Genomic DNA, 54,934 nt, shown 5'->3' with positions numbered 1-54,934 from the left:
AACCGCCAGAAGTGAGCGGGCGTGTCAGGAGGCGGTGAGGAGGGCGTGGACGCGGCGGACCCGGTCCAGCCACCAGTCCCGGCGTTCGGCCGGAGCCGCGAACCGCTCCAGCAGCCCGGCGTCGGGAACGGCGTCGCGGAGGCCGATCGCGCCGTCGTCGGCCACCAGGGGGTCCAGGGTGACGTCGGATTCGAACAGCGACACCGTGCCCAGGCCGCAGGCGTAGGGCAGGTCCGGCAGTGCGGCGGCCAGGGCCAGGCCAGCGCGGATCCCCACCGAGGTGTCCAGCGCGGAACTGACGACGGCGGGAAGTCCAGCCTGCGCCACGATGTCCAGGGCGCGCCGCACTCCGCCGAGCGGGGCCACCTTGACGACGATCAGGTCCGCCGCACCGGCCCTGGCGACGCGCAGGGGGTCGGTTTCCTTCCGCACGCTCTCGTCGGCGGCGATCAGCACCGGCGTACCGGCGTCCCGCAGCCGGGAGCGGACCTCGGCCAGTTCTTCGATGGTGGGTACCGGCTGCTCGGCGTATTCCAGGCCGACGGCGGCCAGACGGGTCAGGGCTGCCACCGCTGCGGGCACGTCCCAGCCGCCGTTGGCGTCCACCCGGATGGCGGCCCCGGGCAGGGCCGCCCGGACGGCGTGAAGCCGGGCGGCGTCGTCGTCCAGGGACTGTCCGCGCTCGGCGACCTTAACCTTGACCGCGTCCACCCGGCCGAACCTGGCCAGGACCTCCGGCACCCGGTCCGCGGGAACGGCGGGCACGGTGGCGTTGACCGGTACGGACGTGCGCAGCGGCGCCGGGAAGCCCTGCCAGCCCGCTTCAATGGCGGCGGCCAGCCAGCGGGAAGCCTCGGCGTCGCCGTACTCCGGGAACGGGCAGAACTCGCCCCACCCGGCCGGGCCGCGGAGCAGCAGTGATTCACGTTCCATGATGCCGCGGAACTTGACCCGCATGGGCAGGCTGACCACGTGCGCTCCCGCGAGGAGTTCGTCCAGCGGGGGTATCGGGGCATCGTGGCGGGGCATGGGTTTCACTGTACCGGCGCCGGAGTCCTCCCGGATCTGCGGCACCGGCGGTGTGGAAAACCTAGATCCACTTGTTGTGCTTGAACGCCAGGTACAGGATGAGCCCGAGGAGCAGCATCAGTCCAATGGCATACGGGTAGCCGTAGTCCCACTCGAGCTCGGGCATGATGCGGAAGTTCATGCCGTAAATGGATGCCACGAGCGTGGGGGCGAACAGGATGGCAGCCCAGGAGGAGATCCTTTTGACCTCCTCGTTCTGGGCGTAGCTGGAAACTGTCAGGTTCTTCATTTCATCGTTTTGCCGCTGGGCCACCAAGGCGGCGTTGACCGCGAGGGCGTTCTGCAGCAGGGCGCGGAAGGCCGCTACGCGTTCGTTGAGCCGGAGCACGTGGTCCAGGACGTCCCGGTAGTGGTCACGGAGCTCCGATGCCTGTTCGCGGTCCGGGGTACCGGACATCAGGGCCTGCAGGATCCCGGCCAGCGGACTGGTGGCACGCTGGAACATGATCACCTGGCGGGACAGTTCGTAGATGCGGCGGGATACGTCCGGGTCGGCGCCGAAGAGGTCGTCCTCGATCTCGTCGATATCGTTTTCCAGCCCGGCGGCGACGGGTTCGTATTCGTCCACCACCTGGTCCAGGATGCCGTACAGCACCGCGTCCGGGCCGAGGGCAAGGAATTCCGGCATGGACTCCATCCGCCGCCTGACCCGGGCCAGGTCCGGGGACTCGGCGTGCCGGACGGTGACGACGTATTCTTCGCCGACAAAGACGTGGATCTCGCCAAAGTCGACCTTCTCGACGTCGTCACGGTACTTGGCGGGCCGAAGCACGAGGAACAGGCACTCCCCGTAGTGTTCCAGTTTGGCGCGCTGATGCCCGGCGAGCGCGTCCTCCACGGCCAAGGGGTTAAGGTCGAATTCCTCGCCGACGGACTCCAGTTCCGCGGCATCCGGCCGGTAGAGCCCGATCCATGCCATCCCCTCACGCTGCCGCAGCAGGAAATAGGTCTCGTCCAGGTCCTCGGGGTCCTCGGTCCGCAGCCCGTTCACGTACACCGCGTTGTCGATGATGGTCACGGCTGCGCCTCCCGTTCCTTTTCCCAGTCGTCCAGCAGGGCCGGCATCCTTGATTTGAGGAAGCGGTAGAAGCGGGCCATCTCGGCCACCCGGGCCCGGGCCGCCGAACCTTCCGGCAGGGCCTCGGCGGTGGCGTCCGTCAGCTCGGCGAGCTTCTCGTAAATGGGACTGTTCCGCATGGACACCACATACCACTCGTCGTCGTGCAGTGCGTAGAGGTCGCGGCGGCTGCCGGGCTGCGATACGCGGTGCACGAAGCCGACGGTCTGCAGGTAGCGCACCGCCCCGGACACGGCGGCGGCGCTGGCCCCCAGCCGCTCCGCGAGCTCTGCAGCCGTAAGGCTCCCCTGCTCGGATGACACCAGGGCCAGGAGCGTCCTGGCGGGCATCTTGGGAAACCCGGCGATGGCGAACGCGGCAGCCGTCCGTTCGGCAGCCGCGGCGGCCACCCCGGCGTCCCGGGCGGCAGCCACCCCCGTCCCGGCGCTCATGCCGCCCCCACCTCCCGCCGCCGCATCGCCGCGACGGCAAGCGCGCCGGCGACGACGGCGATGGCCAGCATCCACCACGCCCCGCTCCAGTCGGTCGCGTTCCCGTGCGGGACCGGCGTGTGGGTAAACGGGGAGAGGTCGCGGAGGCTCTGGTCCAGGCCCAGCATGCCGCCGAAGATCCCCAGGAACACCCCGAGCCCCAGCAGGGCCCAGCCAACGCCAATGGTCGCGGCGGGCCACAGGACGAACACCAGGGCGGGCACGGCGAGGTAGACCAGCGCCGCCGGCAGCTGCGCCACGGCGGTTTGCCAGAGCGCATCGGCCGGCATGGCCTGGTCACCGGAACCGGTCAACGTGATCCACGTGCCCACCGCGGTCAGGCCAATAACCAGGACCACTGCTGCGGCACCGAGCACCAGGTAGCCGGCCAGCCAGCGCATCCGCCCCACCGGAGCGGCGAGCAGCAGTTCCGCGGTCCCGGCGGCCTCTTCCTGCCTGAGCCTGATCACGGCCTGCAGCGCGCAGGCAGCGGCCAGGATCCCTGCCATCGAGAACAGGACAGACACCATGAGCTGGGTCAGGGAAGTGCCCTGCGACTGCAGGATCGACCTCAGGACGGCGGTGATATTGGTGTCCGGCGTGTCGACGGCGGCAATCGCCTTTCCCAGCGACCCGGCCAGCAGGCCGAGGGCCAGGCCACCCAGTGCCCAGCCGATGATCGAGTTGGCTTGCAGGCGCAGGGCGAGGGCCGCGGGGCTGCGCAGGCCCGGCCGGGCGGTGAGGCGTCCGGGGCGGGCACCCCAAACGCTGGCGCCGCTGTCCCGGGTGCCCAGGATGGCCCATGCGGCCCCGAGGCAGGCGACGCCGAGCCCCAGCGGCAGCAGCAACGGCCAGGCCCGGTTGCCGGAGAAGGCGAACGTCTGCTGGCCCCATCCGATGGGCGAGAACCAGCTGGCGGCGCCTTCGGTCATGGACGTTCCGTCAGCGTGTGGGGTTCCGGTGGCGTCGCCGATCCCGCGCAGCACGTACGCCAGGACAACCAGGGCGGAGGAGACACCGTTGGCGCCGCGCGAGGTGCTTATGAACTGGGCCGCCAGGATGCCCACGCCAAGGAAGGCAAGGCCGACGGCGCCCGTTGCCGCACCCGCAACGAGGGACCCCTGCAGGTCCAGGCCCTGGGCGGCAAGGCCGGCGAAGACGGCGAGCGCCGCCAGGACATTGGCCGCCGCACCGTGCAGGACGGTGGCAATTGTGGGCAAGAGCCGGCCCGCGGGGGTGGCGGCCACCAGCTCGGCGCCCCCGGTTTCCTCGTCGGCACGGGTGTGGCGCACGGCCAGGAACGTGCTCATCAGTCCGGCCAGCAGGGCCAGGAAGGCGTAGACCAGGAAGAACGTGAAGGCGCCCTGGTCAGCGCCGCGGGGCAGGCCGCGCAGCATCAGGATGGCGGGGGTGGCGATGGCCACCTGCAAAATTTCGGCGCGGCTGGCGGCGTTGCCGTACGTCTGAGTCACGGCGGAGGCGGCGAACAGGGCGAAGGCGCCGATTCCCAGGATCCAGCTCAGCAGCTGCCAGCGGTCACGGCGCAACCGCTGGCCCCAGAGGATCATGAGGACGGCCATGTCAGCCACGTCCCCTGGCGCCCAGCAGGTGCCGGCGCGCGCCGTGCCGGTGGTCCCCGTCATCGTCCCGCGCCCCGGATTCGGCACCTGCCGCCGGGTCGCCGTAGTGCCGCAGGAACAGTTCCTCGAGCGACGGCGGCGTAATGGTCAGCCCCTGCACCGCCAGGGCGCCCAGGGCGGGCAGCACCTCCGCCACCCGGTCCGATTCCGCGCTGAACTTGACCCGGCCGGCGTCGAATGTCAGGTCATGCACGGCCCCCAGCCGTGCCAGGGAGGCTGTGTCCAGGCCATCGGCGGCGAAAGAAATTTCGGTCCTGGTCAAGTGGCGCAGGGAGTCCAGCGTCCCGCCGTCCACAATCCTGCCGGCGCGGATGATGCTTACCCGGTGGCACAGGACCTCCACCTCGGTCAGGATGTGGCTGGAGAGCAGCACGGTGGCGCCCCGTTCGACGACGGCGAGCAGTTCCCGGCGGAAGACCTCCTCCATGAGCGGGTCGAGGCCGCTCGTGGGCTCGTCGAGCAGGTAAAGCTCGGCGTCCGTGGCGAGGGCCGCGATCAGGGCCACCTTCTGCCGGTTGCCTTTGGAGTAGGCGCGCCCCTTCTTGGCCGGATCAAAGTCGAAGGCCTGGCACAGCCGGTCCTTGCTGCGGCGGTACGCCGCACCATCCGCTGTACCGCCGCGGAGCCGGGAGAGCAGGTCGATGGTTTCGCCGCCGGAGAGGTTGGGCCACAGCCTGACGTCGCCGGGGACATAGGCCAGGCGCCGGTGGAGTTCAACAGCCTGGGTCCAGGGGTCCATGCCAAGGACGGTGGCGGAACCGGATGTTGCCTTGGCCAGGCCCAGCAGGATGCGCAGGGTGGTCGATTTCCCGGCGCCGTTGGGCCCCAGGAAGCCATGGATCTCCCCTGCCCGGACGTCAAGGTCCAGCCCGTCCAGGGCACGGACCTTGCCAAAGTTTTTATGCAAGCCCACAGTTTGGATGACAGTGTTCATGGACTAATCTTCGGAGTTTTCACAAGTTTGTGAAGGTACTAAAGTCCCAATCATGAGCACTGAAGGCCAGGCCGTCCGCTCGTCCTCGGCGCCACTGTACGCAGCGGGATTCGTCACAGCCTTCGGCGCCCACAGCATCGCGGCCGGGCTGGGCTCGCAAAGCGGAAATATTGGCTTGACGCTGCTGAACCTCGGAATCCTCCTGGCCTTGTATGACGTTGCCGAGGTGTTCCTCAAACCCGTCTTCGGTGCGCTCAGCGACCGGATCGGAACCAAACCTGTCGTCGTGGGTGGCCTGCTGGCCTTCGCCGTGCTGTCGCTGATCGGACTTGGCGCGGCCGATCCCCTGGTCCTGGCCCTGGCCCGGCTGGGACAGGGCGCTGCGGCGTCGGCCTTTTCGCCGGCGTCGTCCGCGATGGTGGCCCGGATGGCACGCGGCGGCAAGGCCGGCACCTACTTTGGCCGGTATGGCTCCTGGAAGAGCCTGGGCTACATCATCGGGCCGCCGCTGGGTGCGGGGCTGATCCTGGCGGGCGGTTTCCCGCTGTTGTTCGGCGCCCTCTCCGTCCTGGCCGCGGTCACGGCCGTGTGGGTGCTGGTGTCCGTCGCGAACCTGGAGCCGCTCCCCCGGAAGCGGTACACGGTGATGGACCTGGCCCGGCAGGTGGGCGAGCGTCGGTTCCTGGTTCCCACGCTGGTGCTGGCCGCGTCCACCGGCGCGCTGGGTGCCGCAGTCGGTTTCCTTCCGGCGCTGGCCGCCCGCCATGGCATGGACGCCTTCGCCGGCACGGCCGCGGTCAGCGTGGTGGCGCTGGGCTCGGTGCTGACCCAGCCGTGGATCGGCAGGCTGCGTGACCGGAACGCCGTCACTGACAACAGGGGCACCACCGTTGGCCTGCTGCTGATTGCCGCGGGCGTCGCCCTCGTTGCGGCTGCCCCGGGCCTGGTGACCGTTTTCGTGGCCGCGGCATGCATCGGGACCGGGATCGGCGCCGCCACGCCCTTGGGCTTCGCGCACCTGGCGGACACCACGCCGCCGGAACGGATGGGCCGGACCATGGGCTCGGCCGAACTCGGCCGCGAACTGGGTGACGCCGGCGGCCCGCTCCTGGTGGGCGGCATCGCGACGGCCACGGCGCTGCCGTTCGGCCTGGGCGTCCTCGCCGTGCTGGTGGCGGCAGCAAGCGTTCCCCGGCTCGACCCCGTTAAGCCGGATGCCACCGGCCCCTGAGCAGCCATCCAGCTTTTTGTGTCACCCTTAAGCGCGATGACTTCTTCACAGCAACTACCCACCAGGACACCCTCCCGGCCCGCTCCGGGCTCGGCGTTCCTGTTCGTGCTGTCCACTGTGGCCTGCATTGCCGGGCTGGTTGCCACGTACTACTTCTTCGTCCAGACTGCAACGGGCCAGTTCATCGATGAGTCCGCGTTGGTGGAAGCCGTGGACATCCACGGACCGGCAGGCAAGGCCGCAACCCAGTTCCTGGACTGGCTGCCCACCATCTCCCTGGTGATGGCCGCCGTCGTGGTCCTGTTCGTCACGGTGATCCGGCGGCATTGGGCGGAAGCGGGAATCGCGGTGGCGGCGTGCATCGGCGCCAACGTGGCCACGCAGGTGCTCAAGGACCTGCTGCCTGCCCGTCCGGACAAAGGCGTGCTGACCCTTGAGCTCAACTCCCTGCCGTCCGGGCACACCACGCTGGCGGCCTCAGCCGCGGCCGCCGTGTTCCTGATGGCATCCCCGCGCTGGCGCCCCATGGCCGGTTTCATTGGTGGTTCGTTTGCCATTGCCTCCGGCACCTCCACCGTGATCAACCAGTGGCACCGGCCCGCGGACGTGGTGGCCGCCTTCCTGCTGGTGGGTGCCTTCATGATCCCTGCGGGCTGGCTGATCCTGCGCCGCGGTTCCTGGAACGAGTGGGACGGGTTCGGCCGGCACCTTGGCTCGGCCCGGATCTGGCTGACGCTTCCGGTGCTGATCGGGTTGGCCTCGGCCGGGGTGGCCGTCTATTCGCTGATCCGGATTGCGCCCAGCCCGTGGCAGGAAACCAGCACCACGAACTACTTCTGGGCCGGGATCTCGCTGATTGTGATCGCGGGGTACCTGGCTACGGTGGCAACGACGTCCTTGTTCGCGTTCGCGGCACGGCGCCGGGACGCGACCGGCCCGTAAAGGGCCACCGGCGGGCGTCAGTAACCCTCGCCGGGGTCTGCCGAATCCCGGCCGATGCTCTCATCCATGGCGGCCGCCAGCTCAACGTCGTCAAGGTAGCGGGCGGCGGGCTTTCCCGTCTCCTTGGCCAGCAAATCCATGGTGGCCAAGTGCTGGCGTGCCAGTTCGATGGCGAGCTGCTCGACGATGCGGGGCCCGTTCCGCACCACCAGATCGCTGAGGTAGGCCTGGAGGCGGCCGGCCGGATTTCCAGGAGTCATGGCCTCCGCGGCGACGAGCCTGGTCAGGGCTGCGGCAGCGACGGCAGGTTTGTCGCCGAAGAGTTCCACGTTCGTCCCTCCATAGCCGCGGGCCGTCATGGGCGTCGCCCGGATAGGTAGCTACAATTTAGCGCCTTCCCTGGCACGCCGGTAAAGGGTCCTAGTACCTGAACGGGACACGCCGGCACCGCAGTCGGCAGGCGGCAGCCCATTTTATGTCGGCGCCTGGAGGTCCGGCCAGCAGCCGGAAACTCTTGACCGAACCTTGCGGAATTTACTCCGGGTAACTTGAGCGCCGCCGTCGATAGTTGCTAGTGCCTGGTGGCGTCTTGAAGTGGGCGCCCCCAGGCACTCCAGTATCCGGGGCCGGCCAGGCTCAGGGTTCGAGCCGCCTGCGAAGGAGGCAGAACTCGTTGCCCTCCGGGTCCTGCAGGACGTGCCACTGCTCCCGGCCGGTCTGGCCGACGTCGGCCGGCCGCGCTCCCAGTGCCAGCAATCGTTCCAGTTCGGCATCCTGGTCCCGGTCCACCGGGTTGATGTCGATGTGCAGCGGCAGCCGCCCCACGCGCGGGTTGCTGCTGGGGCTGAAGATGATGGTGGGCTGAAGGCCGCCGAAACCGGCCGCCGGCCCGATTTCGATCGAGCCCTCCTCGCGGTCCAGCTCGACGTAGCCAAGGACTCCACACCAGAACCCCGCAAGCAGTTCGGGGTCGGCGCAATTCAGGACGAGTTCACTGATTCGGGATGACATGACCGCAGTCTACCGACGCGCAAACCCCTTTTCGCGGTGAATTCTCCCTTGCGCGTCCCACATATCGGGGGCGTCCGGGCGGCTCCGGGTCGCCACGAAAGGTCGCTGCCGCCAGGCCAGCCCGGCGGGAGGGAGCGCCGCTGCAAGGGGGGCTGCAGCGGCGCCCTCTTCCGCCGGGCTGGCGGTGGTCAGGCGCAGTAGACTTTCCTGTTTCCGGTGCCGATGTCCAGGGTGACCTTGACCGATGCGGTGGACTGCGCCCCGCTGGCAAACGTGGCAACCACCCGCACGGTTGCGGTGGCGGAACTGACCTGGGAAAAGACCACAGAATCACCCGAAACCACGAAGCTCCCGGATGTCCCGCCGGATCCCGCGTAGTCCAGGCTGGATCCGTACGTCCCGTTGGACCCGGCCGCAGAAACGGTGAACTTTGTTGGTACCTCGGACAATCCGGAATAGCTCAACTGGATGGTCTTGTTGGCGGTGTCCCCGGCGGTGCAGGCAGGGGTGGGCAGGACCGGCGTCGGCCAGGTGCCGGACGCCGTGACGGCCATGCTTGCCGTCGCACTTTGCTGCCAGAGGGCCGAGGCCGTGCCGGCGCCGGCACCCAGCAGCACTGTGAGCAAAAATGCCCCCACGGCGAACGTGGCTCCTGGAATGCTCCTCAGCCGCGGCATTCAGGCGGCCTCGGCAGCGGGGTCATCATGCTTGCGGGCCTTGCGAACGGACTTGTAGACCGTGATGGAGCCGTAGCCGATCAGTGCCACAGCCGCGATGACCGTCCACATTTCCCGGTCCGAATTGCCCAGGAAGTTGGCCACGAAACCGACATACGGGACGGCGTAGAACAGCTTGCCTTTGACCTGGATGGCCCGGATGGGCTCGGGATCGTTGGCCCCGTTGTTGTCGCCCTTGGTGATGAGCGTCTTCTCCCCGGACTGGGTGGAACCAAACCCGACAATCCGGTGCGTTTCCACGTCGGGGCGGCCCGAGTACAGCTGGAAGGTGATGACGTCGCCGTACTTGAGTTCGTTGAACGGCACCGGTTTCATCACCATGAAGGTGCCGGGCGGGTAGTGCTGCGCCATGGACTTGGTCAGCACGGTGTAGGTCTGCGATCCGGTCGCCACCGGCACCACGATCAGGACAATGGCGGCGAACAGCGCCACGAGCATCGCCGCCATGCTCAGAATGCGTCCGACGGCGGCCCAGGCGCCTTTGCGCCGGCGTGCCGGCTTTGGCTCGGCTGCCGGAGTGACGGGTTCGGTGTCTCCGCCGAGAAGGCGTTCGGTCAGGTCAGCAGCCACTGGGCACCCCGCAGAGTTGACGCGCGGTGAGTGGAAGGGAGATGGTCACTGCTTGTCCTTTCACTGTTGACGGGGCGCCGGGGGCGAGGCTGACCTGGAAGCAGAAGATGGTGGACCCGCCTTTGCCCACCGTGGGCGAGGCAAGGCCGCTGGCGCCGATCTGCGCGTAGCCGGTGCTGGAGCTGCATTCTGTGGAGGAAACGGCGGTCTTCGCGCTCACGATGATGTAGGAGGCCAGCGTGCCCCCGCCGGTGTTGGCCACTGTTGGCTGGCCCACCGTGGTGGCGGTGTTGAACTGGCCGCCGGCGTTGGTGTTGTTGGTGACCACCACTCCCCCGGAGACCGGGCTACCTGGCCCGAGCGTGCCGGCTGGAGACAATGCCAGGTTCGCCGCGGCCTCGTTGGCCAGGGTCATGTTCGTGGTGGCGCCGGAGTTGACCGCCGTCAGCGCCACATCGAACGAGGCCGCAGACACGGTTCCGGGAGCGGCCACCGCGGACGCGTTCCAGAGGGCAAAAGTTCCCTGCACGGTGAACAGGCCCAGGACCACGGCAGCGGCGATCAATGCCGCTGCCTTCAGTGAGCGCGTGATGCGCATGTGGCTTCCTCCTGGTCCTGTTTCCTGGTACTGCCGGCCGGGTGGCCCTGGGGCCACCCGGCCACGTCAGGCTAGGAGAGGCCGGGCTGGGTGACCTGGGTCAGCTGGAAGGCCACGTTGTTGAAGTTGTAGCTCTTGGTGGTGTCCGCGCGGCCGGTGGTGGTGGACAGGAATTCGAAGGTGATGGTTGCGGTGACCGTCTGGTCCGATCCCGTTGGAACCAGGGGGTTTGCGACGGCGGTGCTGCCCACGGTGAGCGCGGGAGCACTGACCGAGACGTTGGCCGGGGTGAAGCCGTTGGTGGCGCTGATGCCGGTGGTGGTGACGTTGGCGGCCATCTTGTTGCCCACCAGGGTCACGGTCAGGTCCTGGGTGAACGTGAGCTTGTCGCCCGGGACAACCCTGTAAGCGGAGATGTCGGGAATGACGGTGCCGGTACGGTCTTTCCAGACGCCGTTGACGGCCTTGACGACGTTCAGGTCGCCGGAAACGATGGTGCCGGGAGCGGCGGTTGCTTCTGCGTTCCAGTTGGCCAGGGTGCCCCCGCCGCCCAGCAGCAGTGCGGCGCCAACGGCGATAGCGGCAGTTCCCTTGACCAGAGTGCTGTTCTTCATGGTGTCCCCTCAGACTTTGTGGTGTTCGTTTTGACTAGCTGGGAACTACTTTGCAGGGCCAAGCTCAGGAAGCGAGGGGGTAAAGAGTCAACAAATGCTCAAGGTATTTGAAATTTCAACTGCTGCTTGACCTGCGGTTATAGGCGCAACCCCGGCTCAGGACCGGTCCAGCAGCAGCCGGCACCAGGCATCGCCCAACCACCCGGCGAACCGTTCCGGATCCCAGCCGCGCTGGCCCACCAGCAGCCCCCAGTACTCCGGCCCGTTCATGCTCCATACAGCGTCGGCGAGTTCCGCGGCCGGCAGGTCGGTGCGGAGCTCCCCCGTCGTGGCGAGGTCCGCGATGAATTGGCGCATGTTGGCCGCGCGCCGGTCCGAGATCTCCCGCCAGAGCGCGCCGCAGTCCGGATCGGTGCCGGCCGCATCACGGAGCGCCTCGTACACCGGCGCCAGCCGGGGCTGGATGTGTGCCAGGGCCTGGGCGTACAGGGAGATCTTCTCGGCCGCCCGCGTCGCCTCGCGTATGCGGATCACGTAGTCCCGGCGCTCGGCCGGGACGGCCTGGCCGGTCCCCGAGATCGCCGCCTCCACCACCCCGCGCAGGAGGTCCGGCTTCCGCCCGATCGTGGCGTAGATCGTGTCGACGGCGACACCCGCCCGCCGGGCGATGGCCGCAACGGTGGCGGACCGGTACCCCTCGCCCACGAACAGGTCCCGGGCAGCGGAGAGCACCGCGTCCCGGGTTGCCGCCGCCTGTTCCCTCCGCAACGGGGAATTGTAGCGGCGTGCCTGGGCATTGACTTCACTCATCGCCGGGCCTAGCCTTAATTCATCCGAACATCATTCGGATGAATTGTAGCAGGAAGCCCGGGACCGCAGCGGAGCGGCACGGACGGAAGGGCAGGACACCATGTCGGAGCGCTTCACCACCGTGGTCATCGGCGGCGGCCAGGCAGGCCTGGCCATGGGCTACCACCTTGCCCGCCTCAACCGGCCGTTTGTGATCCTGGATGAACATGCGGCGGCCGGTGACAGCTGGCGCGCCCGCTGGGACTCCCTCAGGCTCTTTACCCCGGCCCGGTACGACGCCCTGCCCGGCAGCCGGTTCCCCGCACCGCAATGGTCCTTCCCCTCCCGCGAAGAGTTCGCCGATTACCTGGGCCGCTATGGTGAAGAGTTCGGGTTGCCGGTCCGGCACAATGTCCGGGTCACCGGCCTCCGCCACGACAGCCACGCCTTCGTCATTGACGCCGGCGGCCGGCGGTTCGAAGCCGACAACGTGGTGGTCGCCTCCGGCTGGGACCGGAAACCCCGGATTCCCGCCTTCGCCGGGCAGCTCAGCCCGGCCATCCGGCAGCTCACAGCAGGGAGCTACCGGAGCCCCCGTGACCTCGCGCCGGGACCGGTCCTGGTGGTCGGCGCCGGCAATTCAGGCGCGGACATCGCCCTGGAACTTGCTTCCACCCGCACCACTTACCTGTCCGGCCGCCATCCGGGCGAAATCCCCTGGCGCGTCGACGCCACCGCCGCCCGCCCGCTGACGCTGGCCGTCTTCTTTGCCTTCTCCCATATCCTCACGCTCGGCACGCCCGCCGGCCGGAAGGCCCGGCCCCGGGTCCTCTCGCACAGCGGGTCACTGGTCAGGGTGAAGAACCGGGACCTGGTCCGCGCCGGCGTCGTACGCGTTGCAAGGACGGAAGGCACCAAAGACGGCCTTCCGCTGTTGGCTGGCGGGAGGACGCTGGAAGTGGCCAACGTCATCTGGTGTACCGGATTCACTCCGGACCTGGACTGGATCCACCTTCCCGTGATGGGCGCGGACGGCCAGCCTGCCCAAGACCGGGGCGTGGCCACCAGCCAGCCCGGACTCTACTTCCTCGGCGCCACCTTCCAGCATTCGCTGGCCTCCTCCATGGTCCACGGCGTGGGCCGCGACGCGGAATTCATCGCCGGCAGGATCGCGGCAGCCGCGGCACCGGCGGCAGCCGCGGGATCATCAACTGCAGCACCGGATGCGGTCAGGCCGGAAGGCTCAACTGCTCCACAATGATCCTCGCGGTCACGGGGTCGCCAAGGATCCGGAAGTGCCCGGCCACCGGCAACTCGATATTGGTGGCGCCGGGAAGCACGCTGCCCTCCGGGATGTGCGGGTCGAACGGGCCGTACAGGGACGTGATGCGGCTGTTGATGGTCTGCTCGCGCGCCATCTGCAGGGTTAACGCGTTGCGCGGTGAGAAGATCCGCAGGCTGGGCAGCAGCATGTACCGGGCGTAGCGGGAACCGGAGAATGGTGCGCACACGGCGATCATCCGGTCGATCCGGTGCTCGGGATCCAGGGACAGCATGGTGTATTTGCCGATCAGCCCGCCTTTGCTGTGGGCCACCAGGATGGCGTTGTGCAGGCCCGCCTCCTCCAGATGCTGGGCCACCAGCCTGGCGGCGTCCGGGACCTTGAGTTTGTTGCGCTGCAGCACAGTGACCACGTGAACGGGATGCCCGGCATCATGGATGGCCCGGATGAGCGGCATCATGAACTGCCAGTTTTCGTAGACGCCGGGGATGATCACCACGGGCTGCAGGGTGCCGGTCCGGAAGGAGGCCGGCTGCACGCGGGAGAGGAACCCCCGGACCTGCCAGCCGGTGGCATAGGCATAGTCCTGGGCCCACCACACGGCTTTGTGCAGGGGGCTGATGCGGGCGCTCACGCCGGGGTCGGTCATGTGTCGAGAATAGCCTGCCGGCGTCAGTAGTTCCGGCGATGCTTGAGTCGGGGCAGGACGACGCCGAACACGGCCGCCGCCGCGAATCCCAGGATGCCCGTGGCTGAGATCCCCGGCCCCAGGGAGGCCAGTGCCGTCACCCCGGAGAGGAGCACCGGGCCGCCGGTGGACCCGGCGTCCGCCATGAACCGCCAGAGGCCCAGGAACTGGCCGCGGCCGCGATCCGGCGAGAAGTCCGCTCCCAGGGTCATCACCAGCCCGGAGCTGATGCCGTTGCCGAAGCCGATCAGCAGCGCAGCCAGCAGCAGTCCGGTGAAGGATCCGGTGAGCGGGATCAACAGCAGTGCGGTTCCCATGAGCAACGTGGAGGGGATGGCCACCCATTGCCGGCCTTTGCGGTCCATCAGTTTGCCGGCGGGATAGAACACCAGCATGTCGATCGCACCGGAGAGGCCGTAGATCAGGGACGCGGAGGTGGCGTCCATGCCCAGATGGTCGGCCCAGAGCGGGATCACCACCTGCCGGGAGGACCGCAACGCACTGAGCAGCAGGATGCCCACACCCAGCGAAAGGAATACGCCCGCGTGCGAAACCGCGACGCTCCGGAGCGTGGGCTGGGCGGCGCCGTCCCCGCCCGGCGGGGCGTCCGGCACGGCCAGGTCCGGGATGGTGAGGGACAGCAGGGCTGCCGCGGCCATGGCCACCACGCCCACCCAGTACGCGCCGGCGATGCCGAAGAACTGCATCACGGCCGCGCCCGCAAAGGGGCCGATGAACACTCCGATACGGTTCACCCCGCCCAAGGTGGACAGTGCCCTGGCACGGAACGCCACGGGCACGGCCTCGGTGAGGTATTTCTGCCGGGCCAGGCCGAACACCGCACCGGACATCCCGACGACGGTCATCGCCACGGCCAGCAGCCAGAGTCCGTTCGGGGAAAGCGCGGAGGTGGCGGCGGCGGCGAGGGCCAGGCCGGCGGCGACGGCGGCGCCCACGATGGACCAGCGCTCTCCAAAGCGCAGGGTCACCAGGGACGCGGGCAGGTTGAAGAACCAGGAGCCCAGGCCGATGAGGGTCACGATGAGGGCTGCCACGGCCACTGATGCGCCCAGCTCGCGGGCCGACAATGCCACCACCGGGAGGATGGCACCCTGGCCGATTCCGAAGAGCAGCGTGGGACCGAACGCGGCGACCGCAATACTGCGCAGGTTGAAGGGCTGGGCGTCATCCGGGGAAGTCATCAGATTTATCCTATGGCCGCCGCCAACGCATCAGGGCCGTGACGCGAAGGACGGGGTGTGGCAGCTCCCCGGGCCCCTAACGTTTCCTGGGCCGGGGCTCGATGCCCGCCAACGCCCGGACCAGGTTGACCAGCTCCGCCACGGCCCCAATGACCGAGCCCGCCACGGCGATCACCAGGAGCACCCGCACCAGCACCGGCCAGCCGGTCCAGCCGCCCGTGAAGTCGAAGGGGAAGACCTCCCAGACGCGGACGGTGGCGGCCAGGCCGAAGCCCAGCGCCACCAGGTTTCCCACGGCCCAAAGGGCCCGGGCACGGATCAGGACGCAGACCACGCCCACCACGATGCCGGCGATCAGGGACGCGTTGATGAGGTCAAGGACGCGGACCATGCCGGAGGTGAGGAAGGGCAGCACCTGCCACCCGGGCCAGATGTTGATCCCGTACAGGAGCAGGGCATTGACCACTGCGGAGCCAATGTTGCCGCTCCCGCCGGTGGAAGTCCGGTCCGCCATGGCACCACCCTCCCCCGGCCCAACCGCATGCCGAAAGTGCCGAAGGTCCCCCCGCCGGCGTGCGTCCCGGCGGTAAAAATACAGGGGTCACAAAAGGGCCGGCGAGGAGTAGCGTTCGCCTTATGGGGCGCTGATTCGTGCCCACCGCCAAGGGGAGGTCATTTCATGGGTGAAGTGTGGGTTCGCACTCTGGGCAACGGGTTGGTCCGGGCAGACCGGGTCACCGAGATTGCGTCCACCCGGGGGTCCTTGCACGAGGACCGCGGGTATTCACTGAAGGTCATTGTGGACGGCAAGGGCCACGTGCTGATTGACGACGCCGGCCTGCAGGGTTCCCTGCCGGAGCGCCTGGAGTATGCCCGGCACATGGAGGATGCCCTGCTGCTCGCCATCGACGAGGCTCGCGAGAACGACGCGTCGATGGTGATCTCCTACGAGCCCGAACGCGAGCGCTGGTCTGCCGCTCCGGTCTCTGTATTAACAGGCAGGCTCCCCGAAGTGGTCTGACCCCGGGGCCCGCCGCCGGACTGCCTCAGTTGTGCGTCGGTTCCTCCACCAGCGCGGTCGCGATGCTGGCCGCGTCCTCCAAGGCTGCCAGGAAGCGTTCCGCGTCCAGGGCAGCCGCGCAGCCGGTGCCGGCCGCAGTGATGGCCTGCCGGTACCGGTGGTCAACGGCATCGCCGCAGGCGAAGACTCCGGAAAGGTTGGTGCAGGTGGTGGGCGCATCCACTTTGATGTAGCCCTCCTCGTCCAGATCCACTTGGCCGGCCACGAGTTCGGTCCGCGGCAGGTGCCCGATGGCCACGAAGATGCCGGTGGCATCCTGGTGCCGGGTTTCGCCGGTGCGGGTATCCGTGAGGGTCACGCCGGTGACCTTGCCGTCGCCGTGGATGGCGCTGACCGCGGAGTTCCAGGCGAACCGGATCTTGGGGTTGTCCTTGGCCCGCTGCGCCATGATGCGGGAGGCCCGCAGTTCGCCCTTGCGGACCACCACAGTGACGGTCTTGCCGAAGCGGGTCAGGAAAGTTGCTTCCTCCATGGCGGAGTCGCCGCCGCCCACGACGATGATGTCCTGGTCGCGGAAGAAGAACCCATCGCAGGTGGCGCACCAGGAGACGCCGTGGCCGCTGAACTTCTTCTCCTCCGGCAGGCCGAGTTCCTTATAGGCGGAGCCGGTGGCGAGGATGACCGCCTGCGCCTCGTACGTCTCCCCGCCGCCGGTGACCACGCGCTTGACGGGGCCTTTGAGCTCAACGGAGGTGGCGTCGTCGTACTCAATGCGGGCGCCGAACTTTTCCGCCTGCTGCTGCAGGCCGTCCATCAGCTCCGGGCCCTGGATGCCGCCCGGGAAACCGGGGAAATTCTCCACTTCGGTGGTGTTCATCAGGGCACCGCCGGCCGTGACGGAGCCGGCCAGGACCAGCGGGTTCAGTCCGGCGCGGGCGGCGTAGATGGCGGCGGTGTAGCCGGACGGGCCGGAACCGATAATGATCAGCTGTTCTTTGCTCATGGGTTGTCCTTCGGAGGCGGTGCTACTGGGCGTGCCTTGATCACATCACGGATCAGAGCGGGAGGGCCAACGATCGCTTCGATGTCATAAAGGCCGCAGTGTTGCGCACATCACATTCTGTCCCTACTCTGGTTGAGGCTTAAGCAAACAGGCCATGCAAGAAGCTGCAGCGTCGCAGCCAATGCCGGGGAAGGCTTTACAACGTGAATTCGAAGCTTAATATCGTGGTCCGGATTGACCTGGACCACAGCAAGGCCCAGGTGATTGCAAAGGGGCATATCACCATCCACAGCATCAACGCACTCTATGTCGTGGCCAAGCGTGCCAACTCCCTCAAAGGGGGCCTGGACCTGGAGCTTGATATCTCCAGCGCCTGGGTGGACGAGGATGCGCTGGAAATGCTCCGTTCCGCAGCCCGGTCCAGGCACCTGCCGGCCAAGATCGATCCCGGCCAGGCACCCTGCACCATCAGCGTGCTGGCTGACCGGCGGCATCGTTCCGCGACGCCTGCCCGCCAGGCCGCATAGCCCGTCCCGGCCGCTCGCCGCGCCCCCTGATCGGGCCAGAGCCGGCCGGCCACATTTTCCTCTCCCGCTTTAACCAACGAAGTGCAGCTGCACCCGAACAGACGGGTGGCTGCACTTCGTGACGTCATGGCTTTCTTCCGGGAGTTTCGGGTCGAACAGCTCCTGGACCTACAGCAGCCGGTCGCTGCCGGCGAGGAACTCCCGGAGTTCCAGCTGGGTCAGGCCCGCCGCGTCGCTCAGGGCGTCCGGCGCGGCACCCAGCCGGGAGGCGCCGCGCACGGCGTTGGCAAACCCCTCCTGCGCGGCATCCAGCTCCCACTGGATGCTTTCCACCCGCGCGGAGGCCAGCCGGACCGCTTCCAGTGGATCTCCGGCAGGTTCGCTATCCAACCTGTACCCGCAGGCACATGACCATTCGGAGGAGCCGAGCTCAAGTGGAGCCCAGCCGAGGGAAGCAATGGGGACCGGGGAGGCCGTCATTTCCACGCCGCAATGCATGGGGGCCGCGGGTGCCGTGATGTCCAGCGCCACGCTTTCCGCGGGCCGGGCGGGAGTCTCGGTGTCTATCGTCACCGGGATCGAGTGCCCGGCCGCCTGAGGTTCAAGTACTGCAGTCATTCGATCCACCATCCGATAGTTCACTAACAATGTAGCTAGTCTAACTAGGATTACTTCGTTGTCTACCGGGATCCAATGTGCGGAGCCATGTTGACGGCGTCCACCGCCTCGCGCATGCGCATCAGGAAGTGCATCACCGCTTTGATTTCCTCCGGCGACAGGGACTCGGCGGCCTCGAGCATGCGCTTATGCATTTGGTTGAGGTTATGCCGGACTTCCTCGTCGGCTCCGGGTGCGGGCCGGAGAATGATGGCGCGGCGGTCCGACGGGTGGCGTTCACGCGTTACATGGCCGCTGGCAACCAGCCGGTCCACGAGCGTGGTCATGGAGGCCGAGGTGATTCCCAGCCGGCCTGCCAGTTCCGTGGGGCGTACGCCCACGCCGGCGGCTTCTGCGTCAATGAGGTACCGCAGGGCCAAGAGATCGGTCTCCCCCATGGCGGGCGACGAGCGGGTGCGCCGGCGCATGGCGGTTTCGGATGTGCGGAACTCCCGGAGGGCGTTGATCACATCAACGGCCCTGGGCTCTGTGTCTTCCAGGGTGGGGTACGAGTAGCCTTCGCTTGCACCATGCGGGTTCATGCGAATTCCTTCGATATCCTACTTGCTTGGCTGTCTAACGAATCTATCGTAGCCCATCCGCCGGCCCGGCCCCCGAAGAGCCCGGGCAAGTACCTGCGCCGGCCGCCGGAAAAAGTAGAGTACCGGCTACTCGTGCACGCGCCCTGGCCACCCAATAAATTGCAAGGAAACCTGCGGCGGCCGATGCCACTGGGTACGACTTGAATGGGGGTGCGGGGTGGCGGTTGGCCCGGCGCATAACAGGGGACCCGAACGGCAAGGGTTCCTGCTGGACCTGATAACAGGTACCGAGGACGACGCCGGCTCCCTGCAGACGCTCGCCGACGCAGGGGCCAGGTGGCTCAGTACGACGGCCGGCTCAACGATCGAGTGCGGCGCCGTGCTGCACAGGCAGCGAACCTACGCCGCCGGTGCCGGCAGCACACCGGGAGCAGCCCGCTTCGCGGCGGCCGAGGAGGAACACGGAGACGGGCCCACAGCGCTGGGCGTGGCGTTGTCAGCGCCCGTGGTGGTCAACCCCACGGGCTCCGCCGCGCGCTGGCAGGCGTACCGTCACCGGTTGCTGGACGGCGGATTCGGAGCGGCATTGGCCCTCCCCCTCGAACTGCAGCCCGGATCGTCGGGAGCCCTGATGTTCCTGGCCCACGGCAACTACGCCTTCATCACCCGGATCACCAACGAGGCGGCCTGGTTTGCCGGGGTGGCCTCACAGAGCCTGAAGCTGGCCTTGGACGTCCACGGCGTCATCCGCTCCGGGGACAACCTGAAGCAGGTGCTGGAGAGCAGGACCTCCATCGATGTGGCCTGCGGTGTGCTGATGGCACAAAACCGCTGTTCCTACCCCGAAGCCTTCAGCAAGCTCGCCGGGGCGTCACGGCACCGCAACCTCAAGGTCCGCAGCGTTGCGGACAGCATCCTCAACACCATGCCCAGCGGCGCCGCGGGCACCCGGTTTGAGCCCCAGGCGTTTGCCTGAGGACTACCGGAAGGACAGCGGCGTACCGGTACCCGGAGGGGTTAGTGGCGCGCCCGCGCCCGGATGAGCCCGGCCGCGACGAGCCCGGCAGCTCCGAGGGAAGCCAACATGCCGCCGAGAGCCACGAAGTAATCTGTAATGGTCATTGCCCTGCGCTCCGTCCATGCCACTGAAACTGCCTGATGAGCCCAAGCTACGCGCCGAGTCTCAGCGTTTCCCGAAGGATCGCCAGCAGGTTTGGTCAAGATCTGATGAAAATCAGCTGCGGGCATCCACATAGTTCGGTTCCCCGATCTTCCCTTTGACGGGGCGTTCCGTATTATTCATGCATGTGGACAAAACAAAGCCAGAGCTACTGCCCCACCTGCGGCAGGGCCACTAAGCACGTCACGCATTTCCGCAAGGACGACGCCGGCTCGCTGGTTGCGGAGGTCCGTTGCAGTGAGTGCCCCGAGATTGAGAGCGCCGTCGCCTGAGTCCCTTCGGCGCCTCCTCCGGCCGGCTTATGGCCTGCCGGCGTGCCGACGGACGACGACGAAGATCACCAGGGCCACTGCCTGCACCCCGGTGATGGTCACCGCCAAGGCCGGAATTGATTGTTCATAGAGCAGGCCGATGAGGAAGCTTCCCGCCAGCCAGGCAAGGCCGTAACAGGCAGTGAACATCCCGTATGCACTCCCCCGCCGGGCTGCGGGTGCCAGCCCCGCGACGCCGGCCCGCATGGTGCTTTCCTGGACCCCCATGGCCGCTCCCCACACCAGCACCCCCGCCACCGCAAGCGCTGTGTTGTTGCTGAAGCCAAGCCACGGGACTGCTGCGGCCAGCACCGGCAGGACCACGAGGACTTTCAGGCCCACCCGGTCAAAGAGCCACCCGGAGGCCAGGGCCGCGACGGCGTCAACTCCCATGGCCACCGCGTAGAGGACTGGGACCAGCGCGGGCGGAAGCAGTCCGGCCTGCACCAGGTGGAACGAAAGAAGCCCGAACGTGGCGTAGCCAAACATGGTGAGGCTGCTGAACGCGGCGTAAATCCAGTACTGCCGGGGCAACGGGGCAGCCCTGCCGGGCGGTGCGGGTGGAGCCCCAGGACGGGCATCGACCTGCGGGGTGGCGGGTTCCGCGGGCGGCTGGCCCGGGACGGTCTCGTAGGCGGCCGGGTCCGGCACCTTGTTCTTCAGCCAGAACAGCAACAGCATGGCCGCCAGTCCGGGGATGGCCAGCAGCAGGAATCCCGGCCCGTAGCTTCCCGTCAGGGCGAGCGCCGCCCCCACCAGGAGGGGCCCCAGCAGTGCTCCCACCTGGTCCAGCGCTTCGTGCAGCGCAAAGGCCTTGCCCTGGCCCAAGGCGGAACCGGCCTCAGCCAGCATGGTGTCTTTGGCAGGGCTCCGCACGGCCTTGCCCAGCCGTTCGGCCAGGACCAGGAGGCAGGCGATCCACAGTGCATTGCTGATGCCCAGGAGCGGCACGGACAACGCCGTGAGGGCATAGCCGGAGATGGCAAGGGACCAACGCAGTGCCGGCCGGTCCGCGAGGCGCCCGAACAGCAGGCGGAGGACCAGGGCGACGGCTTCACCCGCCCCCGTGACCACGCTGACGAGGAGGGCCGAGGCACCCAGGGCGCCCAGGTAGGGCCCGGTGACGCTCCGCGCGCCCTCGTACACCATGTCCATCAGGGCACTGACGATCCCGAAGGCCACAATGAAGCGGACAGCCGTCATTGGCGTTCCCGGAACGGCCCTCCCGGCGCTACCGCTGGTATTCGTGTTCCCTCACCCGCTTCGCCGGGGCGGCAGCTTTGGCCGGGGACTTGCTGTCCGGATGTTCCGGCCGGGTCACGGCCAGGATCACCCCGATGCCAGCCAGGGAAGAGACCATGGCCGAGCCGCCGTAGGAGATGAACGGCAGCGGGACACCGATGACCGGCAGCAACCCGCTCACCATGGCGATGTTGATCACCGCCTGCCCCAGGATCCAGGTGATAACGCTGCAGGCAACGATCCGCGAGAAGGTGTCCGTGGTGCGGGCAATCGTCTTGAAGACCGTGATGGCAAGGATCGCGAACAGCCCGAGGACCAGGAGGGTGCCGGCCAGCCCAAGTTCTTCGCCCAGGATGGAGAAGATGAAGTCGTTGTGGGCTTCCGGGATCCAATTCCATTTCTGCCGGCTCTGCCCCAGGCCCACTCCGAACCAGCCGCCGGAGGCAAGCGCGTATGCGCCGTGCTGCGCCTGGTAACCCATGCCCTGGGCGTCCTCGTCCGAACCCATGCCCAGCCAGGACGAGATCCGGCCCATCCTGTTGCCGCTGGTTGCCGCGAGGACCAGGGCGGCCACAACGCAGATCAGGCCGGCCACGGAGAACACCTTCATCCGAACCCCGCCGTAGAACATGGTGGCGGCAAGGATCAACATGATGATCATGGTGGTGCCGAGGTCGTGCCCCAACGCCACGATGATCATGATCAGCCCGCCGGCGGGGCCCAGCGGTACCACCGCATGTTTCCAGTTCGCCAGCAGGGCCTGTTTCCGGTCCAGGATGGCCGCGGCCCAGACAATCAGCGCCAGCTTGGCGAACTCGGAAGGCTGGGCGGTGAATCCGCCTACGCTCAGCCAGTTCCGGTTGCCGTTCACGGACATGCCCAGCGGCGTGAACACCAGGACCAGCGCTGCCAGTGACCCGATCAGCATGGGCCAGCCCAGGCGCCGGATCCGCCGCACGGGCATCCGGGCCAGAAGCAGCATGATCACCACGCCTGCAACGGTCCACATGGCCTGCTTGAGCGGGAGATCGTACGGATTGTTTCCTGCCGCCACGGATTCCACGGACGACGCCGACGCCACCTCCACGAGCCCGATCGCCGAGAGCGTGAGGACCACGGCCAAGATCAGCGGCCGGAGGCGACCCGGCGAGTCATCCTCCAGCCAGAGGGTAAATCGTCCCCATCCGGGCCGGCCAGGGCGGGCCGCGCTGCGTTGCTTTTGACCTGTATCCATCTGTCCGTTCCTCAGCCTGCACCCCGGGCTTCCTCCACGGCCGGGCCCATCTCCGGGGCGGGTACCGCCGAGAAAAAAGAGTACGCCCCCGCCGCCCGGGGACCGCACCGGCGCGGCCGGGAAACCGGCATTCTGGGGAAATTGCCAGCTTGGCCCTGTAGGGTAGCGGAAACCTGTCCCCTCCCGAAGGTCATTTCGTCGTGTTCGGTTCCAGAAAATCTCCCGGCCCGGAACAGGAAGGCTCCACTCCCGTTGCCTATCCGGGCCAAGGCGAGCTGTACGCCGCCAGTTCCCGCCACAGCAGGCCCCGCCGCCGTGCCCCGCGCTGGGTCAAGGCTGTGGTCGCCGTCGTCTCCGTGCTCCTCCTCGGCGTCCTGGCGTTCGGCGGCTACTGGGCCTGGCGCCTGCAGTCCAACATCAGCACCGCGGCGCTGACCGCCGGTGGCGAACGCACCGAAGGTGCGGTCAATGACAGCACGGACCGGATGCAGATCCTGGTGCTGGGCTCGGACACCCGGAGCGGGAACAACAGCGAGTACGGCAGCGCGGACGATTCCTCCGGCTACGGACAGTCCGACGTAATGATGCTGCTGGACATCTCGGCGGACAACAAACACGTCAACGTGGTGAGCTTTCCCCGCGACCTCCTGGTGAACATCCCGGCCTGCACGGACCCGAAGACCGGCCAGAAGTATCCCGCACAGCAGGGCGCCATGATCAACAGCGCCATGAAGCAGGCTGGAATCGGCTGCGCAGTGGACACCGTGAACAAGCTCACCGGCCTGGAGATCGACCACTTCATGATGGCCGATTTCAACGCCGTCAAGGAACTGTCCAACGCGGTGGGCGGCGTGGACGTATGTGTCAGCGACGCCGTGGACGATCCCGATTCCGGGCTGCACCTGCCCGCCGGCACCTCCCAGGTGCAGGGTGAACAGGCGCTGGCGTTCCTGCGCACCCGGCATGGTTTCGCCAACGGCGGGGACCTGGGCCGGATCAAGGCCCAGCAGGGATTCCTGGCCTCGCTGACCCGCAAACTCAAGTCCGAGGGAACACTCAGCAACCCGCAAAAGGTACTGACCATCGCTGATACGGTCACCAAGAACCTGACCGTGGATTCGGGGCTGTCCTCCGTGCCGTCGCTGCTGACCATCGCCAACCGGCTGAAGAACATCGATCCGGCGAGCGTCAACTTCATCACCACTCCCACCGTCCCGGCACCGCAGGACCCCAACAGGCTGGCCCTGGACGAGCCGGCGGCCGCCAACTTCTTCGCTGCACTGCGCAGCAATCCGGACCTGAGCCAGCCGGCCACCGCCGCCCCCACCCAGGCACCCGCGACACCCGCGGCACCCGCCTACGACAAGGCGCTGCAGCCGGTATCCGTTGCCAACGGCACCGGCGTGACGGCCCGAAGCACTGCCATCGCCGGCCTGTTGGCCGACGCCGGCTTCACCAAGGTGACCAAGCTCCAGGCCACCGTCCGCACCCAGACCATGGTCTACTACAGCGCCGGGTATGAAGACGTGGCAGCGGACGTCGCCGCACTGTTCGGCCTGCCGGCCGGCAGCGTCCAGCAGGTGGCCAACATCCAGGGCGTGCAGCTCTCTGCCGGCACCGACTTCGTGACGGGCACCAAGCCCGCCACACCGCCGTCGTCAGCTGATTCCGGGAGCGTGGTGGCGCAGACCGGAAGCGACCAGACCTGCCAGGCCACCAACACCTCCGGCTACTAGCAACCCGGGGACCGTCGCAGTCCCCAAAGTACACAGTTGCCTGAATACAGCCAGCTATGTACTTTGGGATCATGCAAACCCTCACGCAGGCTCCCGTGCTGGCCCGGTTCGGCTACGCGGTCTCAGACCCAACCCGCGCCCGTGTCCTCCTGGCGCTTTCCGGGGCAGCCTCGTACCCCTCGGACCTGGCGGACAGCCTCGGCGTGTCACGGCAGAGCATGTCCAACCACCTGGCGTGCCTGCGCGGCTGCGGCTTGGTGGTTGCTGTTCCGGACGGCCGGCGCACACGCTACGAGCTCGCGGATGCCCGGATCGGCCACGCCATCACGGACCTGATCAACGTGGTCCTGGCCGTGGACCCCACCTGCTGCGGCCCCGACGGGAACGTGGCGCGATGACAGCACTCCACATGCCCGGCACGGAACGCCGGCGGGTCCTCAGCCGCCGGATCCGGCTCTTTGCAGCGGCCACCATCACCTACAACGTCATCGAGGCCGCCGTGGCGCTGTGGGCGGGCGGGGTGGCCGACTCCTCGGCCCTGATCGGCTTCGGGCTGGACTCGGTGATCGAGGTGGCGTCCGCACTGGCGTTGTCCTGGCAGTTCTCCGCCAAGGACCCGGAGCGGCGCGAGCACCTGACGCTGCGGATCATCGCCGTGTCCTTCTTTGCCCTTGCCGCGTTCGTTGCCGTGGACGCCGTCCGCTCGCTGGCAGGCGCGGGAGAAGCGCAGCACTCGGTTCCCGGCATCGTCATCGCGGCCCTGAGCCTGGCCGTCATGCCCGTCCTGTCCTGGGCCCAGCGCCGTGCCGGCCGCGAACTCGGCTCCCGGACGGCAGTGGCCGATTCGAAGCAGACCCTGCTGTGCACCTACCTCTCCGCCGTGCTGCTGGTTGGCCTGGTCCTGAACAGCGCCTTGGGCTGGTGGTGGGCGGACGCCGGGGCAGCACTGGTCATTGCGGCAATCGCCGTCCGTGAAGGCGTCAGCGCGTGGCGCGGGGACCCCTGCTGCGCGGTTCCGCACGCGGAGCAGGACCCGGCCGGCGACGACTGCTGCGGGCCGGCTCCGCAGTCCTTGGGCATGCCCACCATGAGGAAAGGCTGACCCGTGGGCAGCGGACACAGCCACTCCCACGGCGGAGCCGACCACCACGGCCAGCGCGGAAAGCTGCTGCTGGTTTTCGGCATCACGTTTACCGTGATGCTGGCCGAGATCCTCGGAACGGTCCTGACCGGAAGCCTGGCCCTGCTGGCGGACGCCGGGCACATGTTCACCGATTCCGCGGGGCTCCTCATTGCCGTGATTGCGGCATCCCTTGCCCTGAAGCCTGCCACCCACACCCGCACCTGGGGTTACAAGCGCGCCGAAATCATCGCCGCGGCCGGGCAGGCCGCATTGCTGCTGGGCGTGGGCGGATTCGTCATTGTGGAGGGCATCCGCCGGCTGTTTGCCCCTCCCGAGGTGGGCGGCTCCCTCATGCTGTGGTTCGGCGTCATCGGCCTGGCCGGCAACGCGGTGGGGCTTGTGGTGCTCGCCTCCGGCCGTCACCACAACTTCAACATGAAGGCCGCGTTCCTCGAGGTGCTCAACGACGCCCTGGGTTCCATCGCGGTGATCGTGGCAGCACTGGTCATCGCCCTGACCGGCTGGACCCGGGCGGACGCCGTCGTGTCCCTGCTGATCGGTGCGCTGATCATCCCGCGCACCCTCAGCCTGCTCCGGGACACCGTGAACGTGCTGATGGAAAGTACTCCCCCGGGCCTGGACCTGGCCAAAGTACGGGAACACATCCTGGCCCTGCCGCACGTCATCGACGTCCACGACCTGCACGCTTCACTGGTGGCCTCGGGCGTTCCGGTGTTGTCCGCCCACGTCACCGTGCAGGATCAGTGCATGCGCGACGGGCACTCGGCAAGCATCCTGGCCGACCTGCAACGCTGCGTGGCCAAGGACTTCGACGTCAGCATCGAGCATTCCACCTTCCAGATCGAACCCGCTGCGCACCGTGACCAGGAAAGCATCCAGCACTGACGGCACAGGCCGCCTGCCGGCCGGGCCTTCGGCCGCCGCGAGCCGAGTGGCTCAGGCGGCCACCGGCTCCTTGGTGCGTTCCCGTGGTACCGGCTCGACGGCGGGTTCCAGCTTTGCGTTGGCCCACTGCCGGAGCGGCCGCTCCACAAAGCGGAACGACGCGTACGCCACCAGCACGGTGAGGACCGCGGTCAGCGCGATCCGGAGGGGCAAAGCCGGTATCAGCCGCATCAGCAACAGGTACACCGGCAAGTGCCAGAGGTACATCGCATACGACAGGTCGCGGCCGGGGTTGGCGAGCCACGGGTGGCTGAGGATCCGCGCCAGGAACCCTGCCGGCTCAAGCACCAAGGCTCCTATCAGCACCGCTGACAGCAGGGCGAGCACCGCGGGCCCGGCAGCCCAGAAAACCGTGAACCACACGCCAGGTGTGTCTGGTTCCCGGAACAGGAACAGGGCGGCCCCCAGAGTGATGGCCGCCAGCGGGGCTCCCCAGCGGGCCACGGACACCAAACCCACCGTGCAGCCGGGAGCCGGTCCGCACGGAGGTGAACAGCAGGGCCAGTGCGCAGCCAATCAGCAGCTCGTCGGCGCGGGTATCCGGGCCGTTGTAGATCCGGGCCAGCGGCTGGCCCTCGGTGACCAGCAGGATCCGGTTCAGCAGGAACGCGCCGGCCACCGCCAGCGTGGCGAAGGCGACGGTGCGGACCTTCCACAACCGGAGCATCACCAGCAGCAGGAGCGGCCACACCAGGTAGAACTGCTCCTCGACGGCCAGGGTCCAGGTGGGGCCCAGCGTTTCCCCGGCGATGGAGTCGCCGAACACGCCAAAGTGCGCCAGGTTCATCACGTAGGCCGCGGCCGGCAGGACGAAGCCCGCCTGTCCGCCCCAGCCCGAGGCCGGGAACAGGAGGCCTGCCACGAGGATCACCGCGCAGAGCGCCAGCAACGCCGGCCAGAGCCGGGCCAGGCGCTTGGCGTAGAAGATGCCCAGGTGGAGGCGGCCGGTGGTGCTCCACTCCTTCATGATCAGCAGCGTGATCACGAAGCCGCTGAGCGTGAAGAAGACGTCGACGCCGATGGATCCCCCGGGGACAAGATCGGTGGCCGTGTGAAAAAAGAACACTCCCGCCACGGCGATGGTGCGGAGCCCGTCCAGGGCATGCTTGCGCCCGGCGATGAGCCCCGTTCCGGGCAAGGCCGGGCGCTCCGCGGCTGACAAAATTCCACTGCTTGACCTAAAAACCACTAAGCAAGCATATATAACGTTTCCATAACTGCCCTGTGTGGAAGCTGGGCGGACGCTGAAAACGGGGCCCAACATCGTGGCTTGTGGCCGGCCGGCGCGCCTTCTACATTGAACACATGGTGGACCAGGACATGGCAGAAGATTTCGAGCGGCTCGTCGAACTGATCGGCGGCACGGAAGACATCAAATCCGTGTTGGACGCCATCACCACGTTTGCGGCGGCCACCATGACGGACACCACCGGCACGCCTATTGAATGCGCCGTGACCCTGCGCCGCCGCAAGCACACGGCCACCATTGGCGGCAGCAGCGATACTGCGGTGGTGCTGGACAGGATCGAGCAGACGCTGGGAGACGGGCCCTGCGTCGACGCGCTGGAGACCGGCGTCCCCGTCCTGCTGGGTGACGTGGACTCCGACCCCCGGTGGCCCGAGTACCGCCAGGCCCTCGCAGCCGCGGGCATCGCCAGCGCGCTGGGGGTGCCCATGAAACTGCAGGACGACGCCGGGGCCGTCCTGGATTTTTTCGCACCCGCCAGCGGGCTCTTCAGTGAGCGGGCGGTGTCCGAGGCGGTACGGTTTGCGGACATGGCGGGCATGGCCCTGCGCCTGGCCATCCGGATAGCGTCCGCGGACCAGCGTGCCGAGCACCTGAAGGCCGCGATGGACACCAGGACCGCGATCGACGTGGCCTGCGGGATCATCATGGCGCAAAACCAGTGCAGCAAGGACCAGGCGTTTGAAGTGCTCCGCCGGGCCTCCAACACGCGGAACCAAAAGCTCAACGATCTTGCCCAGTCGCTGGTGGACCGGTTCACGGGCTCCCAGCCCACAGCCGCCTACTTCGAGGATTGAGGTTGCACGCCGGCGGCGTTCCCCGCCGGCCCGGGAGCCAGCGACGCTGCTGACTCCCGGAGTGTACGGCGTGGATGTGGCCCACCCCCGAATCATGGATTTCCCTTGGGCCACATCCGCGCCAGCTAGGGGGGAGGCGGATGCACGCCCGGAAGCGGCTCGGGTATTGCGGGGAGTGCGGTCACGGATATCCTCAGACGGTGCGTTGCTGGCCGTCTGCCTGACCTTGGGCCAGCCTACAAGCACCTGCCTTCCGGCAACAACGTGCAAGCGCACAATTTTCTGTCAAGATCATGCAAGGATTCAGCGGGCTGGACCCAACCACTCCGCCATCGCTTCCGGCAGGCCCGACACCGAGTGCCCGCCGGCCCAGGCCACGTAGCCGTCCGGACGCACCAGCACTGCCGTCGGTGCAGGCACCACGCCCAGCACCGGAAGCTCCCACGCGCCGTCGTACGTCCCGGAAACCTGCCGCACCCGCCCAGTCCACGCGCCCGCGTCCAGGCCGGGACCGCCCAGTTCCAGCAGCACCGGCCGCGCCTGGTGCAACAGCTCATAAATCCGCACGGATCCCCCAACGGTGGCGATATCCAGGTCGGGCATCCGGCGTCCCACGAGGGGGTGGCCCGTGCCAGGACCGTAGGCGACGTCGAGGCCGGTGACCAGTGCCGTCACCGGATCGGCGGCGCCCTCGCGGCGGAGGACCTCATCCAGCAGGTCCCGCAACGCCTCCTGCCGGGGATCGGCCTTCTGGAACAGGGACTGCGCCATGGTGTATTTGAGCGCGCGGGCGCCTGCCGGGTGGCGTTCGGCATGGTAGGTGTCCAGCAGGTGGTCCCCGGCTATTCCGCGGACCACCTGCGCCAGCTTCCAACCGAGGTTCACGGCATCCTGGAGGCCCAGGCCAATGCCCTGCCCGCCGGTCGGGGAATGGACGTGGGCGGCGTCGCCGGCCAACAGGACGCGGCCCTTCCGATAGGACTCCGCCTGCCGGGTGGCGTCCGTGAAACGCGAGAGCCAGGCAGGGCTGTGCACGCCGAAGTCCGTGCCGAACACATCGGTCAAAGCGCGGCGCAGGTCCTCCAGCGTGGGCTCGGTGGCGGGACCCAGCTCCGCTTCGGTCACCACCACCCGGACCATGCCGTCCCCCATCGGGTACAGCCCGTGGATGCCGCGGGCATCCACTGTGCCCTGCTGCACGGGTTCGCCGGCCACCTTCACCTCCGCGATCAGGCTGCTGCGGGTGGCGTCCGGGCCGGGGAAGTTGATCCCCGCCGAGCGCCGCACCACGCTGCGTCCGCCGTCGGTGCCCACCACAAACCTGGCCCGCACGGGTCCGCCGCCGGCGAGCTGGACGTCGGCGCCGTCGTCGTCCGCAACCACGCCGGTGACCTCCACGCCCCGCCGGACCTGCACGCCCAGCTCCTCTGCCCAGCCCAGCAGCAGCCGCTCGATGTGGTTCTGGAACAGGGCCAGCGTGTACGGGTGGCGCGTGGGCAGGCCGGCCAGGTCCAGCTGGGTGGCGCCAAACGTTGCCGCCTGAACGGTCTTACCCTCGGCGAGGAACCGCTCCGCGATGCCGCGCTGGTCCAGCAGTTCAATGGTTCGCGCGTGGATTCCACCGCCGCGGGAACCGGCCAGTTCCTGGGACGGCCGCCGCTCCAACACCAGCGCCTCCACGCCCGCCAGGCGCAATTCCGCCGCGAGCATCAACCCCGTGGGCCCGCTCCCCACAATCACCACATCATGCATGTTGTCCCCGCCCGTTCCTGCACCCGCCAGCCGGGATGCGGCACCCAGTATGCGTCAGCCCGGGGGCCTTGCGGCAAGCCCCCCGGAGCGCGGTACCTTGGAAATACAGGGAAGACTGCCGCCTCTAAAGCAGGCGTGCCGCCTTCTCCAGGTTGGGGGTCCCTGAGAAGGCGGCACTGCGTCCAAAGTACTTGCCGGCGCCTGCGGCACAGCCCGCCGGCTGCTCTTTCGGCCGAAACTTTAACAATTCCTTTACGCCGTGCGACCTTTTTGAGAGCGTTGTCGATCCGGGCTTCCCCTGCGCGTCGTATGGGTAGGGGCTCCAAGAGTGGGCTCTTATTGACAAGCGAAGGGAGTTCAAAATGTCCAAGTATCTGATCCTGATTTACCAGGACGAAGCGGTGACCAGGCAGGCCGAAGGCGAGTCGATCAGCGCCAACTACCAGGAGTTCATGGAACGCCGCGGAGCGTCCCTGATCAGCGGCGCCGCCCTCCACCCGTCCTCCACGGCGACATCCATCCGGCGCGACGGGGCCGGCGGGTTCGTGGTGACGGACGGCCCCTTTGCCGAGTCGAAGGAGACCCTGGGCGGCTACTACCTGGTGGAGGCGGCCGACCTCGACGAAGCGCTCCAGATCGGCAAGGAGGTGCCCGCCGGCGTCGGGGTTGAGGTGTGGCCGGTCCGGGTGGTCAGCTGATGGCGCGGGCCGCCGGCTCGGAGGTTGCTGCCGCGGTTGCCGATGCGCACCGCCGGGAGTGGGCGTTCGTGCTGGCGGCCACGGTGCGGGTTGCCGGGGACATTGACGCCGCTGAGGAAGCCGTCCAGGACGCGTACGCCAGCGCCTTGTCCACGTGGGGCGGGAACGGCATCCCGAGCAATCCCGGGGCTTGGCTGACGGTGACGGCACGACGACGGGCCTTGGATATGCGGCGCCGTGCGGCAACGGCGCAACGGGCTCTGCCCAAGCTCCTTGGCCGTGAGGACGACGACGGCGGGTTCACAGATGGGGACGATATTCCGGATGACCGGCTGAGGCTGATTTTTACCTGTTGCCACCCTGCCCTTCCCCTTGAGGCACGGGTGGCCCTGACGCTGCGGCTGCTCTGCGGACTGTCCACGGCCGAGGTGGCGCGGGCGTTCCTGGTCCCCGAGGCCACCATGGCGGCCCGCATCACCCGGGCGAAGAAGAAGATCACGGCCGCTCACATCCCCTACCGGGTGCCGTCGGCGGAAGAGCTGCACGAGCGCGTGGACGGAGTCCTATCGGTGGTGTACCTCGTGTACACCACCGGGCACACGGCGCCGTCAGGAGCCGACCTGATGCGCCGGGACCTTGCCGAGCGCGGTGTGGAGCTTGCCCGGCTGCTGCGTGAACTGCTTCCTGCCGACCCCGATGTGGCCGGGCTCCTGGCCCTGGTCCTGCTGACAGAGGCGCGGCGGGGTGCCCGGGTGGACGGGAACCGGGACCTCGTCCTGTTGGAGAACCAGGACCGGTCCAAGTGGGACCGGCACGCCGTCACGGAAGGAGTGGCGCTCCTGCGCGAGGCGCTGGCGTCCCGGCCGCCCGGCCGCTTTGTCCTCATGGCAGCCATCGCTGCCGTCCATGACGAGAGCGGGTCCTGGTCCGGCACCGACTGGCAGGAGATCCTTGGCCTTTACGACCTGCTGATGGAGCGGTGGCCCTCCCCCGTGGTCCGGCTCAACCGGGCCATCGCCCTGGGCTTCGCGGTGGGGCCGTCCGAGGGGCTGGCAGAACTCGATGCGCTTGGCGCCGAGCCGCAGCTTGCCAGGTACCCGTACCTGGCTGCGGCGCGCGGTGACTTCCTGGTTCGGCTGGGCCGGCCGGATGAGGCGCGGGTGGCGTTCGAGGAGGCATTGATCCTGACGGACAACGAAGCCGAGCAGCGTTTCCTCTGTGCCCGCCTGTCCGGCCTGGCCGGCTGACGCCGCCAGTTGCCGGTTCGCCGTGGCCCGCGGCAAAGGGAAAGCCCCTCCTAGGAGGGGCTTTCAACGTAGTGGTTGTCACTTGGCTTCCGATAGTGGTCGGTGTTGATGCACTCCCCCTTCCCGGACGCCCCCGGGCGCCCATCCGGACTATGACCTAAATCACTTTAGTGACCTCCGGCTAGGGCGTAAAGACCCTAATCGAAAAAAGGCACGGCGTTCGACGGCGGGGCGCGGCCGGCGTCTGACATCGCAGCGACCGGTGCCCAAGCCAGCGACCGGGCATTATGCTTCTGACGGAGGGCAGAACTGTGAACAAAAACCGGCTTGAGGCGTTCAGCGATGGCGTGCTGGCAATCATCATCACCATCATGGTGCTGGAGCTGCGAGTACCTGAGGAGCCCACATGGCATGGCGTCGCCGGGGTGCTGCCCACCTTGCTCAGCTACCTGCTCAGCTTCGTCTATGTGGGGATCTACTGGAACAACCACCACCACCTGATCCAGATTGCGGACCGCGTCAACGGTGCCATCCTCTGGGCCAACCTGCACCTGCTGTTCTGGCTCTCCCTGTTCCCCTTTACCACCCGGTGGATGGATGAGTCCGGGTTCGTAGAGGTGCCGGTGCTGGTCTACGGCATCAACCTTCTCGCCGCAGCCATCGCTTTCTACATCCTGGAGCAGGCACTCATCCGCGAACAGGGCAAAACCGGGGCCGTCGCCCAGGCCCTGGGGCGCGACTGGAAAGGCAAGGCCTCGCCACTGATCTACCTCGTCGGCATAGCCCTGGCGCTCGCCCAGCCGCTCCTGGGTATCGCCGTGTACACGGTGGTGGCGCTGATCTGGCTGGTCCCGGACCGCCGCGTGGAGCACTTCGTGTACCGCGCCCACCAGCCCGGCGACGCCAGCGGCCAGGACCTTCCCGGCCACACCACGCCCTAGGCTTCCTTTCGGCGGGACCTATTCCTCTGGTCCGGGACCATCCCCGGAGATGCACTGGTACCAGCAGGTGCCAGTGCATCCCGCCCGAAAGGAACGCAGAATGGCCAAGGACACCGCGCTGGCCGCTGAGGGGACTCCCGAAGCAGCCCCGGGGTCACGATGGGAAGCCGTGGCAACGTGACAGCCACGAAACACAATCCGTCCGCCGTGGCAGCAATCAAGGCAGTCCACACTCTCGCGTGGCTGTCGATTGAGCTGTGCGTCGTCTACGTGCTCGTCACCGGCTTGGCCGGGCGGACCGACAAGCGCGTCGGCATGGCGGCGGCAGTGGTCGCCGCCGAAACCCTGGTATTTGCCGCCAACGGATTCCATTGCCCCCTCACCGGCCTCGCGAAACGGTACGGCGCCGAAACCGGCTCGGTCACGGACATCTACCTGCCAAAATGGTTCGCCCACAACCTTCCGGCCATCCACACTCCCCTGCTGGTGCTGATGGCCTACCTCCACATAAGGAACATCCGCCGAGGGCTGGCCGGCTAAGGGCCAACCTACCGGCGGCGCTCGTCGAACGTGGAGGAGCTCAGATGTCCGCCAGCAAGGACGTGGGGTTTTCGATGGCGTCCGCCACGAAGCGGAGGAAGCCGCCGGCGGTGCCGCCGTCGCACACCCGGTGGTCGAAGGTGAGGGTGAGCTCGGTGACCTTACGGACAGCGAGCTCGCCGTTGACCACCCAGGGCTTGTCGATGATGCGGCCCACCCCGAGGATGCCCACCTCCGGGTGGTTGATGATCGCAGCGGATCCGTCCACGCCGAATACGCCGTAGTTGTTCAGGGTGAAGGTGCCGCTGCCGAGTTCGGCGGGTGTCGCCTTGCCGTCCCGGGCCACCTGCGTGAGGCGGCGGATTTCCGCGTCCAGTTCCCGGGCGCTGAGTTTCTCGGCGCCGCGGACGGAAGGCACCACCAGGCCACGCTCGGTCTGGGCCGCGAAGCCGAGGTTGATCCCGTCGAACGAGACGATCTCCTGCGAGCCGTCCTCCGCCGTTTCGATCCGCGTGTTCAGTTCCGGGTACTTCTTCAGCCCGGCGGTGACGAACCGGGCGATGAAGGCGAGCAGGCCCGGAGCTTCCCCACCCTTGGCTTTGAGTCCTTCCCGCAGCTCCATCAACGCCGTGGCATCCACATCCACCCACACGGTCGCTTCCGGGATTTCCGAGCGGCTGCGCGCCATGTTCGCGGCCACTGCCTTCCGGACACCGCGGACAGGAGTGCGGGCGGAGACGGCAAGACCCGTACGGGGGTCTGCGGTTTTGGTTTCGACAGGCTCAGCCACCGGGGTGCGCCTGGTTGCCGCCTGCTCGACCGCCGGGGTGGAGATGGCCGCTTCGACGTCGCGGCGCATGATGAGGCCACTGTCGCCGGAGCCTTGGAGGCCGCCGAGATCGACGCCATGCTCCCGGGCCATGCGCCGGACCAGCGGTGAAATCACCGCGCCGAGCTTGCCGGGGACGCGGGTGCGCAGGAGGCTGAGGTCGTCCTCGGTGGTGCTGACAGGCTTGGTTTCGACAGGCTCAACCACCGAGAGCGAGGCTTTGGGAGCACGGGTGCGCCGGGCAACGCCGTGACCGCCGGGAGTGCCGTAACCAATCAGGACATTCCCTGAGCCGGCCTTCTCCTCTTCCCGGTAAGTCTCGGCTGCCGCCTCTGAGGCAGCTGGCGCGGATGATGCCGCCCCGGGAGTGGCATCGGGCCTTCCTGAGCCGGACGACATGCTGCTTGCAGCATGGTCGTCCGGCGAAGGGGCGGGGGCGGCGTCATCCGCGTCAGCCCCACCGGCGGCACCAGTAAAGAGCGGCGTCACCGAGATCAGCGGCTTCCCCACATCCAGGGTCTCCCCCGGCTTCCCATGCAGCTCGGTGACGATCCCCGCGTACGGGCACGGGACCTCGACGGCGGACTTGGCGGTTTCCACCTCGGCGATCGGCTGGTCAACAACAATCATGTCCCCCACCGAAACGTGCCAGGCAACGAGTTCGGCTTCGGTCAGGCCTTCGCCCAGGTCCGGCAACAAAAACACACGTGCTTGGCTCATGGTCAGTTCTCCCACTGAAGGTCGTCGACGGCGTCGAGGATGCGGTCCACGCCGGGCAGGTAGTACTTCTCGAGTTTGGGCGCGGGGTACGGGACGTCGAACCCGGTGACCCGGCGGATGGGGGCGGCCAGGTAGTGGAAGCAGCGTTCCTGGACCCGGGCCACGATCTCGGAGGACACGGACGCGAAGCCGTGTGCCTCGGCGATCACCACGGCCCGGCCGGTCTTGCGGACAGACTCACACACGGTGGCGTCGTCGAACGGCACGATGGTCCGCACGTCGATGACTTCCAGCGAGCGCCCTTCCAGCGCGGCCGCTTCGGCGGCGGCGAGCGCGGTGGGGACGGACGGGCCGTAGGCAATCAGCGTGGCATCCGTTCCGGGACGGGCGACGGCGGCCCGGCCTTCGGAGGTGTGTCCCGTCGTCGTGCCTTCCGCATGAAGGCGCCGCAGCTCACCCAAGTCCACCTGGTCCTTGGTCCAGTACATCTTCTTGGGTTCCATGAAGATGACGGGGTCGTCGGAGTCGATGGCTTCGCGGAGCATCCGGTAGCCGTCCGCCACGGTGGCGGGGGTGTACACCTTCAGGCCGGCGGTGTGGGCGTAGTAGGACTCGGAGGAATCGCAGTGGTGTTCCACTCCGCCGATGCCGCCGCCGTACGGGATGCGGATGACCAGGGGCAGTTTCACGGCCCCCTTGGTGCGGTTGTGCATCTTGGCTACGTGGCTGACAATCTGCTCGAACGCGGGGTACGCGAACGCGTCGAACTGCATCTCGATCACCGGGCGCATCCCGTTGATCGCCATGCCGACGGCCATGCCCACAATGCCGGATTCGGCCAGCGGAGTGTCGAAGCAGCGCTGTTCGCCGAACGTGGCGGTGAGGCCGTCGGTGATGCGGAAGACGCCGCCCAGCATGCCCACGTCCTCGCCGAAGACCAGGACGGAGGAGTCGGCGTGCATGGCGTCGGCGAGCGCCGTGTTCAGGGCCTTGGCCATGGTGACCGGCTGCGGGCCGGCGGCTTCGGCGGACGCCGCCGCGGAGGCTGCGGCCCGGGCGGTGGCGGCGGAAACGTTGCCGTTGGCCTCGGATGAGGTGGTGATGGTGGGGCTCACTTGCCGGCCTCCTGTGAATCAGTAGCTGCTGCGTCGCGGGCGAGTTCGTCGGCGAGCATGGCGGATTCTTCCGCCAGCTGCGGTGTCTGCCGGTCGAAAACGTGGCGGAACAGTTCCTGCGGGTCGACGGGAACGTCCTCGCTGAGGCCTTCGCGGAGCTGCGCGGCAACGGCCTCGGCGTGTTCACGGATGCGGGCCTCGCCGTCGTCGTCCAACAACCCGCGGTCCGTGAGGTACGTGCGCATCCTGTTGACCGGGTCCTTGGCCCGCCACTCGGCAACCTCGCTGTTTTCGCGGTAGCGGGTGTCGTCGTCGGCGTTCGTGTGGGCCTGCATGCGGTACGTGTTCGCTTCCACCAGCAGCGGGCCGGAGCCTTCACGGGCGAGCTTGACGGCGCGGTCCAGGACGGCGAGGAGCGCCACGACATCGTTTCCGTCCACGCGCTCGCCGGCCATGCCGTAGCCCACGGCCTTGTGCGCGAGCGACGGCGCCACGGACTGGTGCGCCAGCGGCACCGAGATGGCGTACTTGTTGTTCTGGACGAAGAAGATCACCGGCAGGTGGAAGACGGCGGCGAAGTTGAGGGCCTCATGGAAGTCGCCTTCGCTGGTGGCGCCGTCGCCGCACATGGCCAGGACCACGGTGTCCTCGCCGCGGAGCTTGGCGGCGTGGGCCACCCCCACGGCGTGCAGCAGCTGGGTGGTCAGCGGGGTGCACTGGATGCCCACCTTGTTTTCGAGGGGGTCGTAACCGCCGTGCCAGTCGCCGCGGAAAATGGTCATCACCTGCACCGGGTCCACGCCACGGGTCATGACGGCCACGGCGTCACGGTAGGTGGGGAACATCCAGTCGGCGTCGGAGAGGCACAGGGCGGCGGCAACCTGGCAGGCTTCCTGCCCGTGGCTGGAGGGGTAGACGGCCATCCGGCCCTGCCGGACCAAGGCGGAGTTCTGGTCGTTGACGCGGCGGCCGACGACGAGTTGCTCGTAGGCTGCCAGCAGTTCCTTGTCGCCGGGCACGGGGTATTCGTGGCCGGGCTGGGTGCCCTGCTCACCTTCGGGGATGAGCCGGCCGTCCGGGTCTACCATCTGGATCTGGTGCCGGGCGGGGAGCATGTAGTCCTCCACCGTGATGCCGAACTTCTTCACAGCTTCGGTCAGCGCGTTTCCTGCTGGCTCGGTGCTGGTGGTGTCCGGCGCGGTGTGGTCTGCGGAGATCGTCATTGGTCCGTCCTTCGGTTGCCACTATTCGCTCCCAGTATGGTCCCGCAGCAGGTTTCGTATCTACCGGGTGGGCAAATCGTGGAGAAGCTGCTTCAAAGCGCCTACTATGGGAGACGATTTGTAACTGTGACGTGGATTACCGACGGGAGCCGTGGACAAAATGCCGGGCAAGGATGCAGCAGCCGAGGTCCCGCTGGACGACATTGACCGCCGAATCATCAGTGAGCTCACCCGGGACGGACGGATGTCCGTGACCCAGGTGGCGGAAAACGTGCACATCTCCCGGGCACATGCCTACTCGCGGATCGCCCGGCTGACCGGCGACGGGGTGCTGACCCGCTTCACCGCACTGGTAGACCCCATCAAGGCAGGGCTGAAGTCATCGGCCTATGTCACCCTCAAGCTGAAGCAGGACTCCTGGCGGGAACTTCGGGACCAGCTGGGCGCCATCCCGGAGGTACACCATATCGCCCTGGTGGGCGGTGATTTCGACGTGATCCTCCTGGTCCGGGCCGTGGACAACATCGACCTTCGCCGGGTCATTTTCGACCAACTGCAGACCATGCCGGGCGTCCTGGATACGCAGACTTTCCTGGTGTTCGAGGACGTGGATACGCGGTAGAAGCGGGCTAAGTCGCCGACCACCCCTTGCCGTCGGCGCCGGGAGGTGATGCCGACGCGCAGGGCAGGGCGTTGCCCACCCGTGCGAGTACCCGCCCGCCGATCCAAGTAGCGGTCAATTCCAGTCGCTGGAAATTCGGGTACCACTACGTGTTGTTGCGCCCCTTTGCGTTCGCAAATATTGGGTCATCGATCCACCGGAAGGCACCTCGATGGAGCCACCTATGGGGGAACGGGTTCTCAATCACACACACAAGGAGTCTTTCCATGCGCCCAATGACCAAGAAGAACAAGATCGCCGCCGTCGCCATGTCCGCAGCCCTGGTGGCTGTTGGTGGCGGTGCCGCGTATGCCTACTGGAGCACCACGGGCGGTGGTAACGGCTCCGCGGCAGCCTCCTCCGGCACCAGCCCCGTCACCATCAACGTGACCGTGGCGCCGGGCGTTGCCCCAGGCACGCCCCAGGCCATCACCTACACAGCCACCAACCCGAACAGCAGCAGCACGACGGTGACGCTGGCCACCCCGGTAGTCACCACCAACAAGTCCGGCTGCCTGCCCGATTGGTTCTCCGCCACTGCGCCGGCCGGCACCACAACCGTCCTCGCCGGTGCAACCACGGCGTTGGGCGGCGGAACGCTGACCCTCAACGATGACCCGGCCACCAACCAGGATGCCTGCAAGGGCGCAACCATCACCGTGACCGTCGGCAGCAACTAACCAACAGCTGGCCGGGGGCGGCGCAATCCGCCCCCGGCCTGCCGTCGTCTGCACCAAGGAACAAGGGGGCACAAGGTGCACAAGCAGGACGGGCCATCGCGGCACGGCACAAGGAACGGCATCAGGGCAGCGCTGATAGCGCTGCTGTTGCTGCTGGGCAGTGCGGGGGCGCTGATCGCGGCATCGAACAATCCAAAACCGGGCATCACTGTGCAGGTCTCCCCTGCCAGCCAGTCCGTCCAGCAGGGCCAGTCGGCCTCCTACACGGTGACGGTGACGTCCACCGGAGGCTTCAGCGGAGCCGTCAACCTGGCCACCGCGGGACTCCCGGCCGGCGCGGCGGCCGCCTTCACGCCGTCGTCCGTCACCCTGACCTCCGGCAGCACCGCGACCGCAACGTTGAACGCCACCACCAGCGCCAGCACGCCGGCCGGGACCAATGCCCTGACCATTACCGGGACCAGCGGCAAGGTGTCCGGCAGCGTGGACGCCAGCCTCACCGTGAACTACAAGATGTCCTCCGCGCTCTCGGTGGCCGCCACACCGGATTCCGTCACCGTCCCGCCCGGGGCAACGGCCGTCTACACGCTGCAGTTGGCCCGCAACAACTTCCCCGCCGCCGTCTCCTTCAGCGTCCAGGGCGGACTGCCCGCCGGCGCCACGGCAACGTTCTCTCCCAGCCCGACAACGGGAAATTCGAGCACCCTCCAGGTGGCAACCACGGCCGCCTCACCAACCGGCAGCTACAACCTGTACCTGGTGGGGACCGGAAAGGACGCTGCCGGGAAGTCGCAGTACGCCTACGCGAACGTCCAGCTGGTCCTGGATTCGACCATCAAGCAGTTCACCCTCTCCGGTAACGTGCCCGGGACTCTGTCGCCCGGTACCTCGGCCGCACTGGACCTGCAGATCAGCAACCCGAACAACAAATCTGTTTCCCTGACCAACCTGTCCGTAGCTATCGCGGGGGTTACCAGGAGCGCGGATGCCACAGCGAGGAACCTGGCGTGCACGGCGGCCGATTTCGCCCTCACCCAGTACAGCGGCCCGTACCCCCTGATGGCGCCGACTGGCAGCAGTTCGCTGTCCGGTCTCCGCCTGGCACAGTCTGCTTGGCCGCGGGTGGGGATGCTGGACAGTTCCAGGAACCAGGACGGTTGCAAAGGCGCAACCCTCCAGCTCACGTACTCGGGATCAGGACAGGGGAACTGAGATGACCAGCATCCACAGGCATCGCGGCATCAAGGCCGCGGCCCTCGCCGGGCTCCTGGCCACTGCCGGCGCCGGTACCGCCTACGCCTACTGGTCCGCGGCAGGCGGAGGCTCCGGGTCCGCCGCGGCCGGCACCATGCAGGCAGTCACAGTCGACGCCCTGGTGGCCGGCGACAACCCGAAGACGGCCCTCATCCCGGGCGGCAGCGCCGACGTCGTGCTCCGCCTGACCAATCCCAACCCGTATTCGGTGCAGGTTTACGGCGTCACGGCGAACGGCCCCGCCGCCGCTGATGCCGCGCATCCGGGCTGCACCACCACCGGTGTCCGCTTCGCGGGTGCCGCGCCGCTCGCTCCCGCAACGTACGTTGCCGCCAACTCATCAGCACTCATCACCCTCCCCGGAGCGGCCACCATGGACACCACTTCCCTCGCCGCCTGCCAGGGCGCAACCTTCAGCGTCCCCGTGACGGCGGAGGTGCGGAAATGAGGTTCCTCCTGCTGCGCCGCCCGTCCCGCCGGCTGCCTTGGATCGTTACCGCCCTGCTGCTCCTGCTGGGAACGGGCACCGCCGCCTACGCGTTTTGGGCCTCAAGCACCAGCAGCAGCAACGCGGCCGCCGCTGCAGACACGCTCTCACCAGGATCGAAGCCTGCGGTCACCGCCGCCGGCTCCGCATTAACGGTCACCTGGGCCGGCGGCACCACGGTGAACGGACGCGCCGCCACCGGCTACACCGTTGCACGCTATTCGGCGGCCACCGGCGGCACGGCTACCCCGGCCACGGGCGGCTGTGCCGGGACCGTCACCACGCTTACCTGCACGGAACAGTCTGTGCCCGGCGGCCTCTGGTACTACACGGTGACGCCTGCGATCGCCCTGTGGACCGGCGCCGAGAGCCCGCGAAGCAACGGCACCAGCAGTGACTCCACCGCACCGGTGGCCACCGTTTCCGGGATCTCGCCCACGCCCAACGCGGCCGGCTGGAACACCACAAGCCCCGTCAGCGTGACGGTCACGGCAGATGACGGGGCCGCCGGGTCCGGCGTCGCCTCCATTTCCTACGTGCTCGACGGCGGCGCGCAGCAGACGGTCAGCGGCGCTGTGGCCGTTGTCCCCGTCAGCGGCGACGGGACCCACACGCTCACATACTTCGCCACGGACAACGTGGGCAATGCCGGGTCCGCGCAGAGCCAGACAGTGCGGATCGACACCCAGGCACCGGCCGCGCCGGCGTTCACCCCTCCGGCGTACGTGAATGCCGGCAACGTTGGAGCCGTGCCGCTGACAGGCACCGCTGAGGCGGGGTCCAAGGTGACGCTTGTTGCCAGTGACGCGGGTACGGCGCATTCTGTTACGGCCACCGTGACGGCATCCGGGGCGGGTACCTGGTCTGCATCCCTGGACTTGACCAGCCTGAACCAGGGCACCGTCACCTACTCGGCCACGGCCACGGACGCCGCGGGCAATACCAGCCCGGCCAGGACGGCTACTGCCACGAAGGACACGGTGGCTCCGGCCGCAGCGCAGTTCTCGAGCGTGCCGCAATACGTGAACAGTGCCGGGGTTGGTTCGGTTCCCATTTCCGGCACCGCTGAAACCGGCGCGGTGGTGACCGTTTCGGCGATGAGCCCGGGTTCAGCCGCAGCGGTTACCGGCACGGCGACTGCCACGGCTTCAGGCTGGGCGGTGAATCTCAACCTCACGTCCCTGAGGGACGGAACGGTGACGTACACGGTCACCGTGGCGGACTCCGCGGGCAACACTAGCGCCCCTGCCACCGCGACCGATACGAAGGACACCGTGGCACCCGTCCTGACCATCACGGCGCCGATGTTCGTGAACCTCAGCAGCAACGTGGCGGCGGTCCCGGTCAGCGGAACCACCGAGGCGGGGACGGTCGTGAACGTGACGGTCAGGAACGGAGTCTCGCAAAGTGTCACCAAGCAGGTCACAGCCACCGGGACGGCCTGGTCCACCACCATGGACCTGTCCTCCCTGACCGACGGCACCCTGACTTACACGGCGGCTGCAACTGATGCTGCAGGAAACCCCGGGACGGCCACTGCTTCCGGCATTACCGCGAAGGACATGGTGGCTCCGACGGTTACCGCGGTCACGCTGGTGAACAGCGGGGGCACGTTGGGCAAGGTGGAACAAGGGGACTCGCTGACAATCCAGTTCTCCGAACAGATCGACGCAACGAAGATCTGCTCTAACTGGACCAACAGCGGAACTCAGACTCTGAGCGGCAACAACAACGTCACCGTGAACATCAGCACTGCCAACCTACTGACGGTGACCAGTACAAGTTGCACCTTGAACCTGGGCTCGATTGCCCTGGGATCCAACGCCAAGTACGCGTCAGCCGGCGCCCTCAGCTTCAGCGGCAATGGCAACGCGAGCAACATGAGCTCCGTAACCTGGGACGGGTCCAGCATCCTCACCATCAAACTGGGCAAGTCCGGCGGAGGGACCTCCGGGACCACCACCACCCCGGACGCTCCCACCTACACCCCCGGGACCGGCTTTGCCGACCCGGCGGGCAACCCGCTCGGTTCATTCGCACTCACGGCAACATCTCGTTTCTAGGCCCGGCGCAGCGGCTCCCCGTCGGTTCGTTGCCGGGGAGCCGCTGCGGCTTTTCGAGACATGTGGGTTTCCCGGTCACTTCCGGCAGCGCACCACCAAAACCGATTTGCCCGTGCGTATTGATAAACACAGTGGTTCAATGGCGATTGTGCCCCACAGCACGGTCAGGACCCCGAACACCAGGAGGACAGTATGGCTGGAATCAATGCTAAGTTCGACAAGGAATACCTCGACAAAGGCATCGACGACTTGGCTGCGGCGCCAGTCGAAGCACTGAAGGGCCTTTCCGAGGGCGACGCCCAAAAGCTCAAAGAGGCGCTGAATATCAAGACCGTCAAGGACTTGGGGACCAACAAGTTCTTCCTCTGGGCCCAGGCCGTCTCCAAGCTGGCGGAGTAGCGGGCACAGGCACGGAATCCGAAGGAAGCCCCTGGCGCACACATGCCAGGGGCTTCCTGCTGGTCAGGGGCACAAACACCAACGTTCAGCGGCCCAAGAATCTCCACAGCGGTTGCACAGCGGAGCCCTACATCGGGAACAGCCGGGGCCCGGATGCTTGATTCATCCCCCTCCAGCGGAGGGCCAACCCAGAAGGAGCCCCACATGAAGACCACCGTAAAGTCAGCGATCGCCAGCCTCGCCCTCGCAGCAGCCATCGGCGGTGGCGCCTTGGCCAGTGCGGCGTTGCCGGCCAATGCCGCCACTACGGACTCGAGCACCAGCCAGTCCAGCACCGGCACGTCCACCAGTCAGGCTCCGCGGGACGAATCAAAGGGCGGCCACCAGGCCAACGGCATCACGGAGACGCTCCTCACCGGGGACACCGCGACCAAAGTGACGGACGCCGCCCTGGCGGCGAACCCCGGCGCCACCATCCAGCGCGTGGAAAACGACGCCGAAGGCGCCACCTACGAGGCCCACATCATCAAGTCGGATGGAACGCGCGCCACCGTCTACCTGGACGCCTCCTTCACCGTGACTTCCACGGAAACCGGCGGCCCCGGCGGCGGCCCGCAGGGCTGACCCGGAAGTACAGTAACCCAACAGGAAACCCATTGAGCCCGGCACCCTTTTCACAAGGGTGCCGGGCTCAAAGGTGCAACCGGTCCGGTGGTCAGCCGGCGCTGGAAGTTGGCGCCGGAACAGGCGTGGCACCGTACCCGGCGTCGTTGGTGGGTGCCGGCGTCGCACCCGTAACGGCCGACGTCGGCTGCCCGCCTTCCACGTACTGGCCCGCCGGTGCCGCGGCCGCCCCGGTCCCTGCCGGCGCAGGTGCGGCGGTACCGGCGGGCGCTGTCGCGGGAACCGCAGCAGGGCTGTCCACCGCCGGGGCGGTGGGCCCCGTGGTAGGAACGCCGCTCGGGCCCGCGGACGCCGGGGACGTTGCCACCGAGGTCCCTCCGGCCACGGAATTGCCCTTGACGATGGACGTGATCTGGTCCTTGTATCCGGACAGCGTGGCTTGGATCTCGGAGAGCGGCACGTCCTGGATGTGCCTCCCGTAGTCGGCGATCTGCGCCCACAACGCCTCGAGCTGCTGCTTGGCGGCCGCATCCAGCGGACCGTCGATCGTGAGGACAAGCTGGCTGGCCAGCGCATAGGTCAGGCAGTCCAGGCAGTTGTAGTTGGCGGCCGCGGAGAGGTTCTGCGGCACGATGACATCGGCCTGCCCCACCACCAGCACCACCTGGAAACCCACGGCCACGGCCGCGCACCCGGTGCAGTTGGCGAAAGCGTAGGCCTCGTTGGTGCTGGTCACAGGCTCGCCGTCCTCGGCCCATACGAGTGCGAACGCCACGCTGTAAGCCACGGAGCCGTCGGTGGTGTTGACGGCGAGCGCCTGGTTTCCGTCGGCGGCCGGCGCGGCTGGCCGGTCGAACGGGAACACCCAGGACGGAGCGGATGCGGGCGAGGCACCGCCGGACGCAGTGGCGGACGTTGCACCCGCCGGGGAACCGCCAACGGGCACCAAAACCATGCTCAGCTGCGGGTTGTCCCGGGTGGGCTTGGCGACTCCAGCCGGCCACAACGCAAGGGTCCGTCCGGCACTGCCCTGCCGCAACGCCCCACTGTCACGGACGGGAAGGATGGCCCGGGTGGCATCACCGAGCGTCCCGCGTTCGTACGCCTGGACCGGACGGTACGTCCCGCCGTCGGGCCACCACGCCCAGGCCAGCCCGGCGAGCAGGACGGCCACGGCACCCATGGCGATGGTCCGCTGGACCAGCTTGCCGCGGGTCTTCTGCCACAGCCCCGTCACCAGCTGCCGCAGCAGCCGCACCACGATGTACAGGACGCCGAGCACCGGCACCGCCACCACCACCATGGCCAGCGCCCGCACCGCCACGCCCGCGAAGTCACCGGCGGACAGGCTGGCAGCGAGCTGTTCCTGCTGCTTCCCCGCGCTGGCCCAGCCCGTGGCCAGCAGCCTGGGCAGGGACAGCACCATCATCACCATGCTGAAGAGCAGTACCGGCACGGTGACCAGGACCCAGGCGGTGACGACGGCGCGTGCCCAGGGCTTGAGCACCTTGCTCTCCGGGTTTCCCCACCGCCACGGCAGGATCCCCAGGAGGGTGGGTTTGATCCGTTGGAAGAGGTCCGGCACACCCGTGGCGTCGGCCAGGATGTGGTACCCGTCGTACTTCACCAGCGGGATCAGCTGGCGGACCATCTGCAGGATCTGGGTAACCACCACCAGCAGCAGCGCGTCGAAGCCGGTGGCCCACCACAGCCCCATGATGGCCACCGCCACGATCGCGTTGAAGTACAGGCCGCCGAGGTCGGTGCGGATCCTGCCGCCGCGGCCCAGCCGGTAGGAGTCGGTGACGTCGGTGAAGAATGCAGGCCACAAGAGATACAGCCCGGCCCCCATGGCGCCGGGGGTTGCGCCGCCCTTGCGGGTGGCGGCGGCGTGGCCGAATTCGTGGAAGCCGGCGGAGAGGATGGTGACGGCGAGGATCAGCAACAGGAGGGCGGGCTGGGCAAACGCCTCGTGGGTGGCCGAGCCCAGGCCCTTGACCATGAGCACCCACCAGCAGGCCGCCAGGAACGCCGCGGTCACGGCCACCACGATCAGCGGGTTGAACAGGACAGCGAACGGCGCGGTGATCCTGCGGGTCCGTTCGGGATCCGTCACGATGTAGCGGAACCGCAGGCCCAGCAGCGGGTTGGACTTCTTGACCTCGGGCTGGCTGCCGTCGGCAAGCCGGAGCAGGCCCATCGGGAGCAGCTGCGAATCCATCAGGGTGCGGACGTTCTCCGCGCTGACCAGCCGCCCGGATCCGTCGCTGGCGTGCCGGGCGATTCCGTCGAGGTCCCGGTTCCCGTCCGCCGCTTCCAGCACCAGGTACAGCAGCCGGGTGAGCTGGAGGGTCTGGCCGTCGCCGCGGCGCACCAGGGCGGGCGGCTCACGGTAGCCGGAGCCCTCAGCCGTGCCAAGCAGCTGCACGCCGTCGGCCAGGGCCGGAAGGCGGGCTCCCGCCGTCGTACGTCCTTGGCCCGGCGGTTCCTGGGCGAGGGAAACGCGTGACGACGGCGGGCCCGCCTCGGGAGGCGGGCCGCCGTGGGTTTGGGTCATCTTGGCTTACTGCTGCAGGTTGGACGTCTGGCCGGCGGTGGCGTTGGCCTCGCCGTCGATGTGCTGCGAAATGGTGGCGCTCTGGTCCGAGATGGCATACGCCTGGCTGTCGATGGAACCGATGTTCGCGGCAACGGCCGCATCGATGGGTGCGGCGACGTTGGCGTTCGCGGCCACGGCACCGTTGATGGGGGCGGCGATGGCGGCGTCGGCGTCCAGGTTCACGTCCACGTTCAGCAGGTTGCCGTTCAGCGCGCCCGCTGCGTCGGTGACGCCACCGGTGCTTGTGGGGGCAGGTGCTGTTCCGGTGGTCCCATCCGTGGTTCCGGTGGTGCCAGCATCGGTGGTGCCTGTGCCCGTCTCGGTGGTGCCGTCGCCCTGGCCGATCACGCTGTCCTGGGCGGAGTCGGCATTGGCGTCGGCCACGATGCCCTGGTCAATCGCGGCGTCCTGGTTCGAGAGCGCCTGCGCGTCAGAGCCGAAGGAGAGAATGTTTGCCGAGGCTGCCGCGTCGATGGGGGCCGCCACGTTCGCGTTGGCGGCTACGGCCAGGTCGATGGGAGCCGCAGCGTTAATGCCCAGGTCCAGGTCCGCGTTCAGGTCCAGGACGGATGCCACTTCCTTGTCCGGCAGGGCGGTGGCCTGCTCAGACATCAGTTCATCATCGGTGAGGGGACGCAGTTCGTTGTCCATGCTTGAGAGACCTCCGGTGCGGCGCGGGTGCTCTGCCCCCAGCGGGCAGCCCGCGCCCCACAATAGTAAGCATGATTAGCAGTTTTGCGAAGCACTTACAGGGTCCCGGCGGCGGAGGCCGGCCTCAGCGGCTTCGTGGCCTACTTCTGTTCGGGGATCCAGGCAGGTGCTTCCGCTCCAGTAGGTCCTCGAAGCTGTCCTCGCCCTGCCCGAAAGACGACTCTAACCAATGGAGCGTCAATGCGGGTTTGAGCAGCGTGAAGATGGGTGACCAGCACAAATGTGGGTACGGCCCAGGCATGGGGGAATACGTCACGCGGTTTAGTGACCCCACCAGGAAGGGACCCCGGATTGGAATCACTGCCCCTTGCAGTCCTCCTGCTCATCTTTGCCGCCGCTGCGGCCGTGATCTGGGTGGCCGGGATCCAGCTGTCCAAACAGACGGACATCCTCGATGACCGCCTGCACCTGGGCTCCGCGCTGGGCGGCCTCATCCTGCTGGCCATCGCCACCAACCTGCCCGAAATCGCCATCACCGTCTCCGCAGCCCTGGCCAACAACATTGGCGTGGCCGTGGGCAACATCCTGGGCGGCATCGCCATCCAGACGGTGGTGCTGGTGGTCCTGGATGCCCTGGGCACCAAAGGCGGCCACCCGCTGAGCTACCGCGCGGCATCCCTGACGCTGGTGATCGAGGCGGTCACCGTCGTCGCCGTCCTGGGCGTGGTGATCGCCGGCAGCCAGATGCCCGGCAACCTGGTGGCGTTCCGGCTCACGCCCGCCGCGGTCCTCATTGCGGTGTTCTGGATTATTGGCCTGATCCTGGTGCAGCGCTCCCAGAAGGACCTGCCCTGGCACCAGCAGGGGGACGCCCCCGGGGCGCAGGACAAACCCAGGGGGCACTCCAAGAAGCAGGGCGCCGAGAAGAACAAGCACCTGCGCACCGGCACCTCGGTGCTGATCTTCAGCGTCGCCGCGCTTGCCACCCTGGGCGCCGGTGTGGTGCTGGAACGCAGCGGTGATGCGATCGCCGGAAACATCGGACTCTCCGGGGTGCTGTTCGGTGCCACGTTCCTGGCGCTGGCAACCTCACTGCCGGAGATCTCCACCGGGCTCACGTCCGTGAAGCAGGGGGACTACAAACTCGCGTTCAGCGACATCTTCGGCGGCAATGCCTTCCTTCCGGTGCTGTTCCTGCTGGCGGTGCTGATCACGGGCAAGCCGGTACTCCCCCAAGCCCAGTCAACGGACATCTACCTCACCGCGTTGGCCATCCTGCTCACCCTCGTCTACCTGCTGGGGATCCTCTTCCGGCCGCAAAAGAAGCTGCTGGGCATGGGCGTGGACTCCTTGCTGGTCCTGGTGTTGTACCTGCTCGGCGTTGCCGGGCTGTTCGCCGTCGCGGCTTCCTAGAGCGGGCCGCTATTCGTTGTCCCGGATGTCGTCTCGTGGTGGTCATTCAAAACCGGTTTGAACGATGTCCATGACGGTCCTTCCGCGGGAGCTGTGGAACCAGCCACCCCGGAGCAACCGGGGCCTGCTTGTGCATCCGGCTGCCCCGCGCAACCACCGCGTAGGCCCGTGCAGGCCCCGGCGGCAGGGCAGGGAAGTACGACGGCGGCGCGCACCACAGTGCATGCGGGAACCTTCAGCACCCGGCGGAAGGGGCCGCCGTTACCTGCTCTTGGTGGGCTGCGGGCCGGGGGCGCTGACCAAGCTCTGCGGCGGGGCGTCGAAGTTCCCGTGGTCGAAGAGGCCCACCACGCCCTGCATGTACTGGGCCCATTGCGGCCCGGCAATGTAGGCCCCGTCCACTGCCGGATAGAACTTTCCGTTGACGGTGATGTTGCGCCCCAGCCGGCTGGGCCCGCCGTTGAAGGGGTCGCCGAAGAACGAAGCCGTGGCCAGCCCCCTGGTGTAGCCCACCACCCAGGTCTGGTTGTTGTACTCGTTGGTGCCCGTCTTGGCGGCGTCCGGAACCCCCAGCTTCTGCGGAATCAGCAGGCCCGAACCCTTGGTGAGGACGTCCTGGAGGACGTTGGTGACGGCTTTGGCCACGTCCGGATTCAGGGAGCCTGGCTGGCAGGACGGTGCCTGTCCGCCGATCTTCTTGCCTTGGGCGTCGTCCACTTCCGTGATGGAGATGGGTGCGCAGTAGGTGCCGTTGGCTGCGAAGGTTGCGAAGGCGTTCGCCATGGTCAGGGGGGCAACGTTCTGGCTGCCCAGGATGTTGCCCAGGGTGGAGAGGTCGATCTTTTGGTCGTGCCCGCTGCCCAGGTGCAGCCCTATGGCGTCCGCCGCACGCTGGACGTCGCAGAAATCGTTCAACCCGGCCAGCGACGCGAACGTTGCGGTGTTGATCGACTGGTAGATGCCTTCCCGGACCGTCATGGGCCGGTACCAGTTGGGCTCGTCGTTTTGCAGGTCGGAGGATTGCGGCACGGTGCTGTCGAACCAGCCCTGGACGGGGTGGCAGGTTGTCTTCCACGGGTAGTTGATGCCGTAGCGGCGCTTGGAGGCATCAACCACCTGGTTGGTGGACTTGCCCTCCCCCAGCCACGCAGCGAGGGTGACAGGCTTCATCGTGGAACCGGGCTGCATCCCGCCAACACCGCCGAGGCTGTTCCCGGCGGCGTCGCTGCTGTCCACGTTGAAGTTGTAGTCGGAGACAAATCCGCTGCCTTCGTCCGGCAGCTTCCTGGAGTTCTGCGCCATGGACAGCACCTTCCCGGTACCGGGTTCGATGGTGACCAGGGATGCGCCCCATTTGTCCGGATTGGCGCCGGCCGTGGCGTCCACCTGGGACTGGGCCGGTCCTTGCAGCCGCGGGTCCAGGGTGGTCTTGATGGTCAGGCCGCCCGCCATGATTTTCTGGTCCCGTTCATCCTGCGTGGCGCCGTAGGCGGGGTCGTTTTCGATCTGGTGGAGCACGTAGTCGCAGAAGTACTGGGCCTGGGAGGCGTAGGCGCACCCTTGCTTGGGTGGATTGACCTTGAGCTGGAGGGGTGTGTTCACGGCGTCGTCGTGCTGCTGCTGGTCGATGTAGCCGTGCTGCAGCATGGCGTCCAGCACCAGGTCACGCCGTGTTTTCGCGGCCTCGGGATGGACGGTGGGGTCATACAGCGAGGGGCCGTTGACCAGTCCGGCCAGCAGCGCCCCCTGCGGCAGCGTGAGGTCCTTGGCGTCGACGGAGAAGAAGTACTGGCTGGCCGCCTCGATGCCGTAGGCGTTCGCGTTGAAACCCACCACGTTCAGGTACCCGGCGAGGATCTGGTCCTTCGAGTACTTTTCTTCGAGGCCGATGGCGAGCTTCATCTCCTGGACTTTCTGGTCCAGGCCTTTCTGCCCGTTCAGCACCACCTGGGCGTCCTTGCCCTGGGCAATCAGGTTTTCGTTGAGCATGTTGGTGACGTACTGCTGCGTCAGCGTTGAGGCCCCCTGGTGGCCGCCGCCGGCGTCAATGACCAAGGCACGGAAGATGCCTTCGGGATCGATGCCGCCGTGCTGGTAGAACCGGTAGTCCTCAATGGCCACGATGGCGTTCTTGATGTTGGGGGACATCTGGTCCAGGGAAATCCGGGTCCGGTTCTCACTGAACAGGGTGGCAATCAGTGACCCGTCAGCGGCCAGCACGCGCGTCATCTGGGCAGGGGGCGCCGAGAACACGTCGTTGGGCAGGTCGGATTTGAGCGCAGCGGCGCCGTCAGCCACTGCCGTCTCGGTCACCGCCGCCGCGGGCATCATCAGGCCCGCCACCAGGGCGCCACAGAGCGCGCTGACGCCCAGGAAAAGCGTGATCCAGCCCAGGGTGGTTCCCGTGGCGAGGAAGAGGTTCGTGCGACGGCGCTTGGCAGGTTCCCGCGCGGCAGGGAATTCCTTGGGCATAGGTGTCTCCGGTTCCGCGCGTGGTGGTACAGCACCGGTTGCCAGGTCCCCGCGTCACATCACGCCGGCAACCGTCTTTTCACCCTACTCCGCGAAGAGGGCTGTGACGGACCGGCACCCCGGACCGCGGGACACTGGCAGGTAATTCACAGGAACTACGAGCCGGCGCTTGAGGCCACCATCCCCAGGCCCAAGGCGGCGAGGATGCCACTGCTTCCGCGTTCCAGGGACCGGCTCACCCGGGGGCGCTGCAGCCACGCCATTGCCTTGGCGGCTACGACTGCGACGGCCGCCAGGTACAGGAACCCGATGACGCTTTCGATGGCGCCCAGCACCAGGGCGGTGTTCAGGGTGTTGCCGCCGTGCGGGATGAACTGGGGCACCACCGCAAGGTAGAACAGGCCAACTTTGGGGTTGAGCAGTGTGGAGAAGGCACCGGCGCCGAACCCGGCCCGGCGGCTGTACGCCCGGCGGGCGGGGACTTCGGGGCATGCAGTCCCCGAGGTGCGCCGCGCGCGGATCAGTGACGAGACTCCCAGGTACAGCAGGTACAGGCCGCCGGCGATCTTAAGCCAGCGGAACACCGCGGCCGACTCCTCGAGCACTGCGGCCAGGCCCACACCCACCAGGGCGGCCCACACCAGGGCCGCCGCGGCCGAGCCGAACGCCGCGGCAATTCCGGCGCCGGCGTTCTGCAGCGAGATCCTCAGCACCAGGAAGGTGTCCGGACCCGGGGTGACAGACAGCAGCAGGCACAGCCCGGCGAAGGCGAGGAGGGACACGGGAGCCATGGGCACCATTGTGGCGGAGCCCGCCGTCGGACAGCAACAACGCAGGCACCGCCGCACTGCGATGTCAGGGCACGACGGCGGCCTCCCGGCAAGGGCTGTCGCGGGCGGCCGGGGCGGCACTAGAGTCGGTAGCAGACCACCCTGCTTTTCCTCAACGAACCCCAGGAGTCCCCATGCCCCAGCCCACGTTTGCCCCCGGTGATCCTTGCTGGATCGACCTCATGACCTCGGACACTGAACGGGCCCGTGAGTTCTATTCGCGGCTGTTCGGCTGGACCTACCAGGAAGGTGACCAGGAGACATACGGCGGTTACATCACCGCCCTGGCCAATGGTTTGCCGGTGGCCGGGATGATGACGAACGACGGAGAATCCGGCTACCCGGACGTGTGGACCACCTATCTCCGGGTGGAGGACATCAAGGCCACCGCGGCGGCTGCCCACGCGACCGGCGGCCAGGTTTTCATGCCGCCCATGGAGGTCCCGGAGCAGGGGCACATGGCCATGTTTGGTGACACGGGCGGCGCGGCCGTGGGCGCATGGCAGTTCGGCGGCCACACCGGGTACCAGGCGAAGGGCGAACCCGGCACCCCCTACTGGCACGAACTCCACACCCGCGAATACGCGCCGTCGGTGAAGTTTTACCAGGACGTCTTCGGCTGGGAAACCGACGTCATGAGCGACACCGACGACTTCCGCTACACCACGCTCGGATCCCGTGAATCATCACGGGCCGGCATCATGGATGCCACCTATCTTCCCGAGGGTGTTCCGTCGAACTGGCAGGTGTATTTCGCGATTGGGAACGCCGATAAGGGCGTGGACATGGCTACGTCCCTAGGTGGCACGGTGATCCATCCGGCCGAGGATACGCCGTTTGGCCGCATTGCCGCCCTGGCCGATCCCACGGGAGCGCTGTTCAGGATCGCCCAGCGCTAGGTTGCCGGCTGTGGGCGGGCGTAGCGGTAACGGACCGGGGATGCCGGCCTTGGGTACTGTCAGACCATGATCCAGGCAGCGGCTGTGTCCGCACTGACCTCGTATAACTGGCTGGGCATCCCCATTGCCGCGGCGGGCGCAGTCCTGCTCGCGCTGGGAACCCTGTTCCAGCACCGGGCCGTTGAAGACCAGCCGGCCGCGTCCGGGCGTTCGGCGGGCAGCATGGGCGGCGGCCGCCTTCAGGCCCTGTTACGCCGGCCAGTGTGGCTGGCCGGGACGGGGATGCTGGGTGCGGCGATCGTCCTCCAGCTGACCAGCCTCCGGTTCTCGCCCCTGATCGTGGTTCAGCCCATCGGGGCCATAGCCCTTGTGGTCACCACCCTGGCTACCGTCCGAATGACCCGCAGGCCGCCCGGGCGCCGGGCCCTGACCGCCGTCGCCCTCTGTGTCGGCGGGGTGGGTGTGTTCGTCACCGTGGCGGCGTTCTCGGCGGCGGATGTGGAAATCAGCGACCGGCACCTGGTCACCATCCTGATCGTGCTCGCCGTCGTCCTCGCGTGCGTGGCGATGGCGTACGCGCTGTGGCGCCACCGCTCGGGTGCCGTGGTGTTTACCGCCGGCGCCGGAATCCTGTTCGGTTTCGTCGCAGCCTTAGCCAAGACCGTCATCGCCAGGCTGTTCCAGGGTGATTTCGAATGGCTGTCCCTGACGTGCCTGGCGGGGTTGCTCATTGCGGCGCTGGCAGGCAGCTTCCTGGTCCAGAATGCCCACACCAGAGGTACCCCGGAACTGGTGGTGGCCGGCCTGACCGTCATCGACCCGCTCGTCGCCGTGGCCATCGGCGTCACCATCCTCGGCGAGGCGGCCGCGGCTCCCCCACTGGCCATCGTCCTGTTCCTGCTGTCCGGTGCCACCGCCGTCGCCGGTGTTTTCCTGCTGGCCACGGTCAAGAAACCGGTGGAGCCAAGGGTCACAAGCTGACGGTCACGCCATGCGCTATTCGTTATCGCGGACGTAATCTTCGGGGCTGACGTCCTGGGCCTTGATGCCGGAGGCGTGCTTCGACTCAAAGATGGCGAAGGACAAGCCCAGGCGGTGGCGCAGCTCCAGGGACGCGTGCTGCCGGAAGTCGGTCAGGCCTTCGCGTTCCTCCTCCGCCATGTGATCACCGTTGGCTTCATTGACCTTGGCCAAGGCCGCCCACCACTGCTGCGTCCCCGCCTGGTGCCGGGAGACTTCACTGATGGCGTCCCTGATTTCGTTGTGGTCATGAATCGCATCGGTGGTTTCGTCCTCGGGGGAATCCTTCCCACCTGCGCCCTCCCCCAATTTCAGCAACTCGGGGTAAAACAGGTCCTCCTCCCCTTTGGCGTGGACTTCCAGCAGGATGCGGAGTTGGTTCCAGACAGCGTCGAGGTCTGACGGTTCGGAGCCGTGCATCTCGTCCAGCAGGGCGAACCGGCGCCGTTGTTCGTGGTGGTCGTTCAGAATCACTTCAACGATGTCCATGGTGGTCCTTTCAGAGGGCGGCGGGGTCAACTGCCCCGGGGTGGCGATGAGCCGCTCGCAACGGATACCCCTCAAGAATGGCTCTCAACGGTTCACCTGTTACTCGGTCAATCAAGGCTAACGATGGCAAGTCCCATGCCTAGCAACAACGGCCCGACCAAGCGTGTCCTCGACGCTGGGCCGGGACACTTCCCATCGAAGCTCCAGCCAAGGCGTCCGGCCGTCCGGCGCGAGAAACAGGCGACGACGACGGCCAGGCCGCCGGCCAGGGCGAGGTTGAAAAGGTCCGGCCCGGCGAATGCCTGGTCGGACCTTTTCCATTCCACAAGGGATTTCTTCCCCTCAAGAAATCTCACGGTCAGTTGGAGAGTATTTCTACGCGGTCGGCGGCGGCGTAGGTGCCGGTGGAGGAGGCGTTCTTGGTTCCCGTGATGCGGACCTTCAGGGTGTGCGTGCCGCTGGCCAGGACCGGGCTGGTGTAGAGCAGGTTCTGCTCAGACCGGGACGAGGCGTAGGGGTCCACCATTGTCTCGGGGCCACCGTCGATGGAGACACCCACGATGCCCAGGGCCGAACTCTTCTCGGCGAAGATCTTGGCCTGCGTACCGCTGAACTGCACCTGATAACTGGCGTTGGTGGCGTTGGCAAAGTGGTTGTCCGACTTGTACGCCGTCGCAGGGTTGCTGACGCTCCAGGAACCGCTGTAATTGAACTGGTTCAGCCCCGTACCCACCGTGGCATCATTGAGCTCCAGCGGCGTGTTGGTACCTGCGGTGGTCACCGTGATGGTGCTGGTGGCCGAGCCTGAACCCGTGCCGTTCGTCGCGGTCAGCTTGGCCACATACGTCCCCGCCGCCGCATAACTGTG

Annotated in this window: 57 protein-coding genes and 1 pseudogene; 26 read left to right on the top strand and 32 right to left on the bottom strand. The window is 67.5% G+C overall.

The annotated features are described in order from the left end of the window. Positions 1-24: 24 nt before the first annotated feature. The 5 genes from DC347_RS01965 to DC347_RS01945 form a co-directional block, all read right to left on the bottom strand. Positions 25-1,029 (bottom strand): o-succinylbenzoate synthase, encoded by a 1,005-nt coding sequence (locus DC347_RS01965; protein WP_109044415.1) that lies wholly within the window; start codon positions 1,027-1,029, stop codon positions 25-27. A 61-nt stretch (positions 1,030-1,090) separates the two neighbouring features. Then, the gene (gene corA, locus DC347_RS01960) at positions 1,091-2,107 is read right to left on the bottom strand and encodes a magnesium/cobalt transporter CorA (RefSeq protein WP_109044283.1); all 1,017 of its coding nucleotides are present in this window, start codon (positions 2,105-2,107) and stop codon (positions 1,091-1,093) included. Beyond that, entirely contained in the window at positions 2,104-2,598 is a 495-nt protein-coding gene (locus DC347_RS01955; protein ID WP_109044282.1) for a GbsR/MarR family transcriptional regulator, read from the bottom strand. Before DC347_RS01955 ends, corA begins: the two co-directional genes overlap by 4 nt. After that, positions 2,595-4,280 (bottom strand): ABC transporter permease, encoded by a 1,686-nt coding sequence (locus tag DC347_RS01950; RefSeq protein ID WP_109044281.1) that lies wholly within the window; start codon positions 4,278-4,280, stop codon positions 2,595-2,597. The genes DC347_RS01955 and DC347_RS01950 overlap by 4 nt, the downstream gene beginning before the upstream one ends. After that, positions 4,219-5,211: an ABC transporter ATP-binding protein gene (locus tag DC347_RS01945; protein WP_109044280.1), complete on the bottom strand. Its 993-nt coding sequence runs from the start codon at positions 5,209-5,211 to the stop codon at positions 4,219-4,221. The genes DC347_RS01950 and DC347_RS01945 overlap by 62 nt, the downstream gene beginning before the upstream one ends. A 52-nt stretch (positions 5,212-5,263) precedes the next feature. Between DC347_RS01945 and DC347_RS01940 the strand changes: the two genes are divergently transcribed. Next, positions 5,264-6,442, top strand: a complete 1,179-nt coding sequence (locus DC347_RS01940) for an MFS transporter (RefSeq protein ID WP_109044279.1) — start codon at positions 5,264-5,266, stop codon at positions 6,440-6,442. Between the two features lie 36 nt (positions 6,443-6,478). After that, entirely contained in the window at positions 6,479-7,384 is a 906-nt protein-coding gene (locus DC347_RS01935) for a phosphatase PAP2 family protein (RefSeq protein WP_109044278.1), read from the top strand. Positions 7,385-7,401: 17 nt separating this feature from the next. On the opposite strand, the gene DC347_RS01930 is transcribed toward DC347_RS01935, so the two are convergent. The 7 genes from DC347_RS01930 to DC347_RS01900 all read right to left on the bottom strand — a co-directional run bounded on the left by DC347_RS01930 (position 7,402) and on the right by DC347_RS01900 (position 11,724). Continuing rightward, positions 7,402-7,713 (bottom strand): hypothetical protein, encoded by a 312-nt coding sequence (locus DC347_RS01930; protein WP_109044414.1) that lies wholly within the window; start codon positions 7,711-7,713, stop codon positions 7,402-7,404. A gap of 307 nt (positions 7,714-8,020) precedes the next feature. After that, entirely contained in the window at positions 8,021-8,395 is a 375-nt protein-coding gene (locus DC347_RS01925) for a VOC family protein (protein ID WP_109044277.1), read from the bottom strand. A 188-nt stretch (positions 8,396-8,583) separates the two neighbouring features. Next, positions 8,584-9,072 carry a hypothetical protein gene (locus DC347_RS01920; protein WP_109044276.1) on the bottom strand — a complete coding sequence of 163 codons (489 nt, stop codon included), beginning with the start codon at positions 9,070-9,072 and terminating at the stop codon, positions 8,584-8,586. Further along, a complete protein-coding gene (locus tag DC347_RS01915; RefSeq protein ID WP_018760600.1) occupies positions 9,073-9,702 on the bottom strand; it encodes a signal peptidase I in 630 nt (209 codons plus the stop codon). It lies immediately after the preceding gene. Next, on the bottom strand, positions 9,692-10,300 hold the full coding sequence (locus DC347_RS01910; protein ID WP_018760601.1) for a hypothetical protein: 609 nt from the start codon (positions 10,298-10,300) through the stop codon (positions 9,692-9,694). The genes DC347_RS01915 and DC347_RS01910 overlap by 11 nt, the downstream gene beginning before the upstream one ends. A gap of 71 nt (positions 10,301-10,371) precedes the next feature. Beyond that, positions 10,372-10,914: an alternate-type signal peptide domain-containing protein gene (locus DC347_RS01905; RefSeq protein WP_109044275.1), complete on the bottom strand. Its 543-nt coding sequence runs from the start codon at positions 10,912-10,914 to the stop codon at positions 10,372-10,374. Between the two features lie 156 nt (positions 10,915-11,070). Continuing rightward, complete coding sequence (locus DC347_RS01900; protein ID WP_109044274.1) at positions 11,071-11,724, bottom strand: TetR/AcrR family transcriptional regulator; 654 nt, start codon at positions 11,722-11,724, stop codon at positions 11,071-11,073. Positions 11,725-11,824: 100 nt separating this feature from the next. Between DC347_RS01900 and DC347_RS01895 the strand changes: the two genes are divergently transcribed. Beyond that, complete coding sequence (locus tag DC347_RS01895) at positions 11,825-12,964, top strand: NAD(P)/FAD-dependent oxidoreductase (protein ID WP_109044273.1); 1,140 nt, start codon at positions 11,825-11,827, stop codon at positions 12,962-12,964. On the opposite strand, the gene DC347_RS01890 is transcribed toward DC347_RS01895, so the two are convergent. The 3 genes from DC347_RS01890 to DC347_RS01880 form a co-directional block, all read right to left on the bottom strand. Next, a complete protein-coding gene (locus DC347_RS01890; RefSeq protein ID WP_109044272.1) occupies positions 12,933-13,634 on the bottom strand; it encodes a triacylglycerol lipase in 702 nt (233 codons plus the stop codon). The genes DC347_RS01895 and DC347_RS01890 overlap by 32 nt on opposite strands. A 23-nt stretch (positions 13,635-13,657) precedes the next feature. Then, positions 13,658-14,875 (bottom strand): MFS transporter, encoded by a 1,218-nt coding sequence (locus tag DC347_RS01885; protein WP_109044271.1) that lies wholly within the window; start codon positions 14,873-14,875, stop codon positions 13,658-13,660. A 76-nt stretch (positions 14,876-14,951) separates the two neighbouring features. Next, positions 14,952-15,389 (bottom strand): hypothetical protein, encoded by a 438-nt coding sequence (locus DC347_RS01880; RefSeq protein ID WP_109044270.1) that lies wholly within the window; start codon positions 15,387-15,389, stop codon positions 14,952-14,954. Positions 15,390-15,554: 165 nt separating this feature from the next. On the opposite strand from DC347_RS01880, the gene DC347_RS01875 reads away from it, so the two are divergent. After that, positions 15,555-15,896, top strand: a complete 342-nt coding sequence (locus tag DC347_RS01875) for a hypothetical protein (RefSeq protein WP_018760608.1) — start codon at positions 15,555-15,557, stop codon at positions 15,894-15,896. A gap of 25 nt (positions 15,897-15,921) precedes the next feature. Here the strand turns inward: DC347_RS01875 and trxB are convergent, their stop codons facing one another. Next, entirely contained in the window at positions 15,922-16,899 is a 978-nt protein-coding gene (trxB, locus tag DC347_RS01870) for a thioredoxin-disulfide reductase (RefSeq protein ID WP_109044269.1), read from the bottom strand. Positions 16,900-17,102: 203 nt separating this feature from the next. On the opposite strand from trxB, the gene DC347_RS01865 reads away from it, so the two are divergent. Next, positions 17,103-17,426 (top strand): hypothetical protein, encoded by a 324-nt coding sequence (locus DC347_RS01865; protein WP_018760610.1) that lies wholly within the window; start codon positions 17,103-17,105, stop codon positions 17,424-17,426. Between the two features lie 168 nt (positions 17,427-17,594). Here DC347_RS01865 and DC347_RS01860 read toward each other — a convergent pair whose 3' ends face one another. Both DC347_RS01860 and DC347_RS01855 read right to left on the bottom strand, forming a co-directional pair. After that, positions 17,595-18,044 (bottom strand): hypothetical protein, encoded by a 450-nt coding sequence (locus DC347_RS01860; RefSeq protein WP_240617671.1) that lies wholly within the window; start codon positions 18,042-18,044, stop codon positions 17,595-17,597. Between the two features lie 62 nt (positions 18,045-18,106). Continuing rightward, a complete protein-coding gene (locus tag DC347_RS01855) occupies positions 18,107-18,625 on the bottom strand; it encodes a MarR family winged helix-turn-helix transcriptional regulator (RefSeq protein ID WP_109044268.1) in 519 nt (172 codons plus the stop codon). 217 nt (positions 18,626-18,842) lie between these two features. Here DC347_RS01855 and DC347_RS01850 point away from each other — a divergent pair, with 217 nt between their 5' ends. Both DC347_RS01850 and DC347_RS21610 read left to right on the top strand, forming a co-directional pair. Then, positions 18,843-19,601, top strand: a complete 759-nt coding sequence (locus tag DC347_RS01850; protein WP_109044267.1) for an ANTAR domain-containing protein — start codon at positions 18,843-18,845, stop codon at positions 19,599-19,601. Positions 19,602-19,930: 329 nt separating this feature from the next. Next, the gene (locus DC347_RS21610) at positions 19,931-20,077 is read left to right on the top strand and encodes a hypothetical protein (RefSeq protein WP_165837969.1); all 147 of its coding nucleotides are present in this window, start codon (positions 19,931-19,933) and stop codon (positions 20,075-20,077) included. A gap of 27 nt (positions 20,078-20,104) precedes the next feature. On the opposite strand, the gene DC347_RS01845 is transcribed toward DC347_RS21610, so the two are convergent. Further along, on the bottom strand, positions 20,105-21,319 hold the full coding sequence (locus DC347_RS01845; protein ID WP_109044266.1) for an MFS transporter: 1,215 nt from the start codon (positions 21,317-21,319) through the stop codon (positions 20,105-20,107). Between the two features lie 28 nt (positions 21,320-21,347). Continuing rightward, positions 21,348-22,592, bottom strand: a complete 1,245-nt coding sequence (gene ftsW, locus DC347_RS01840; RefSeq protein WP_240617670.1) for a putative lipid II flippase FtsW — start codon at positions 22,590-22,592, stop codon at positions 21,348-21,350. Between the two features lie 275 nt (positions 22,593-22,867). Here ftsW and DC347_RS01835 point away from each other — a divergent pair, with 275 nt between their 5' ends. The 4 genes from DC347_RS01835 (at position 22,868) to DC347_RS01820 (ending at position 26,357) form a co-directional block, all read left to right on the top strand. Continuing rightward, positions 22,868-24,328 carry an LCP family protein gene (locus DC347_RS01835; RefSeq protein WP_109044411.1) on the top strand — a complete coding sequence of 487 codons (1,461 nt, stop codon included), beginning with the start codon at positions 22,868-22,870 and terminating at the stop codon, positions 24,326-24,328. Between the two features lie 71 nt (positions 24,329-24,399). Then, positions 24,400-24,726: a helix-turn-helix transcriptional regulator gene (locus DC347_RS01830; protein WP_026264332.1), complete on the top strand. Its 327-nt coding sequence runs from the start codon at positions 24,400-24,402 to the stop codon at positions 24,724-24,726. Continuing rightward, positions 24,723-25,430 carry a cation transporter gene (locus DC347_RS01825; RefSeq protein WP_018760619.1) on the top strand — a complete coding sequence of 236 codons (708 nt, stop codon included), beginning with the start codon at positions 24,723-24,725 and terminating at the stop codon, positions 25,428-25,430. Before DC347_RS01830 ends, DC347_RS01825 begins: the two co-directional genes overlap by 4 nt. Positions 25,431-25,433: 3 nt before the next feature. After that, complete coding sequence (locus DC347_RS01820; protein WP_018760620.1) at positions 25,434-26,357, top strand: cation diffusion facilitator family transporter; 924 nt, start codon at positions 25,434-25,436, stop codon at positions 26,355-26,357. 51 nt (positions 26,358-26,408) lie between these two features. Here DC347_RS01820 and DC347_RS21895 read toward each other — a convergent pair whose 3' ends face one another. Both DC347_RS21895 and DC347_RS01815 read right to left on the bottom strand, forming a co-directional pair. Further along, positions 26,409-26,705 carry an acyltransferase gene (locus DC347_RS21895; protein WP_240617669.1) on the bottom strand — a complete coding sequence of 99 codons (297 nt, stop codon included), beginning with the start codon at positions 26,703-26,705 and terminating at the stop codon, positions 26,409-26,411. After that, entirely contained in the window at positions 26,698-27,579 is an 882-nt protein-coding gene (locus tag DC347_RS01815; protein WP_240617668.1) for an acyltransferase, read from the bottom strand. The genes DC347_RS21895 and DC347_RS01815 overlap by 8 nt, the downstream gene beginning before the upstream one ends. A 143-nt stretch (positions 27,580-27,722) precedes the next feature. Between DC347_RS01815 and DC347_RS01810 the strand changes: the two genes are divergently transcribed. Beyond that, positions 27,723-28,460, top strand: a complete 738-nt coding sequence (locus DC347_RS01810) for a GAF and ANTAR domain-containing protein (protein WP_043423694.1) — start codon at positions 27,723-27,725, stop codon at positions 28,458-28,460. 303 nt (positions 28,461-28,763) lie between these two features. On the opposite strand, the gene DC347_RS01805 is transcribed toward DC347_RS01810, so the two are convergent. Further along, positions 28,764-30,212, bottom strand: a complete 1,449-nt coding sequence (locus tag DC347_RS01805) for an FAD-dependent monooxygenase (protein ID WP_109044265.1) — start codon at positions 30,210-30,212, stop codon at positions 28,764-28,766. Positions 30,213-30,574: 362 nt separating this feature from the next. Here DC347_RS01805 and DC347_RS01800 point away from each other — a divergent pair, with 362 nt between their 5' ends. From DC347_RS01800 to DC347_RS01785, 4 genes are all read left to right on the top strand, one after another. After that, positions 30,575-30,910, top strand: coding sequence for a YciI family protein (locus tag DC347_RS01800; protein WP_018760625.1), 336 nt, complete (start codon positions 30,575-30,577; stop codon positions 30,908-30,910). Further along, positions 30,910-32,157 carry an RNA polymerase sigma factor gene (locus DC347_RS01795; RefSeq protein ID WP_109044410.1) on the top strand — a complete coding sequence of 416 codons (1,248 nt, stop codon included), beginning with the start codon at positions 30,910-30,912 and terminating at the stop codon, positions 32,155-32,157. Before DC347_RS01800 ends, DC347_RS01795 begins: the two co-directional genes overlap by 1 nt. Before the next feature lie 311 nt (positions 32,158-32,468). After that, entirely contained in the window at positions 32,469-33,098 is a 630-nt protein-coding gene (locus DC347_RS01790; RefSeq protein ID WP_109044264.1) for a TMEM175 family protein, read from the top strand. 177 nt (positions 33,099-33,275) lie between these two features. Continuing rightward, positions 33,276-33,638 carry a hypothetical protein gene (locus DC347_RS01785; RefSeq protein ID WP_240617667.1) on the top strand — a complete coding sequence of 121 codons (363 nt, stop codon included), beginning with the start codon at positions 33,276-33,278 and terminating at the stop codon, positions 33,636-33,638. A gap of 40 nt (positions 33,639-33,678) precedes the next feature. On the opposite strand, the gene DC347_RS01780 is transcribed toward DC347_RS01785, so the two are convergent. From DC347_RS01780 to pdhA, 3 genes are read right to left on the bottom strand one after another with little or no spacing between them, the layout of a single operon-like run. Continuing rightward, positions 33,679-35,187 carry a dihydrolipoamide acetyltransferase family protein gene (locus DC347_RS01780; RefSeq protein WP_109044262.1) on the bottom strand — a complete coding sequence of 503 codons (1,509 nt, stop codon included), beginning with the start codon at positions 35,185-35,187 and terminating at the stop codon, positions 33,679-33,681. 2 nt (positions 35,188-35,189) lie between these two features. Further along, the gene (locus DC347_RS01775) at positions 35,190-36,302 is read right to left on the bottom strand and encodes an alpha-ketoacid dehydrogenase subunit beta (RefSeq protein ID WP_109044261.1); all 1,113 of its coding nucleotides are present in this window, start codon (positions 36,300-36,302) and stop codon (positions 35,190-35,192) included. Then, complete coding sequence (gene pdhA / locus DC347_RS01770) at positions 36,299-37,525, bottom strand: pyruvate dehydrogenase (acetyl-transferring) E1 component subunit alpha (protein ID WP_018760631.1); 1,227 nt, start codon at positions 37,523-37,525, stop codon at positions 36,299-36,301. Before pdhA ends, DC347_RS01775 begins: the two co-directional genes overlap by 4 nt. 160 nt (positions 37,526-37,685) lie before the next feature. Here pdhA and DC347_RS01765 point away from each other — a divergent pair, with 160 nt between their 5' ends. The 7 genes from DC347_RS01765 (at position 37,686) to DC347_RS01735 (ending at position 43,693) form a co-directional block, all read left to right on the top strand. Then, positions 37,686-38,147, top strand: a complete 462-nt coding sequence (locus DC347_RS01765; RefSeq protein WP_109044260.1) for an Lrp/AsnC family transcriptional regulator — start codon at positions 37,686-37,688, stop codon at positions 38,145-38,147. 266 nt (positions 38,148-38,413) lie between these two features. Next, entirely contained in the window at positions 38,414-38,866 is a 453-nt protein-coding gene (locus tag DC347_RS01760; protein WP_109044259.1) for a hypothetical protein, read from the top strand. A gap of 75 nt (positions 38,867-38,941) precedes the next feature. Further along, entirely contained in the window at positions 38,942-40,078 is a 1,137-nt protein-coding gene (locus tag DC347_RS01755) for a hypothetical protein (RefSeq protein WP_109044258.1), read from the top strand. Between the two features lies 1 nt (position 40,079). Continuing rightward, a complete protein-coding gene (locus DC347_RS01750; RefSeq protein ID WP_109044257.1) occupies positions 40,080-40,568 on the top strand; it encodes a hypothetical protein in 489 nt (162 codons plus the stop codon). After that, positions 40,565-42,670, top strand: a complete 2,106-nt coding sequence (locus DC347_RS01745) for an Ig-like domain-containing protein (protein WP_109044256.1) — start codon at positions 40,565-40,567, stop codon at positions 42,668-42,670. The genes DC347_RS01750 and DC347_RS01745 overlap by 4 nt, the downstream gene beginning before the upstream one ends. A 192-nt stretch (positions 42,671-42,862) precedes the next feature. Beyond that, the gene (locus DC347_RS01740) at positions 42,863-43,069 is read left to right on the top strand and encodes a hypothetical protein (protein WP_018760638.1); all 207 of its coding nucleotides are present in this window, start codon (positions 42,863-42,865) and stop codon (positions 43,067-43,069) included. A gap of 204 nt (positions 43,070-43,273) precedes the next feature. After that, positions 43,274-43,693, top strand: a complete 420-nt coding sequence (locus tag DC347_RS01735) for a hypothetical protein (protein ID WP_109044255.1) — start codon at positions 43,274-43,276, stop codon at positions 43,691-43,693. A 91-nt stretch (positions 43,694-43,784) separates the two neighbouring features. Here DC347_RS01735 and DC347_RS01730 read toward each other — a convergent pair whose 3' ends face one another. Together DC347_RS01730 and DC347_RS01725 are read right to left on the bottom strand one after the other, a co-directional pair. Further along, positions 43,785-46,250, bottom strand: coding sequence for a hypothetical protein (locus DC347_RS01730; RefSeq protein ID WP_109044254.1), 2,466 nt, complete (start codon positions 46,248-46,250; stop codon positions 43,785-43,787). Between the two features lie 6 nt (positions 46,251-46,256). Further along, a complete protein-coding gene (locus tag DC347_RS01725) occupies positions 46,257-46,943 on the bottom strand; it encodes a hypothetical protein (protein ID WP_018760641.1) in 687 nt (228 codons plus the stop codon). Between the two features lie 351 nt (positions 46,944-47,294). On the opposite strand from DC347_RS01725, the gene DC347_RS01720 reads away from it, so the two are divergent. Continuing rightward, the gene (locus DC347_RS01720; RefSeq protein ID WP_109044253.1) at positions 47,295-48,356 is read left to right on the top strand and encodes a sodium:calcium antiporter; all 1,062 of its coding nucleotides are present in this window, start codon (positions 47,295-47,297) and stop codon (positions 48,354-48,356) included. A 261-nt stretch (positions 48,357-48,617) separates the two neighbouring features. On the opposite strand, the gene DC347_RS01715 is transcribed toward DC347_RS01720, so the two are convergent. Continuing rightward, a complete protein-coding gene (locus tag DC347_RS01715; RefSeq protein ID WP_109044252.1) occupies positions 48,618-50,828 on the bottom strand; it encodes a transglycosylase domain-containing protein in 2,211 nt (736 codons plus the stop codon). 155 nt (positions 50,829-50,983) lie between these two features. Further along, positions 50,984-51,619 carry a LysE family translocator gene (locus DC347_RS01710; protein ID WP_109044409.1) on the bottom strand — a complete coding sequence of 212 codons (636 nt, stop codon included), beginning with the start codon at positions 51,617-51,619 and terminating at the stop codon, positions 50,984-50,986. A gap of 173 nt (positions 51,620-51,792) precedes the next feature. Here DC347_RS01710 and DC347_RS01705 point away from each other — a divergent pair, with 173 nt between their 5' ends. Both DC347_RS01705 and DC347_RS01700 read left to right on the top strand, forming a co-directional pair. Beyond that, positions 51,793-52,557, top strand: coding sequence for a VOC family protein (locus DC347_RS01705; RefSeq protein ID WP_109044251.1), 765 nt, complete (start codon positions 51,793-51,795; stop codon positions 52,555-52,557). 66 nt (positions 52,558-52,623) lie between these two features. Next, positions 52,624-53,538 carry a DMT family transporter gene (locus DC347_RS01700; protein ID WP_109044250.1) on the top strand — a complete coding sequence of 305 codons (915 nt, stop codon included), beginning with the start codon at positions 52,624-52,626 and terminating at the stop codon, positions 53,536-53,538. A 15-nt stretch (positions 53,539-53,553) separates the two neighbouring features. Here DC347_RS01700 and DC347_RS01695 read toward each other — a convergent pair whose 3' ends face one another. Both DC347_RS01695 and DC347_RS01685 read right to left on the bottom strand, forming a co-directional pair. After that, on the bottom strand, positions 53,554-54,066 hold the full coding sequence (locus DC347_RS01695) for a hemerythrin domain-containing protein (protein ID WP_109044249.1): 513 nt from the start codon (positions 54,064-54,066) through the stop codon (positions 53,554-53,556). 358 nt (positions 54,067-54,424) lie between these two features. Then, positions 54,425-54,934, bottom strand: a pseudogene (locus DC347_RS01685) (hypothetical protein); the annotation flags it as partial.

The organism is Pseudarthrobacter sp. AG30 (genome assembly GCF_003116525.1).
GTDB lineage: Bacteria > Actinomycetota > Actinomycetes > Actinomycetales > Micrococcaceae > Arthrobacter.
Note: the sequence above shows the minus strand (reverse complement) of the source record. Positions and strands in the feature narration are given on the sequence as shown.

What these genes read in the sequence shown, in the direction of transcription:
- DC347_RS01745 (WP_109044256.1), top strand. Translation starts at nt 40,565, where the DNA reads ATGAGGTTCCTCCTGCTGCGCCGCCCGTCCCGCCGGCTGCCTTGGATC.
- DC347_RS01730 (WP_109044254.1), bottom strand. Translation starts at nt 46,250, where the DNA reads ATGACCCAAACCCACGGCGGCCCGCCTCCCGAGGCGGGCCCGCCGTCG.
- DC347_RS01890 (WP_109044272.1), bottom strand. Translation starts at nt 13,634, where the DNA reads ATGACCGACCCCGGCGTGAGCGCCCGCATCAGCCCCCTGCACAAAGCC.
- DC347_RS01950 (WP_109044281.1), bottom strand. Translation starts at nt 4,280, where the DNA reads ATGACGGGGACCACCGGCACGGCGCGCGCCGGCACCTGCTGGGCGCCA.
- DC347_RS01740 (WP_018760638.1), top strand. Translation starts at nt 42,863, where the DNA reads ATGGCTGGAATCAATGCTAAGTTCGACAAGGAATACCTCGACAAAGGC.
- ftsW (WP_240617670.1), bottom strand. Translation starts at nt 22,592, where the DNA reads ATGGATACAGGTCAAAAGCAACGCAGCGCGGCCCGCCCTGGCCGGCCC.
- DC347_RS01965 (WP_109044415.1), bottom strand. Translation starts at nt 1,029, where the DNA reads ATGCCCCGCCACGATGCCCCGATACCCCCGCTGGACGAACTCCTCGCG.
- DC347_RS01735 (WP_109044255.1), top strand. Translation starts at nt 43,274, where the DNA reads ATGAAGACCACCGTAAAGTCAGCGATCGCCAGCCTCGCCCTCGCAGCA.
- trxB (WP_109044269.1), bottom strand. Translation starts at nt 16,899, where the DNA reads ATGAGCAAAGAACAGCTGATCATTATCGGTTCCGGCCCGTCCGGCTAC.
- DC347_RS01920 (WP_109044276.1), bottom strand. Translation starts at nt 9,072, where the DNA reads ATGCCGCGGCTGAGGAGCATTCCAGGAGCCACGTTCGCCGTGGGGGCA.
- DC347_RS01695 (WP_109044249.1), bottom strand. Translation starts at nt 54,066, where the DNA reads ATGGACATCGTTGAAGTGATTCTGAACGACCACCACGAACAACGGCGC.
- DC347_RS01885 (WP_109044271.1), bottom strand. Translation starts at nt 14,875, where the DNA reads ATGACTTCCCCGGATGACGCCCAGCCCTTCAACCTGCGCAGTATTGCG.
- pdhA (WP_018760631.1), bottom strand. Translation starts at nt 37,525, where the DNA reads ATGACGATCTCCGCAGACCACACCGCGCCGGACACCACCAGCACCGAG.
- DC347_RS01830 (WP_026264332.1), top strand. Translation starts at nt 24,400, where the DNA reads ATGCAAACCCTCACGCAGGCTCCCGTGCTGGCCCGGTTCGGCTACGCG.
- DC347_RS01895 (WP_109044273.1), top strand. Translation starts at nt 11,825, where the DNA reads ATGTCGGAGCGCTTCACCACCGTGGTCATCGGCGGCGGCCAGGCAGGC.
- DC347_RS01925 (WP_109044277.1), bottom strand. Translation starts at nt 8,395, where the DNA reads ATGTCATCCCGAATCAGTGAACTCGTCCTGAATTGCGCCGACCCCGAA.
- DC347_RS01760 (WP_109044259.1), top strand. Translation starts at nt 38,414, where the DNA reads ATGCGCCCAATGACCAAGAAGAACAAGATCGCCGCCGTCGCCATGTCC.
- DC347_RS01780 (WP_109044262.1), bottom strand. Translation starts at nt 35,187, where the DNA reads ATGAGCCAAGCACGTGTGTTTTTGTTGCCGGACCTGGGCGAAGGCCTG.
- DC347_RS01955 (WP_109044282.1), bottom strand. Translation starts at nt 2,598, where the DNA reads ATGAGCGCCGGGACGGGGGTGGCTGCCGCCCGGGACGCCGGGGTGGCC.
- DC347_RS01875 (WP_018760608.1), top strand. Translation starts at nt 15,555, where the DNA reads ATGGGTGAAGTGTGGGTTCGCACTCTGGGCAACGGGTTGGTCCGGGCA.
- DC347_RS01935 (WP_109044278.1), top strand. Translation starts at nt 6,479, where the DNA reads ATGACTTCTTCACAGCAACTACCCACCAGGACACCCTCCCGGCCCGCT.
- DC347_RS01945 (WP_109044280.1), bottom strand. Translation starts at nt 5,211, where the DNA reads ATGAACACTGTCATCCAAACTGTGGGCTTGCATAAAAACTTTGGCAAG.
- DC347_RS01805 (WP_109044265.1), bottom strand. Translation starts at nt 30,212, where the DNA reads ATGCATGATGTGGTGATTGTGGGGAGCGGGCCCACGGGGTTGATGCTC.
- DC347_RS01810 (WP_043423694.1), top strand. Translation starts at nt 27,723, where the DNA reads ATGGTGGACCAGGACATGGCAGAAGATTTCGAGCGGCTCGTCGAACTG.
- DC347_RS01905 (WP_109044275.1), bottom strand. Translation starts at nt 10,914, where the DNA reads ATGAAGAACAGCACTCTGGTCAAGGGAACTGCCGCTATCGCCGTTGGC.
- DC347_RS01940 (WP_109044279.1), top strand. Translation starts at nt 5,264, where the DNA reads ATGAGCACTGAAGGCCAGGCCGTCCGCTCGTCCTCGGCGCCACTGTAC.
- DC347_RS01800 (WP_018760625.1), top strand. Translation starts at nt 30,575, where the DNA reads ATGTCCAAGTATCTGATCCTGATTTACCAGGACGAAGCGGTGACCAGG.
- DC347_RS01910 (WP_018760601.1), bottom strand. Translation starts at nt 10,300, where the DNA reads ATGCGCATCACGCGCTCACTGAAGGCAGCGGCATTGATCGCCGCTGCC.
- DC347_RS01860 (WP_240617671.1), bottom strand. Translation starts at nt 18,044, where the DNA reads ATGACTGCAGTACTTGAACCTCAGGCGGCCGGGCACTCGATCCCGGTG.
- DC347_RS01750 (WP_109044257.1), top strand. Translation starts at nt 40,080, where the DNA reads ATGACCAGCATCCACAGGCATCGCGGCATCAAGGCCGCGGCCCTCGCC.
- DC347_RS01700 (WP_109044250.1), top strand. Translation starts at nt 52,624, where the DNA reads ATGATCCAGGCAGCGGCTGTGTCCGCACTGACCTCGTATAACTGGCTG.
- DC347_RS01795 (WP_109044410.1), top strand. Translation starts at nt 30,910, where the DNA reads ATGGCGCGGGCCGCCGGCTCGGAGGTTGCTGCCGCGGTTGCCGATGCG.
- DC347_RS01845 (WP_109044266.1), bottom strand. Translation starts at nt 21,319, where the DNA reads ATGACGGCTGTCCGCTTCATTGTGGCCTTCGGGATCGTCAGTGCCCTG.
- DC347_RS01705 (WP_109044251.1), top strand. Translation starts at nt 51,793, where the DNA reads ATGCCCCAGCCCACGTTTGCCCCCGGTGATCCTTGCTGGATCGACCTC.
- DC347_RS21610 (WP_165837969.1), top strand. Translation starts at nt 19,931, where the DNA reads ATGTGGACAAAACAAAGCCAGAGCTACTGCCCCACCTGCGGCAGGGCC.
- DC347_RS01825 (WP_018760619.1), top strand. Translation starts at nt 24,723, where the DNA reads ATGACAGCACTCCACATGCCCGGCACGGAACGCCGGCGGGTCCTCAGC.
- DC347_RS01715 (WP_109044252.1), bottom strand. Translation starts at nt 50,828, where the DNA reads ATGCCCAAGGAATTCCCTGCCGCGCGGGAACCTGCCAAGCGCCGTCGC.
- DC347_RS01900 (WP_109044274.1), bottom strand. Translation starts at nt 11,724, where the DNA reads ATGAGTGAAGTCAATGCCCAGGCACGCCGCTACAATTCCCCGTTGCGG.
- DC347_RS01725 (WP_018760641.1), bottom strand. Translation starts at nt 46,943, where the DNA reads ATGGACAACGAACTGCGTCCCCTCACCGATGATGAACTGATGTCTGAG.
- DC347_RS01710 (WP_109044409.1), bottom strand. Translation starts at nt 51,619, where the DNA reads ATGGCTCCCGTGTCCCTCCTCGCCTTCGCCGGGCTGTGCCTGCTGCTG.
- DC347_RS01880 (WP_109044270.1), bottom strand. Translation starts at nt 15,389, where the DNA reads ATGGCGGACCGGACTTCCACCGGCGGGAGCGGCAACATTGGCTCCGCA.
- DC347_RS01765 (WP_109044260.1), top strand. Translation starts at nt 37,686, where the DNA reads ATGCCGGGCAAGGATGCAGCAGCCGAGGTCCCGCTGGACGACATTGAC.
- DC347_RS01855 (WP_109044268.1), bottom strand. Translation starts at nt 18,625, where the DNA reads ATGAACCCGCATGGTGCAAGCGAAGGCTACTCGTACCCCACCCTGGAA.